The 57,169-nt window shown below is 59.3% G+C and carries 48 protein-coding genes, 1 tRNA gene and 7 pseudogenes (2 of these 56 cut by a window edge); 20 read left to right on the top strand and 36 right to left on the bottom strand.

Annotated features, from left to right (window positions below; genetic code table 11):
* From CCOY_RS03295 to CCOY_RS03285, 3 genes are all read left to right on the top strand, one after another.
* On the top strand, positions 1-603 hold the 3' portion of the coding sequence (locus tag CCOY_RS03295) for a ThiF family adenylyltransferase (protein ID WP_280137898.1). It extends 498 nt beyond the left edge of the window; the window shows 603 of its 1,101 coding nt (coding positions 499-1,101); its start codon lies beyond the left edge, outside the window; the stop codon is at positions 601-603.
* Positions 604-620: 17 nt separating this feature from the next.
* The gene (locus tag CCOY_RS03290) at positions 621-1,070 is read left to right on the top strand and encodes a hypothetical protein (RefSeq protein ID WP_092101654.1); all 450 of its coding nucleotides are present in this window, start codon (positions 621-623) and stop codon (positions 1,068-1,070) included.
* A gap of 97 nt (positions 1,071-1,167) precedes the next feature.
* Positions 1,168-1,638, top strand: a complete 471-nt coding sequence (locus tag CCOY_RS03285) for a hypothetical protein (RefSeq protein ID WP_070452108.1) — start codon at positions 1,168-1,170, stop codon at positions 1,636-1,638.
* Positions 1,639-1,670: 32 nt separating this feature from the next.
* On the opposite strand, the gene CCOY_RS03280 is transcribed toward CCOY_RS03285, so the two are convergent.
* From CCOY_RS03280 to CCOY_RS03230, 13 genes and pseudogenes are all read right to left on the bottom strand, one after another.
* Entirely contained in the window at positions 1,671-2,186 is a 516-nt protein-coding gene (locus CCOY_RS03280) for a cytosine permease (RefSeq protein ID WP_141743335.1), read from the bottom strand.
* 280 nt (positions 2,187-2,466) lie between these two features.
* The gene (locus CCOY_RS03275) at positions 2,467-3,048 is read right to left on the bottom strand and encodes an NADPH-dependent FMN reductase (protein ID WP_022862715.1); all 582 of its coding nucleotides are present in this window, start codon (positions 3,046-3,048) and stop codon (positions 2,467-2,469) included.
* Positions 3,049-3,088: 40 nt separating this feature from the next.
* Positions 3,089-3,361: a hypothetical protein gene (locus CCOY_RS03270; protein WP_133065267.1), complete on the bottom strand. Its 273-nt coding sequence runs from the start codon at positions 3,359-3,361 to the stop codon at positions 3,089-3,091.
* The gene (gene nrdF / locus CCOY_RS03265) at positions 3,342-4,367 is read right to left on the bottom strand and encodes a class 1b ribonucleoside-diphosphate reductase subunit beta (RefSeq protein ID WP_034666259.1); all 1,026 of its coding nucleotides are present in this window, start codon (positions 4,365-4,367) and stop codon (positions 3,342-3,344) included. The genes CCOY_RS03270 and nrdF overlap by 20 nt, the downstream gene beginning before the upstream one ends.
* A gap of 51 nt (positions 4,368-4,418) precedes the next feature.
* Complete coding sequence (nrdE, locus tag CCOY_RS03260; protein ID WP_052205721.1) at positions 4,419-6,614, bottom strand: class 1b ribonucleoside-diphosphate reductase subunit alpha; 2,196 nt, start codon at positions 6,612-6,614, stop codon at positions 4,419-4,421.
* 67 nt (positions 6,615-6,681) lie between these two features.
* On the bottom strand, positions 6,682-7,101 hold the full coding sequence (gene nrdI / locus CCOY_RS03255) for a class Ib ribonucleoside-diphosphate reductase assembly flavoprotein NrdI (protein ID WP_033399510.1): 420 nt from the start codon (positions 7,099-7,101) through the stop codon (positions 6,682-6,684).
* 146 nt (positions 7,102-7,247) lie between these two features.
* Positions 7,248-7,928, bottom strand: coding sequence for a metal-dependent transcriptional regulator (locus CCOY_RS03250; RefSeq protein WP_022862719.1), 681 nt, complete (start codon positions 7,926-7,928; stop codon positions 7,248-7,250).
* A gap of 115 nt (positions 7,929-8,043) precedes the next feature.
* A complete protein-coding gene (locus tag CCOY_RS12130) occupies positions 8,044-8,592 on the bottom strand; it encodes an IS3 family transposase (protein ID WP_092101651.1) in 549 nt (182 codons plus the stop codon).
* Positions 8,576-8,965, bottom strand: a complete 390-nt coding sequence (locus tag CCOY_RS12125; protein WP_092101649.1) for an IS3 family transposase — start codon at positions 8,963-8,965, stop codon at positions 8,576-8,578. Before CCOY_RS12125 ends, CCOY_RS12130 begins: the two co-directional genes overlap by 17 nt.
* Positions 8,962-9,304, bottom strand: a pseudogene (locus CCOY_RS12120) (transposase). The gene CCOY_RS12125 and the pseudogene CCOY_RS12120 overlap by 4 nt, the downstream one beginning before the upstream one ends.
* 183 nt (positions 9,305-9,487) lie before the next feature.
* On the bottom strand, positions 9,488-10,507 hold the full coding sequence (locus CCOY_RS03240) for a DUF4192 family protein (RefSeq protein ID WP_070362919.1): 1,020 nt from the start codon (positions 10,505-10,507) through the stop codon (positions 9,488-9,490).
* A gap of 169 nt (positions 10,508-10,676) precedes the next feature.
* The gene (locus tag CCOY_RS03235; protein ID WP_092101646.1) at positions 10,677-11,249 is read right to left on the bottom strand and encodes a recombinase family protein; all 573 of its coding nucleotides are present in this window, start codon (positions 11,247-11,249) and stop codon (positions 10,677-10,679) included.
* Positions 11,250-11,251: 2 nt separating this feature from the next.
* Positions 11,252-11,971 (bottom strand): hypothetical protein, encoded by a 720-nt coding sequence (locus CCOY_RS03230; protein ID WP_092101644.1) that lies wholly within the window; start codon positions 11,969-11,971, stop codon positions 11,252-11,254.
* Between the two features lie 158 nt (positions 11,972-12,129).
* On the opposite strand from CCOY_RS03230, the pseudogene CCOY_RS03225 reads away from it, so the two are divergent.
* Positions 12,130-12,540 (top strand): annotated as a pseudogene (locus tag CCOY_RS03225) (transposase); the annotation flags it as partial.
* Positions 12,541-12,601: 61 nt separating this feature from the next.
* On the opposite strand, the pseudogene CCOY_RS03220 reads toward CCOY_RS03225, so the two are convergent.
* Together CCOY_RS03220 and CCOY_RS03215 are read right to left on the bottom strand one after the other, a co-directional pair.
* A pseudogene (locus tag CCOY_RS03220) lies at positions 12,602-13,516 on the bottom strand (IS3 family transposase); the annotation flags it as partial.
* A complete protein-coding gene (locus CCOY_RS03215; RefSeq protein WP_244268753.1) occupies positions 13,510-13,764 on the bottom strand; it encodes a transposase in 255 nt (84 codons plus the stop codon). The pseudogene CCOY_RS03220 and the gene CCOY_RS03215, both read right to left, overlap by 7 nt.
* A 112-nt stretch (positions 13,765-13,876) precedes the next feature.
* On the opposite strand from CCOY_RS03215, the pseudogene CCOY_RS03210 reads away from it, so the two are divergent.
* A pseudogene (locus tag CCOY_RS03210) lies at positions 13,877-14,698 on the top strand (IS256 family transposase); the annotation flags it as partial.
* A 135-nt stretch (positions 14,699-14,833) separates the two neighbouring features.
* Here the strand turns inward: CCOY_RS03210 and CCOY_RS03205 are convergent.
* Together CCOY_RS03205 and istA (CCOY_RS03200) are read right to left on the bottom strand one after the other, a co-directional pair.
* The gene (locus CCOY_RS03205; protein ID WP_092100363.1) at positions 14,834-15,592 is read right to left on the bottom strand and encodes an ATP-binding protein; all 759 of its coding nucleotides are present in this window, start codon (positions 15,590-15,592) and stop codon (positions 14,834-14,836) included.
* Positions 15,593-15,606: 14 nt separating this feature from the next.
* Positions 15,607-16,947 (bottom strand): IS21 family transposase, encoded by a 1,341-nt coding sequence (gene istA / locus CCOY_RS03200; protein WP_244268693.1) that lies wholly within the window; start codon positions 16,945-16,947, stop codon positions 15,607-15,609.
* 15 nt (positions 16,948-16,962) lie between these two features.
* On the opposite strand from istA (CCOY_RS03200), the gene istA (CCOY_RS03195) reads away from it, so the two are divergent.
* Positions 16,963-18,597 carry an IS21 family transposase gene (gene istA, locus CCOY_RS03195; protein ID WP_083308148.1) on the top strand — a complete coding sequence of 545 codons (1,635 nt, stop codon included), beginning with the start codon at positions 16,963-16,965 and terminating at the stop codon, positions 18,595-18,597.
* Entirely contained in the window at positions 18,594-19,370 is a 777-nt protein-coding gene (locus CCOY_RS03190) for an ATP-binding protein (protein WP_070451844.1), read from the top strand. Before istA (CCOY_RS03195) ends, CCOY_RS03190 begins: the two co-directional genes overlap by 4 nt.
* A gap of 85 nt (positions 19,371-19,455) precedes the next feature.
* Here the strand turns inward: CCOY_RS03190 and CCOY_RS03185 are convergent, their stop codons facing one another.
* On the bottom strand, positions 19,456-19,854 hold the full coding sequence (locus CCOY_RS03185) for a hypothetical protein (protein ID WP_244268692.1): 399 nt from the start codon (positions 19,852-19,854) through the stop codon (positions 19,456-19,458).
* A 279-nt stretch (positions 19,855-20,133) separates the two neighbouring features.
* On the opposite strand from CCOY_RS03185, the gene CCOY_RS03180 reads away from it, so the two are divergent.
* Positions 20,134-20,586, top strand: a complete 453-nt coding sequence (locus CCOY_RS03180) for an Lrp/AsnC family transcriptional regulator (RefSeq protein ID WP_143028453.1) — start codon at positions 20,134-20,136, stop codon at positions 20,584-20,586.
* 41 nt (positions 20,587-20,627) lie between these two features.
* On the opposite strand, the gene CCOY_RS03175 is transcribed toward CCOY_RS03180, so the two are convergent.
* The 5 genes from CCOY_RS03175 to CCOY_RS03155 all read right to left on the bottom strand — a co-directional run bounded on the left by CCOY_RS03175 (position 20,628) and on the right by CCOY_RS03155 (position 28,583).
* Positions 20,628-24,164: a type I restriction endonuclease gene (locus CCOY_RS03175; protein ID WP_092101642.1), complete on the bottom strand. Its 3,537-nt coding sequence runs from the start codon at positions 24,162-24,164 to the stop codon at positions 20,628-20,630.
* Between the two features lie 2 nt (positions 24,165-24,166).
* Entirely contained in the window at positions 24,167-25,297 is a 1,131-nt protein-coding gene (locus CCOY_RS03170) for a restriction endonuclease subunit S (RefSeq protein ID WP_092101639.1), read from the bottom strand.
* The gene (locus CCOY_RS03165) at positions 25,290-27,290 is read right to left on the bottom strand and encodes a type I restriction-modification system subunit M (protein ID WP_092101637.1); all 2,001 of its coding nucleotides are present in this window, start codon (positions 27,288-27,290) and stop codon (positions 25,290-25,292) included. The genes CCOY_RS03170 and CCOY_RS03165 overlap by 8 nt, the downstream gene beginning before the upstream one ends.
* Positions 27,291-27,474: 184 nt before the next feature.
* A complete protein-coding gene (locus tag CCOY_RS03160; protein WP_141743406.1) occupies positions 27,475-27,708 on the bottom strand; it encodes a hypothetical protein in 234 nt (77 codons plus the stop codon).
* A 74-nt stretch (positions 27,709-27,782) separates the two neighbouring features.
* Entirely contained in the window at positions 27,783-28,583 is an 801-nt protein-coding gene (locus tag CCOY_RS03155; protein ID WP_371326163.1) for a YwiC-like family protein, read from the bottom strand.
* Positions 28,584-28,749: 166 nt separating this feature from the next.
* Between CCOY_RS03155 and CCOY_RS03150 the strand changes: the two genes are divergently transcribed.
* Positions 28,750-28,941, top strand: coding sequence for a hypothetical protein (locus CCOY_RS03150; protein WP_244268691.1), 192 nt, complete (start codon positions 28,750-28,752; stop codon positions 28,939-28,941).
* 3 nt (positions 28,942-28,944) lie between these two features.
* A pseudogene (locus tag CCOY_RS03145) lies at positions 28,945-29,634 on the top strand (SLAC1 family transporter).
* Positions 29,635-29,639: 5 nt separating this feature from the next.
* Here CCOY_RS03145 and CCOY_RS03140 read toward each other — a convergent pair.
* From CCOY_RS03140 to CCOY_RS03130, 3 genes are read right to left on the bottom strand one after another with little or no spacing between them, the layout of a single operon-like run.
* Positions 29,640-31,424 (bottom strand): ABC transporter ATP-binding protein, encoded by a 1,785-nt coding sequence (locus CCOY_RS03140; RefSeq protein ID WP_092101634.1) that lies wholly within the window; start codon positions 31,422-31,424, stop codon positions 29,640-29,642.
* Complete coding sequence (locus CCOY_RS03135) at positions 31,421-33,139, bottom strand: ABC transporter ATP-binding protein (protein ID WP_244268690.1); 1,719 nt, start codon at positions 33,137-33,139, stop codon at positions 31,421-31,423. Before CCOY_RS03135 ends, CCOY_RS03140 begins: the two co-directional genes overlap by 4 nt.
* Positions 33,140-33,195: 56 nt before the next feature.
* A complete protein-coding gene (locus tag CCOY_RS03130) occupies positions 33,196-33,501 on the bottom strand; it encodes a hypothetical protein (RefSeq protein ID WP_070569688.1) in 306 nt (101 codons plus the stop codon).
* Positions 33,502-34,281: 780 nt separating this feature from the next.
* Here CCOY_RS03130 and CCOY_RS03125 point away from each other — a divergent pair.
* The 4 genes and pseudogenes from CCOY_RS03125 to CCOY_RS03115 all read left to right on the top strand — a co-directional run bounded on the left by CCOY_RS03125 (position 34,282) and on the right by CCOY_RS03115 (position 36,546).
* Positions 34,282-35,358 carry a glutathione S-transferase family protein gene (locus CCOY_RS03125; RefSeq protein ID WP_092101629.1) on the top strand — a complete coding sequence of 359 codons (1,077 nt, stop codon included), beginning with the start codon at positions 34,282-34,284 and terminating at the stop codon, positions 35,356-35,358.
* A gap of 169 nt (positions 35,359-35,527) precedes the next feature.
* Positions 35,528-35,642, top strand: a pseudogene (locus CCOY_RS12190) (transposase-like zinc-binding domain-containing protein); the annotation flags it as partial.
* A gap of 177 nt (positions 35,643-35,819) precedes the next feature.
* A complete protein-coding gene (locus tag CCOY_RS03120; RefSeq protein WP_070422685.1) occupies positions 35,820-36,224 on the top strand; it encodes a hypothetical protein in 405 nt (134 codons plus the stop codon).
* Positions 36,217-36,546 carry a transcriptional regulator gene (locus tag CCOY_RS03115; protein WP_070422684.1) on the top strand — a complete coding sequence of 110 codons (330 nt, stop codon included), beginning with the start codon at positions 36,217-36,219 and terminating at the stop codon, positions 36,544-36,546. Before CCOY_RS03120 ends, CCOY_RS03115 begins: the two co-directional genes overlap by 8 nt.
* 70 nt (positions 36,547-36,616) lie before the next feature.
* Here the strand turns inward: CCOY_RS03115 and CCOY_RS03110 are convergent.
* Positions 36,617-37,856, bottom strand: a pseudogene (locus CCOY_RS03110) (IS256 family transposase).
* Between the two features lie 119 nt (positions 37,857-37,975).
* Between CCOY_RS03110 and CCOY_RS03105 the strand changes: the two are divergent.
* Positions 37,976-38,707 (top strand): hypothetical protein, encoded by a 732-nt coding sequence (locus CCOY_RS03105; RefSeq protein ID WP_244268689.1) that lies wholly within the window; start codon positions 37,976-37,978, stop codon positions 38,705-38,707.
* A 169-nt stretch (positions 38,708-38,876) separates the two neighbouring features.
* Here the strand turns inward: CCOY_RS03105 and CCOY_RS03100 are convergent, their stop codons facing one another.
* Positions 38,877-40,436 (bottom strand): SulP family inorganic anion transporter, encoded by a 1,560-nt coding sequence (locus CCOY_RS03100; protein WP_217124972.1) that lies wholly within the window; start codon positions 40,434-40,436, stop codon positions 38,877-38,879.
* Positions 40,437-40,605: 169 nt separating this feature from the next.
* On the opposite strand from CCOY_RS03100, the gene CCOY_RS03095 reads away from it, so the two are divergent.
* Positions 40,606-41,010, top strand: a complete 405-nt coding sequence (locus tag CCOY_RS03095; protein WP_034664654.1) for a MerR family transcriptional regulator — start codon at positions 40,606-40,608, stop codon at positions 41,008-41,010.
* A 333-nt stretch (positions 41,011-41,343) separates the two neighbouring features.
* On the opposite strand, the gene CCOY_RS03090 is transcribed toward CCOY_RS03095, so the two are convergent.
* The 3 genes from CCOY_RS03090 to CCOY_RS03080 form a co-directional block, all read right to left on the bottom strand.
* Positions 41,344-41,420, bottom strand: a tRNA-Met gene (locus tag CCOY_RS03090).
* Positions 41,421-41,578: 158 nt separating this feature from the next.
* Positions 41,579-42,358, bottom strand: coding sequence for a glucose 1-dehydrogenase (locus CCOY_RS03085; RefSeq protein WP_070422409.1), 780 nt, complete (start codon positions 42,356-42,358; stop codon positions 41,579-41,581).
* A 124-nt stretch (positions 42,359-42,482) separates the two neighbouring features.
* The gene (locus CCOY_RS03080) at positions 42,483-45,389 is read right to left on the bottom strand and encodes a UPF0182 family protein (protein ID WP_244268764.1); all 2,907 of its coding nucleotides are present in this window, start codon (positions 45,387-45,389) and stop codon (positions 42,483-42,485) included.
* A gap of 173 nt (positions 45,390-45,562) precedes the next feature.
* Between CCOY_RS03080 and CCOY_RS03075 the strand changes: the two genes are divergently transcribed.
* Positions 45,563-46,051 (top strand): PPA1309 family protein, encoded by a 489-nt coding sequence (locus CCOY_RS03075; RefSeq protein WP_070451114.1) that lies wholly within the window; start codon positions 45,563-45,565, stop codon positions 46,049-46,051.
* A gap of 38 nt (positions 46,052-46,089) precedes the next feature.
* Positions 46,090-46,770 (top strand): hypothetical protein, encoded by a 681-nt coding sequence (locus CCOY_RS03070; protein ID WP_092101628.1) that lies wholly within the window; start codon positions 46,090-46,092, stop codon positions 46,768-46,770.
* A 3-nt stretch (positions 46,771-46,773) separates the two neighbouring features.
* On the opposite strand, the gene CCOY_RS03065 is transcribed toward CCOY_RS03070, so the two are convergent.
* Positions 46,774-47,886, bottom strand: coding sequence for a YlbL family protein (locus tag CCOY_RS03065; protein ID WP_092101625.1), 1,113 nt, complete (start codon positions 47,884-47,886; stop codon positions 46,774-46,776).
* A gap of 69 nt (positions 47,887-47,955) precedes the next feature.
* On the opposite strand from CCOY_RS03065, the gene CCOY_RS03060 reads away from it, so the two are divergent.
* Positions 47,956-49,455, top strand: coding sequence for a zinc-dependent metalloprotease (locus CCOY_RS03060; RefSeq protein WP_092101624.1), 1,500 nt, complete (start codon positions 47,956-47,958; stop codon positions 49,453-49,455).
* Between the two features lie 29 nt (positions 49,456-49,484).
* Here the strand turns inward: CCOY_RS03060 and CCOY_RS03055 are convergent, their stop codons facing one another.
* Complete coding sequence (locus CCOY_RS03055) at positions 49,485-49,979, bottom strand: M48 metallopeptidase family protein (RefSeq protein ID WP_244268688.1); 495 nt, start codon at positions 49,977-49,979, stop codon at positions 49,485-49,487.
* 40 nt (positions 49,980-50,019) lie between these two features.
* On the opposite strand from CCOY_RS03055, the gene CCOY_RS03050 reads away from it, so the two are divergent.
* A complete protein-coding gene (locus CCOY_RS03050) occupies positions 50,020-50,853 on the top strand; it encodes a hypothetical protein (RefSeq protein WP_092101622.1) in 834 nt (277 codons plus the stop codon).
* A gap of 59 nt (positions 50,854-50,912) precedes the next feature.
* Here the strand turns inward: CCOY_RS03050 and CCOY_RS03045 are convergent, their stop codons facing one another.
* The 3 genes in view from CCOY_RS03045 to CCOY_RS03035 are tightly spaced (each overlapping or abutting the next) and all read right to left on the bottom strand, a layout consistent with a single transcriptional unit that may run on beyond the window.
* Positions 50,913-52,964, bottom strand: coding sequence for an ATP-dependent DNA helicase UvrD2 (locus CCOY_RS03045; protein WP_070840206.1), 2,052 nt, complete (start codon positions 52,962-52,964; stop codon positions 50,913-50,915).
* Positions 52,954-54,057, bottom strand: a complete 1,104-nt coding sequence (locus CCOY_RS03040) for a potassium channel family protein (protein WP_070483126.1) — start codon at positions 54,055-54,057, stop codon at positions 52,954-52,956. Before CCOY_RS03040 ends, CCOY_RS03045 begins: the two co-directional genes overlap by 11 nt.
* On the bottom strand, positions 54,054-57,169 hold the 3' portion of the coding sequence (locus tag CCOY_RS03035) for an ATP-dependent helicase (RefSeq protein ID WP_244268687.1). 181 nt of this gene lie beyond the right edge of the window; the window shows 3,116 of its 3,297 coding nt (coding positions 182-3,297); the start codon falls outside the window, past its right edge; its stop codon occupies positions 54,054-54,056. Before CCOY_RS03035 ends, CCOY_RS03040 begins: the two co-directional genes overlap by 4 nt.

Genomic DNA, 57,169 nt, shown 5'->3' with positions numbered 1-57,169 from the left:
GGCGCGCCAGAGGGTGGCGTGGGCATGCGGGACCTCTACCCCACCCAGCCGGATGCGGATTCCGTGCCGGATTGCGCCACCGCGGGTGTGCTCGGGGTGACCACCTCCGTGGTCGGCTCGCTGATGTCCACCGAAGCCGTGAGGTTCCTCACGGGCATCGGCGAGGCGGAGATCGGCCGGCTGCACATGTACGACGCGCTGACCACCACCATCCGCCGCTTCACCGTCCCCCGCGACCCGGCGCGCCCACTGACCACGCGGTTGAGCACCTACACCGACGCCTGCACCGTGAGCACCGAGGGGCGATTGCTTTTCGACGACATCACTACCCGCAAAGCTCACGCCCTGGACATCCGTGAGCCCCACGAGCGGGCGATTGCGGACCTGCCGGTCAACTCCACTCACCTGCCGCTGAGCGAGATCGAGCACGACCCCGAGGCGGTTTCTCGCACACTGTCGCAGTACGCCGAGGGCGACGAGGTGGTGGTCTATTGCGCGGGTGGGGTGCGTTCTGAAAAATTTGTGAAAACCTATGCGGAACAGGCGAAACAGCATGGGATTGTGCTGAAATCGCTGCCAGGAGGCGTGCAACGCTGGGGATAGCCTGGAATACTTCTGTTATGCAGATCACACGTACAGCCCCAGTAACCGTCGCTGCCGTCGCGATCCTTACCGCCACCGCAGCCCTCGCCCCCACCGCCGCCGCACAAAACAACGTCGGTACCTACTCCAACCAGAACGGCAACGTGCGTTGCGAGTCCTACCAAGTCGGCGGCGAAACCAAAACCATTTGCGTCTCCGACACCGCCCGCAAAACCCAGCCGGAGTGCAACCCTCCAGAGCAGCTCATCCCCGCAGTGTCCATCAGCCGAGGCTTTACCGGCACCCACTGCTGGAACCAAGGCTTTGTGGGCCAGCCGAAGAAGCTCAACCCGCTGCAGGTGCAGCGCTTCGGCTCCGCGTTCATTGTCCCGGGCTTTACCGGTGAGCTCTACGTCTTCGACACCGCCAACATCGCGCTCGTGCGCGCAGGTTCCACGAACTCCGTGATCTGGAAGTTGCAGCGCTAACCACAAACCACACATCCGTTCGAGAATCCGCCTCCCGGTGTCGGAGGCGGATTTATAATGTCTCCTTGTCCGAACACAACCGAATAAGGAGGCGTTGTTGGGCGAACTGCTCAAAGCCGCAGTGGGGTGCATTGAAGCCCCGTCCCTATTTCCCCGAGAACTGAAAATTTTGATGCAGGTGGCGTTGCTTGCAGACGACACCACTGGCCCCACCCTCACCCCCACCGGCACCGTCCGCCAAGCAACAGCGGGCCGGGTGGAAAACTTCGGTGGGCCCCGCATGACCAACTGGCTGAAGCGCGACATCATCGATGCGACACTGCCCACCTTCACCGGCACGGGTTGGCTCCAGGAGGTCCCCGGCCCCGAAAACGACGGTGCTTACCAACTCAACCTGACACGGTTGAAGCGGCTTCTCGACGAGGCGGAGGCGCACCTTGCCACCGGCGAGCACGACCAGGAAGCGCTCGAGCAGGCGGATCGGGAACTGCCCGGCGACTTCGACACCGCGCCGGAAGATTTGGCCGAGCAGGTGGATCGGATCTTGGTCAGCAACCCGGCGCGGTAGGACGCCGGGTCGGGCACGGCAGGGCGCGACTCCTAGGCCGCAGTCCCCTCCTGACGGCGGATGCGGCCCCGGCGCCCAAACCACGCCGCCACGAAGGAGAGTACGAGTGCGACGAGCACACCGAGGTTCGCGTCCGCCCAGTGCTCCCCAACCAGTGGCAGGAAGTATCCCTGCCAGTTGTTCCAGGAAGCTTCCTCCGCAAACATGTTGGCCACAAGACCCCAACCGATCACCGAGGACACGGCAAGGATCCCGATCGAGGTCCAGTCCACGGCGCCGTAGCGACCTGCCGAATCGTACAACGCCGGCTCGTCGTAATCCTTAGTGCGGGCGAAGATGTCCGCAACGAGAATGCCTGCCCAGCTAGCCAGCGGCACGCCGAGGGTGATCAGGAACGACTGGAACGGCCCAAGGAAGCTTTGGGAGACGAAGACGACCCAGATGGTGCCGATGGTCAAAATGACGCCGTCGATAGCTGCAGCCGCCGGACGCGAGATCTTAATCCCAAGGGTGAGCAGCGTCAGGCCCGAAGAGTAGATGCCCAGCACCCCCCGACGGCGGCAAGCCGTAGATGGGGGTCTCCCCTGCCCTGTATGGCCCTGTAGCGGCCTAACAGGATGTCGCCAGGGTCAGTGTCCAGCGACAGCGCTAAAACCGCTCTAATTCAGCGAAAATCGAAGAATTAGAGCGGTGTTTTTTGAAGCGTCCTGGGTTCAGATTCAGGTAACTCAAGGATGAGTGTGAATCCGGGGTTTGTGTCTTTGAGAAGGCCCTTTAGAAGCCTTCAAGTACTTCGTAGAGGGCGGTGGCTAGGGTTAGTCGCCGTCGCTAGCTGTGCTTGGCTGTTAATGTCATGTCGACCAACTGCAGGAAGCGTATAACGTAGTCTTTGACAAAGCCTGCGGTGCCTTCATTGAGATGGCCGGAGTCTTCGAAGAGGGTGGGGGATTGGCCAAGGAATACCTCGGGCTGACCAGGAAGCGGCATATCGAAGTAGGACAGGGCGAGCCGGAGGTTCTTCTGTGAACTGTAGCCGCCCATGCGGCCTACAGAGTGACTGATGATACCTGCGGGAAGGTTCTTCCAAGCCACATCCGAGTTGGGCTTGGAACCGATGTCCACTGCATTCTTGAGACAGGCAGGGATAGTACGGTTATTTTCCGGGGTAACAAAGAGGACGCCGCTCGAGTTCTTGATGGTGTCGCGGAAAGTGGTGTACTCAGCTGGAATGGGCTTGTCCGTGACCGAGGGGTCATCGTAGTCGAAGTCATAGAGCGGCAAGTCACGGATTTCAACGATGTCTGCCTGGTAGTTTTCAGGAATCATTGTGAGCACTTCGTGTGCAATCTTGCGCGCAAATGAGCCGCGGCGCAGGCTGCCGACGATAACACTAATGCGTGGGGTGGTCATAGGAAGTCCTTTCTTCTTAGTTGGGCGTAGGTACGTGCGATCAAGGGAGAAAAGGCTTGCAGCCAAAGGCAGGCGGTGGCCCGGCGGCGTGGGCGGCAGTAAGAAAGTTATCCACTTTGTCTTCTTCATGGCGGAAGTACAGTTCGATGAGTCCTAACAGTCCCCCGAGGACGGCCTCCCGTGCGGCGGACGTATCCAAAAGCCGCATGGCTGCTGGTTGGTTTCCTTCGCGGATGGCTTCAAACAGCGCGATGGTCTCAAGCCAGCTTCCTTGGTCTGGTCGTGGAAACGGTTTAGAAATCCCAGTCATCATCACTCGTTTCTTCAGCGGTGCCAATGACATAGGAGGAACCGGAGCCGGAGAAGAAGTCATGGTTTTCATCTGCTCCAGGTGCTAGGGCAGCGAGGATTTCCGGGTTCACTTCCGTTTCTTCAGGTGGGAAGTAGTCCGGGTAGCCCAAATTCATGAGCGCCTTATTGGCGTTATAGCGAACGAATACAGCTACATCATCCATGAGCCCCAACGGCTCATATAGCTCGCCGGAATAATCCAGCTCTAGGGCATAAAGCTCTTCGAGCAAGGAAATAGTGAAATCATGCATCTCCTGTTGCCGTTGTGGAGCAGACGTTTCCAGTCCGCGCTGGTACTTGTAGCCTGAGTAGTAACCGTGCACTGCCTTGTCACGCAGAATGAGGCGAATCATGTCTGCCGTATTTGTCAGGGTGGCGTGGACGGAAAAATGCAGGGGAAGATAGAAACCCGCGTAGAGAAGCAGCGAGGAAAGCAGCGTCGATGACACTTTGCGCTTGAGTGGATCGGGTCCAAAATAATGAGTGAGCACTTTTTTGGCGCGTGCCTGGAGAAGGTCATTATTCACCGCCCAGCGGTATGCCTCATCAATTTCTTTCGTACTGCTCAAAGTAGAAAACACTGAAGAGTAAGAACGGGCATGGACTGATTGCATGAAGGCGATGTTGGTATACACGGCCTCCTCGTGCTCGGTGCGGGCATCTTGGATCTGACAGATTTCGCCCACAGTGGCCTGGACGGTGTCCAGGGTGGTGAGTCCCGTGAACACCCGCATGGTGAGGTTGCGTTCCTCCGGTGTCATCCTCTGCCACGCCGGGAGATCGTTTGAAAGTGGAACCTTTTCTGGCAACCAAAAGTTGGCGGTGAGGCGGTTCCACACTTCAAGATCCTTCTCATCGCTCACCCGATTCCAATTGATGGCGCGGATGCGGGCTGAAGGGTCATGCCGGTAACTTGGCGGCGTAACTGAGATGCTGGTTAGCTCAGCAGTGTTTGATGTTGAAGACATAGCTTCTTTCTTTCTTGATGGATGGTTGTGAATGAAGGAAGGACCGTGTTCCTACAGAGCACAGGAAACGCAGCCTTCGACCTCGGTTCCCTGGAGTGCAGGTTGGCGTAAACGGATGTAGTACAAGGTCTTGATTCCGGCTTTCCAGGCATAGATTTGTGCCTTGTTGATGTCCCGCGTAGTGGTGTCAGCGGTGAAGAACAAAGTCAGGGAAAGCCCTTGGTCCACGTGTTGGGTGGCCATAGCGTAGGTGTCGATGATTTTTTTGTACCCCACGGTGTAGGAGTCATCGAAATACTCCAAGTTGTCGTTGGTCATTTCCGGTGCGGGGTAGTACACGCGCCCCAAGCGGCCTTCCTTGCGTATTTCAATCTTGGAGGCAATCGGGTGTATGGACGCGGTGGAGTCATTGATGTAGGAAATTGATCCAGTGGGTGGAACTGCCTGCAAGTAGGCGTTGTAGATGCCGTCTTGCATCACTTGGTTCTTGAGCCGTAGCCAATCCTCGCGTTGAGGAATCTGCACGCCAGCCTCATGGAATAGCTGTTTTACGTGGTCAGTGGCCGGCGCCCAGTCTTGGTCGATGTACTTGTCGAAGTAGACGCCAGTGGCATAGGTGGATTCTTCAAAGCCAGTGAATCGTTGACCTTTCTCAACCGCTAGCGCATGGGATGCACGGAGCGCATGATAGGTCACGGTCAGGAAATAGATATTTGTAAAGTCCAGTGCTTCGGCGCAGCCATAAGGAATACGCTTGGAAGCCAGGAAACCGTGGAGATTCATTTGGCCCAACCCGATGGCATGCATGGATGCATTACCGTGAGCGATGGAAGGAACAGCTTCGATATTTGTTAGGTCTGAGACCTTCGTGAGAGCGCGCACCGCGGTTTCAACAGTTTCCCCAAAGTCCGGTGATTCAAAAGCTTTAGCGATGTTGAGCGACCCTAGATTGCAGGAAATGTCCTGGCCAACGGTGGTGTAGTTACCTGAGGCGCCGTAGGTGGATGGCGTGTTGACCTGGAGGATCTCACTACACAGATTGGACATATTGATATGTCCTTTGAGGGGATTAGCGCGGTTGACCGTATCCTCAAAGAGTATGTAGGGGTATCCAGATTCAAACTGAAGCTCAGCCAGCGTGGTGAAAAACTCGCGGGCCTTGATAGTCGTATGAGAAATTCGCGGATTGGAAACCAGCTCGTCGTAATACTCGGTGATAGACATGTCAGACATGGCTACGCCGTACTCGCGAGCGATGTCATACGGGCTAAAAAGATGCATATCCTTGTTCTCTTTGGCCAGCTGGAAGGTTATATCTGGAATAACAACTCCCAGCGAAAGAGTCTTAATGCGGACTTTCTCATCGGCATTTTCCCGCTTGGTATCCAGGAAACGAAGAATATCTGGATGGTGCGCATGTAGGTAGACGGCTCCAGCGCCCTGTCGAGCGCCCAATTGGTTGGCATAGCTGAAGCTATCTTCCAGAATTTTCATGACTGGGACTACGCCGGAAGCTTGGTTCTCAATCTTTTTGATTGGGGCTCCGGATTCGCGCAGATTGCTCAGTAACAAGGCCACACCACCGCCGCGTTTTGAAAGCTGCAGTGCAGAGTTCACGCTGCGGCCAATGCTTTCCAAATTGTCTTCGATGCGAAGGAGGAAGCAGGAGACCATTTCGCCACGCTGGGCTTTTCCTGCGTTGAGAAAAGTAGGGGTGGCGGGCTGGAAGCGTCCGGTCATGATGTCATCCACCAGCTTCTCCGCAAGCTCTTCATCGCCCTGTGCAAGGTACAAAGCTGTGGTGGCGACGCGTTCTTCGTAGCCTTCCAGAAATCGCGAGCCATCAAAGGTTTTCAGTGCGTATGAAGTAAAGAACTTAAATGCGCCGAGGAAAGTGCGGAACTGATGCTTGGCTCGGTGGGCTCTGTCGTACATAGTGCACAGAAAATCGTCATCATAAAGCTCAAGGAATTCCCGCTCGTAGTATTCGTTATCAACCAACCACTCCAAGCGCTGCTTGGTGGATTCAAACTGATGCATGCGGGGAGTGACATGGTGCGCTAAAAAGTCTTGTGTTGCCTCAATGTCCTTGTCGAACTGGATTCTTCCCGAATCGTCGAATAGGTTCAGCTGCGCGTTGAGTGCATGGTAGCTCTTGCGCTTACCGACACCGCCGGCATCGTCTGCTGAAGCGGTGCGGGGCGTAGGGCCAATGGGCTGTGTGGGGGTGGCCTTAAGTGGCGGCATTGTGGTTTCCAATCTGTGTGTTGCGGATGTGGTCTTCATTTTGTGGGAAATCAATGGGGTGTAATTGTTAGTTGCTTTGCTGCTCCCAAAACTTGTGAAGGCCCTGTTTTACAGCGGCAACGTCCTTCTGCGTGCCGAGTAGCTCGAAGTGATACAGCTCTGGAACGTGGCACTTAGCGGAAATGATTCGGCCGGCGACGCAGTAAGCGCTTCCGAAGTTGGTATTGCCTGAGGTAATCACGCCCCGGATAAAGGAACGGTTGATTGGGTCATTGAGGAAGTCGATGACCTGTTTGGGGACTGCGCGTTTGAGCGAGCCACCGCCGTAGGTTGGAACGATGAGTACGTACGGGTGTGAAACCTGGATCATTCCGGTTTTCTTGGGCCGCAGTGGAATGCGCACTGCGGGTCTATCTAAGCGTTCGACGAATCTTTTTGTGTTTTCAGAAACGCTAGAAAAGTACACCAAATCTGGTGAGTCTGACATGACAATCCTGCTCATCCTGGCCTTAGCCATAAGTGGGATAGGTGATGATCGAAAAGATTAACTACGTACTACCGTAGTTGCAAACTACGCCGCACCGTAGTTTTTAAAAGGGCAGGTAGGGACAGGATTAATGAGAAAGGGAAAGACTACAGGCTGTGGTGTGCTACAAACACTGCGTCCGTAGCTGGACGCCCAAGTACTACCCACTGAGTACTGTCGGCTACCTGTACTTCGAGCGATTCTGAAAAGGGCGTTCCTTCGCGCGTGGTAAGAACAGCCCCAATGACGATGCCTTGCTCTTTGAGGAAGGCCAGCAGTTGTGGGTCGGAATCAGAAATGCGTTCCACGGTCACCTGCGGTTGTGCGCCGCTGTCGGTGAGACGGTGCGCACTGGGGATAGTGACCTGTCCATCAACCGTAGGGATAGGGTCGCCGTGTGGATCCCTAGTGGGGTAATTGAGGAACTTATCCACGCGCTCTATGAGCATGTCAGACACCGCGTGTTCAAGATTTTCGGCTTCATCATGGACCTCGTCCCACGTATAATCCAATGCTTGAACCAAAAAAGACTCAAGCAATCGGTGGCGGCGCACCATGACCAATGCGTACTGCCTGCCAAGTTCGGTTAACTCCACAGAGCCATAGGGCGTGTGTGACACGAGCCCTTGCTTCGACATTTTGCGCACTGCATCGGAGACCGAGGAGAGCTTGAGTCCCAGCTGTTTCGCTATAAGTGTGGCGGTAACGGGCTCGGATGACCATTCCTTTAGCCCCCAGATAGCTTTCAAATAGTTCTGGGTACTGGTGGACAGCTCAGAAACAGACATGAGTAAATGTTAACCCAGCTTCCGTATGCGCCTTAGGCGCTGTGCCCCAACGCTCATAGCGAACAGAGGCCAAGTTTGAGAGGAATGCCGGTATGAAGTGCCCCGGGTTTTGTTCCTAGGCGTTTGCCTTGATTTCTATTTTTGCTTGGGGCGGGTTCTGCTTCCAAAATTCGGTTTCGACCTCGACCGGGGTTCGGTATCCCAAGCTTTGGTGAAGCCTTGTCTCGTTCCACCATGACACCCACTCGAACGTCGCGATTTCTACCTCGACAACGTCATTCCACCTGCGGGTATGGATCAGCTCGTTCTTGTAGGATCCGTTGACGTTTTCAGCAAGAGCATTGTCGTAGGAGTCACCGACAGTTCCGGTGGAAGCTGTAATGCCGTGTTGGGTAAGTCGCTCGTTGTAGACCACGCTGACGTACTGCGATCCGTGATCCGAATGGTGAATGAGACCTGTTGTTTCCTCAGCACACACGATCGCCTGGTTGAGAGCTTGCAACGGCAGTGCTTCGGTGCGCATGGAATCTGATAACGCCCACCCAACGATCCGTCGAGAGTAAACGTCGGTGACAAACGCGGCGTACACAAAGCCTTTCTTCGTGCGCACATACGTAATGTCGGCCACCCACAGTTTATTCGGGCCCTTAAGCTTTGAATTCACGCTCGACTAAGTCCGGGCGCAGATCAGGCACGTTAGCTTTTCGGGTTGTGATAGGTGATCCGCCTTTGCCTTTGCCAGAAACACCGGCCAAGCGCATCAGCCGGGCGGTTTGTTCACGCCCGATATCAATTCCGTCGCGGCGGAGAGCATGCCACATTTTCCGCACGCCGTAGACGCCGTAATTATCCCGATGAACAGTTCTAATGCGGTCGACCAGCACAGCATCACGAAGGCGACGAGCACTTAACCCACGGGCCTTGGACTGGCGATAACCACGCGAAGTGATAAACCCACCAGCCCGGTTATTCTTCAACGTCTTACAAATGAACTCGACAGAGAAACGATTCCGGTATTTATCGATGAACCGGATCATTTCCGACGTTTCGGGTCGAGTTCCGACGCGAAAAAAGCCGAGGCAGCCTTCAGCAGCTCGTTAGTGTCGCGTAGCTCTTGATTTTCACGACGTAGCCTCGCGTTTTCGGCAGCCAAATCTTCAGGCACAGGTTCTGGGATGTTTCCCGCACGGCGGGCCTGCTGGGTCCATTGGCGAGCCGTGTGCCATGAAACCCCCAGCTTTGGAGCTACTGCCTGGCACGCGGCTTGCATCGACATATTTTCCGCCAAGATGCGATCTTCCACGAGACGGACCACACGGTCCTTCGCATCCTGGTCAAATTTCCTTGGCATATTCCAGATTTTCCCATCTACTCAAACGGAACAAAACCTGGGACACTTCACTCCGTGTCGTGGATTGATTCTCAATCCGTTCTTTGAGACAGCTCTGCTGTCTAGAGACCTCTCCCCTGCTCGGTGGAGATTTCCTTCTTCCCTGGTCACGGCGTGGGTAGAAAAGAAAAACCCCGCTACAGCAACTGCTGCAACGGGGTGTGAAGTACTAGTTTTCGAACAACTGCACGCGAGCCTGAGCACCGCCCTCGTGAACCACTTCTGCGAGACGACTGCCCTCGCCAATGTCGATTAACTTCGCCACCAGCGACGGGAACGTCTCTTTGCTGCTGATCTCGGTGGCCCTGTGTGCGGCAACGCCAGCCAGACCCGTCTGGCCGGTTGCCTGGGCCAGCACGGCGACAGTGGCCGTAAGCTGTGCCCTCATCCCAGGCCAGTGAGCCGGTACAGCGCGCATCACCTGCTCAGCGAACTTGAGACCTGCTTGTGGCTCCTCAAGCAGCGCAGCAAGCAATGGATCACGCAAGCGCGGTGTCGTGAAGCACTTCAGCGCAGATCGGATAGCACGCGCACTCGGCTGCGTCATCCCCGCCGCTGCCTGCTCGTACTCACGCTGCAGTACGTCTCGGAAGATGGGTGGAACATACGCCAGCGCGTCTTCGATGATGTCTTCATGCTCTGCGGCGTCGATGTCGTGCTCGGTGCTGTTCAGCCTGTTCTCAATCTCTTCACGCGAGAGCGCTGGGAGATCGCCGGTCTGCTCAAGCAACTGCTGTAGCGCTGCTGAGGCGTGGATGTTGCTGATTCTGCCCGCCTGTGGCTCACATGAGTTTGGGTGCAAGTACATCGCACACCAGGCAGTACCAGCGGTGATTTCTGACGTTTGAATGACCGCCAGTACCTCACTGCGCAGCGGGGAATCCTCGCTACAGAGGAAGTGCGCCGCTGCATCTGCTTCAACCATGTCGTCGGTGATGACGTACGCCGCAACAGCGTCGAGATCCAGCGTCTCAGTCCATGCTGCGAACTTCTCACGATCCTCGGTGAGCTGTTGGATCGCTCCGTCGAGATCAAGCCGGGCAAGTGGCCCGAGGCTCAGGCTGTGCGTGTCGCTGTCTTGTTTGAAAAACGCGAACACCAGCGAGTCCTGCGGGTAGAAGCCCAGGATGCCGGGGATGTTTGCGAGAATCTCGCCGTGAGAGGTAAGTGTCTGCGAATAGTTGGACATGAAACACTCCTTGCCAAATACGGGATGTGTAAGGTCAGTCCCGTATTTGGTCCCGGCTCTGCCGGGCGGTGTTACCACCGCCCTGCAGCACCCCAGCGTGCTCAGTGCGTCGCTAGTGCTCACCTGGTGCTTGCTTGCAGGACACAAGCACTAGCGGCGCAGCCTGTGCTTAAGCGTCTGCTTCGATACGCTCAATAGCGCGGTAAATCGTTGGCCTGGACACGTTGAACGTCCTCGCCACTGCACTCACGGACTTACCGCCATCGATGAGTTCTTTTGCGACTTGTGCCTGTTCGTCGCTGAGCTTGGGCTTCGGCCCGGCTACCCTGCCCTGCGCACGGGCGTGAGCCACGCCTTCACGGGTGCGCTGAACAAGCAGGTCACGCTCCCACTCAGCCAAGCTGGCCATGACGTTGATAACCACTTTGTCGGTGGGCTTCGACGTGTCCAGCGCTGGCTCCAACACCTTGACGTTGATGTCGCGCTCCGCCAGGTCGGCGATGGTGTTCACGGTATCTGCGAGGCTGCGGCCGAGCCTGTCGAGCCGGGTCACGACGAGCGTATCGTTGGGCCGCATATAGGCCAGCGCTGCGTCCAGACCAGGCCGCTGCCAGTTCGTGCCGCTGATGGTGTCGGTGTAGATGTGCGCAGCGTCGCAGCCAGCGTCGATGAGCGCCTCACGCTGGGTGTCGAGCGACTGTCCCTGCTTGGAGGTCGAAACGCGCGCGTAACCGATAAACATGGTTAATCGCCTACCTCGGGGATTTGTGAGCTTCGGTTTGGATCAACGGCACTGGAAAATGCCGTACTAAACTCACTCATTCCGTTCTCCTCGTTGAAGAACGGAAGACCAATGATCCGGTAGTCGGTGTTGTCTACGTAGACCTTGTGAGGAATAGCGTTGGCATCAAGTGAAAGCAGGAAATCTTCCTTCCACTGATCTGTTTCCAGTAAGTGTTCGCCTTTAGGTTCGATATAGATCTGCTGTTGCGAAACGACGTCGCCGTCTTTACGTAGTAGCAGTAGGAAATCTGGTTCGAACCGTTCACCGGTCTCAAAAGAGTAGATTGCGAGCGGAGCGAGACGTTCGTTTCGAATCAGATAGACCTCGTCATAGTCTTGTTTAAGATCCTCAACCACTGATGCGAAATACTTGACGAACGCCTTTTCTTCACTGGTACCGAAGTTGTCATTAAACACGTACCACTCCGCACGGTCCAGATCCACGTAATGATCTTTACTTTGATCACGGGTCTGGCTGTCTCCGAAACCGCCCTCAATGACCTCCGAAATCTGAAGTTTCTTGTCCCTCAGAACTTCACTTAACCGCCTCGGGTAGAACTCGGTGGTACCTCGATACGCTACTTGAACCGTTTCCAAGTACCTTGCCACGGACTCAAACACATTGGAAAGTCCCTCCACGAGGTCAACAGCGGTTAGGTCACGGTTGTCGGACTGGAACACGATTTCTACATCGCCGAGAAAAGCGCTTGAAGATACGAAGGTTGCGTCCCTTAGTGTGGTGTAACGCTTGCTGATGGTGGGCCCTGGAAAATGCAGGGGCGGCCATCGTCAGTAACCTTTCGACTCAACTACCACATCTCACCGAAAGGAACATGACGATGACCGCTGATCCGCATTCTATCGACCCAACAACCTATCTGGATGATCTGCTCGCTCAAGCCTCTCCGGATTTGATGCGCCAGATGCTGCAAGGGTTTATCAACCAAATCCTCTCCGCCCAGGCCGACACCGTCTGCGGCGCCGAATACGGGGTCGCCTCCACCGAGCGGGTCAACCACCGCAACGGGTATCGCCACCGCGACCTTGACACCCGTGTCGGCACGATCGACGTAGCAGTGCCGAAGCTGCGCCACGGAGCGTTCTTCCCAGAATGGCTGTTAGAGCGACGCTCACGAGCAGAACGGGCACTATCGACTGTGATCGCCACCTGCTACCTCAAAGGGGTTTCCACCCGCAGGATGAACGATCTGGTGGCAACCCTTGGCATTTCCAACCTGTCGAAATCGCAAGGCTTACTGGGCTGTGTCAAATTTTGTGGACGGGTAAACCCGTTGTGTTTGGTTGTGGGGGTTAGGCTGCGGCGGCGTGTGTGTCGGCGCAGCGGGTTTTGAATTGGCGCATTGCTTCGGCGGGGATCAGCCCGGTGGTGGAGTGGATGCGGCGGCGGTTGTAGTACGCCTCGATCCAGTGTCCGACTTCGTAGCGGGCGTCGAACTTCGACGCGAACTGCTTCTTTTCGTACAGCAGATGCAGCTTCAACGTGGAAAACATCGACTCCGCAACCGCGTTGTCCCAGCACACACCGACCGCGCCGGTGCTTAAACGCACATCGAGTTTCTTGGCTGTTTGCGCGAACTGCTTCGAGGTGTACTGCGAGCCGCGGTCGGAGTGAAACACCGCGTTGCCCGCGACGAAACCGGCCGCGTGCGCCATGGTCAGCGCGTCGACGACAAGTTGCGCACTCATCCGGTCTGCGATCTGCCACCCGACAACCATCCGTGTGCTCAGATCGATCACGACGGCCAGATACATCCACCCCTGCGCGGTGCGCAGGTAGGTGATGTCGCCGCACAGATAGGTTGTCGGCATCGCGGGGTAGAAACGGCGCCGAAGCAGATCAGCACGTGCGCTCGCCTGCGGGTCTTGGATCGTGGTGCGTTTAAACGCGCGACGGTACTTGGTGTGCAGCGTGTTGTCAGCCATGATCTTTCGCACCGCATACAGCGTGGTTGCAACGTTTTGGGCCTGAAGCTGCCGGTAGATAGTGCGCGCCCCGGCAAAACCGTTGTGCTCGTTGAAGATCTCGATAACCAGATCGGTAATCGCCGCGCGTTTCGCCCGCGGTGTGCCACCGGCCGGCGGAGTATCTCTACGCTTGCGCCAGGCGTAATAGCCGGAGCTGGATACTTCCAACACACGGCACATCATTGACACTGGGTAGCGGGGGCAGGGGTTGCCTTCTTCGTGGAAGTGGGCAATTACCGCGAAGAGGTCCTCGTGGTGTGCTCCGTGGCGAAGAAGGCGGCCGCTTTTTTTAAAAACTCGTTTTCACGCTCGAGCTCTTTGATCCGCTTTGCCATCTCTGCCGGGTCCTGCGACGCGGCATCAGCAGCGCGCATGTGGCTGCCGGAACCAGTGCCCAAGGTGCCTTCGGCTTTGGCCACCCAGCGTCCCAACGACGAGGACGACACCCCGTACTCCTGGGCCACGGCACCACGAGTCTTGCCGAACATCAACACCTCATCAATGCACTGCTGACGAAACTGATCCGAATACTTACGTGGCATGATTTAATCCTTCCAGATCGGTGGGTTTCACCGTCCACCGGAATCATGACACCCCATACGCATGTCGGAAGAACTCGACGAGATGGTCGCAGACTTCAGAAATCGCCCCCTGGACCCCGGCGGGTACGCCTACCTGTCCTGCGACGCACTGACGATCAAAGTGCGCGAAGGCGGCCGGGTGGTCAAATGCTCAGTGCTGCTTGCCACCGGTGTCAACGCCGATGGCTACCGGGAAATGCTCGGCATGCACGTCGCCACTGCGGAATCCAACGCATCGTGGAAAGGCTTCTTCCAAGACCTCAAAGCCCGCGGACTTCGTGGTGTCTTCCTTGTCACCAGTGATGCCCACGAAGGCATCCAGCATGCCATTTCCGAAGTGCTGCCCGATGCCTCCTGGCAGCGGTGCCGCACCCACTTTGCCAAAAACCTCTACGAGAAAGTCCCCAAAATGCAGTGGCCGATGGTCTCTGCGATGTTCCAGACGATCTTCCAACAACCGGATGAGGAATCAACCTGGGCGCAAGCCCGTGAAGTTGTTGACTTGTTGGAACCGAAGTTTCCCGAGGTTGCAGCCTATTTGGAGGAATCACTCGATGAGGTGCTGGCGTTTACCGCAGCACCGAAACCAGTCTGGACAAAGGTGTGGTCGAACAACCCCACTGAACGGCTCAACCGGGAGATCCGCCGGCGCACCGACGTCGTTGGCATCTTCCCGAACCGCGAATCCATCATCCGGCTTGTCGGCGCGGTCCTCGCTGAACAGCACGACGATTGGATCCAACAAAAACGCTACATGTCACTATCTGCACTCGAACACACCAAACGCCTCATGCACCAAACAGGAGGTGATCATGGCGACCACCACCAACTAACCGCCTAACCAAACCCCCAACTTCATACCGAGCCGAATGTCAGATGCGGGTTTTTGGTACCGGTGTTCCGGAGACCCGGTACTGCTGTGTTCCGGGTAGTTGGTACCGGGGCCGGGCCGACGGAGTCGGCCCGGCTGTTTGTCTTATTCGTCCGGTTCTATTGGGGCGGTGGCCTTGCGCATGTCGAAGTCTCCGATGCGGATTCGGTGGCCGTTGTTGAGGCGGCTAACGAGTGAATCGGCTCCGACTCTGTCGGGGAGGGCTTCGACCCAATAGGCGGCGGCCGATTGGGAGGAGATCAGTGTTGGGAGTCGACCGTCGCGGTCGAATATGATCTTGCTCAGGTCTTCTTGCCCGCGCTGGTTGATGCTCATGGTCATAAAATCGTCGATGATAAGGACATCGACATTGATCAGTTTCCGCATCTTATCGAGGTAGTTTTGGTCAGTCGGTGAGAAGACCGCCAACATGTCTACGAGTTGGTCTAGCCGGTAGTAGGCCACGGAGTATCCGGCTTGGCATGCGGCGACGCCGATGGCGCAGACTATGTATGTTTTCCCTGTTCCGGTCGGTGCGAGGATGTGAATGTTGGTCGGGTTTTCCCGCCAGTTGGTCGCCGCGATTCGTTTCAGTTGGCGCATGTTGATGCCGCGTTGTTCTGCTCGGGTGACTTCAGCAAGGCTCGCGTCCGGGTATCGGAATTGTGCCTGGGTGATGGCTTTGGCGATGTTGCGTTGTTGCCGTTGTGTGTAGGCCTCTTCGACTGCTGCGAGGAAGATGTCCTCTGGTAGCGCATCCGCGTAGGCCTCGTCGTTGACAATCTCGTAGAAGACATCAGCGAAGGTCGATACGCGAAGCTTTCGCATTTTTGCCCGTACTGTTTCGTCATTGATGTTGCTCATGGTTCACGCTCCTTCTAGTTTTCGTAGTGGTCAGCAGGCCGGATGAAGACGGCGTCAGCTGCGTCGCTGGTAAGCGGGGCGCTTGGGCGTTGTTGGTTCTTCGTCGCGGGCTGTGTCTTTCGCCCTGGTGCAGCAGGGTGCTGCTGAGCGTGCGCAATGTCAGTCTGGATGCGCTTGATCACAGCCATAGTTGGAGCCAGCTTCTTTTCTAAGACCTGCTGGCACGCCGGCTCGAGGGTGGCTTTGCTGTGCTTTTTGCCCAGGTTGGCCAGCACGTTGCGAGCTTGAAGAAGTCCGCGGGGTACGGCGGCACTATTACGATCGAGGATCATCGCTATGACTGTGTGCGTTGCAGAACCGAACGACGAGGCCCAAGCCAAGAGTTCGTCGCGGGTGAGCGCCTTGTGGCCTTCGTCATCGCTGCTTGGCCCATGGTTGGGATCAGTGGAGTACCGGTATTTGAATCCGTGAAGGCGTGTGTGTTCAGCAACTAGTTGATCACCGTTGAAGATGCTCACCAGTTGCGGGGTGAGCCTGACCGTCACTGCCTCTCCTACCAGCTGAAATGGCACAGAATAGTACTGGTAGTCACAGGTGATGTGCCAATTACGGTCGACTTTGAGCCGCTTGTATGACACTTCCGTAAACGGTGTCGGCGGCAGATCGCGCATCACTGGTGCTTCTTCTTGCTCAAAGCGCATGCGCCGTGTTGTGCCATCAGCCCGTGTCATTGCGCTGTTGATATCGGCAAGCCGGTCAGCGATTGCCTCATTGAGTTCATCGAGATTGTAGAAGACCTCGTCGCTGAAATACCCGAGTATTTTGGTGTAGGCGATTTTCACAGCACGTTCTACTGCCGCTTTGTCGCGTGGCCTGCCAGGTCTTGTCGGCACAATCGTGACCCCGTAGTAGTCGGCAAACGCTGCGTAGCGGTCAGTGACCATCCGGTAGCCTGAATGCTTCCTCGGCCGGTAGGTCGCCGTAGAGGCATTATCCGGCACGATGACCGCCGGTAATTTGCCAAGATAGTTCAACGCTTTGACGTGGCATGCAATCCAAGCCGGCATCTTCTCATTCGCAGCAGCAGTGACGTACATCAGCCCTGAGTACGGGCATACCGCGACAAACAGCGACGCCTTGAATGCGGTATCACCACTGGCCTGATCCACCACCGGCACTTTGTCGCCAGCCCAGTCGACGTAAAGCTCTTGCCCCGGCTCATGGGTGACGACTTCTGTTGCGCGGGGGTATCCAGTAACACCGTGGTGAGTATCGGGTAACGCAATGGTGAGTATCGGGTAACGCTTTGGGAGAAGATTCTTCTGACCGCGTGGCAAAAGGACACGCGGCATCATCAGAGGAGTCCGATCGTGACTGATTACCGGGCTGTGATGGACCTTGTCTTACAAGGCTGGTCCGTCCGCCAAATCTGCTCGACTGTGCGATGCTCACACACCACAGTTCAAAAAGCCCGCCACACAATGGCGGCACACCAGATCACAACCGGTGAACAACTCGCCGGTATCACCGACGAAGAAATGGCCACATGGTTTGTCGATGGCCGAAGTGGTGCCCAAGGCGACTTCGTACCCATCGACTTTGACGCAGTGGCCAAAGCACGTACCGGCCGCAACAAAGTCACTCTCCAAGTCTTGTGGGGCCGCTACACCACCCAACCAGCCCACCCGTCCCAGCGTTACTACAGCTACGAGCGTTTCCGCCAGCTTGTTGCTGAACACGTCGATGCCACAGGACTTACCGCACGCATTACCCATGCCCCGGGACACACCATGCAAGTCGACTGGGCTGGCACCGCAATGCGCCTGTTCGACCCAACTGATGCTCGGGGTGCAAAAGTCAGCATTTTCGTGGCGTCACTGCCGTATTCCGGCATGTTGTTTGCCTGTGCTTGCCCGAACCAGCGGCAACAAGCGTGGCTGTGGGCGCATATCCAAGCATTTGAATACTTCGGCGGGGTTGCTGAAGTCATCGTGCCGGACAATGCTTCGACAGCATCCCACGCAATTAGTGCTGCTGACCGCAACCGGCAGGTCAATTCCACCTACGAGGAATTCCTTGAGCACTACAACACTGCCGCGCTGCCTGCTCGTGCTCGGCGTCCAAAGGATAAGGCGAATGTAGAAGCAGCAGTCAAGATCATCACCCAAAAAGTCATCCACACCCTCCACGGACATCAATGTATTGGGCTCGATGAACTCAATGCGCGCATCCGCAGCCTGGTTGACAGCATCAATGACGCGGTACCGTTTCGCGGCATCAACACCAGCAGAAGGATGCTCTTTGACGAGTTTGAACGCGATGTACTCGGCGAACTTCCCACAACACCGTGGCAGCATACCGAATGGAAACGTGCGAAAGTCGCCCCCAACTTCCACATCACCGTCAACACAGCACGTTATTCGGTGCCTTACCAGCTCGTCGGCCGGACTGTCGATGTACGTATCACTGGCAATGAAGTAACCGTCTTTGATGCCGGGCAGCGTGTTGCAACCCACCGGCTTGCCCAAGCCCGGGGAATCTATGTCACCGATGTGGATCATATTCCTGCCAACATGGCTGATACCACAGGGTTGTGGACCAGTGACTACTTCTACCGTGAAGCAGCCAAGATCGGGCCAGCAACCCGGACAGTCATCGAAGAACTCATCAGCGCAAAGGCAATCCCTGCCCAGGCATTTCAGTCGTGCCGAAACGTACTGAATATGGGCAAACACGCCAACAAAGTGATTTTAGAACAAGCCTGTGCACGCCTGATCGCACCTGATGGCACCAGGAGAGCAGTGTCGTATACCGCGGTGAAAAACATGATGGCCGCGGTACGCAAAGACCAATCAACCCGCCCGACAGGCCATGATTTGCCAGCCACAACAGCGCCTGAAACACCACCGGTGGAACACGCACGCGATACCCGCGGCGCATATCTGGGTGGGTCTGCCCAGTTCAGTATGGAAAACCTCACGAAGAAAGGACCCCTACAGTCATGACACAGCCACAACCAGCATCAGCATCAGCGCGCTTTCTTGATGAATCGATCCTGCCTGTCTTTACCGATCTACGTATGACGGCTTTTGGCCGAACCGTGATTGATATTGCAGCAGATCCTGTCTTCGACTCGTGGAGCTTTTCTGACAAAGTGCTCTACGCGCTCGATAAAGAAGTCGCGGCCAAGCGTGAACGACGAGTCAACAAATTACTCAAAGCATCCCGATCGCCAAATCTCGATGCGTGTATCGAAGACATCACCTACGCACCCGGCCGCAACCTCAACAAAGAGCAAATCACCAGACTCGCTCACTGCCAATGGTGTCAAAAAGCGCAAAGCATTGTCATCCTCGGCAAATCATCCGTCGGCAAAACATACCTGGCCCAAGCACTCCTTACCGCTGCGTGCAGAAACGACTACTCTGCCCGTTTCTTCCGCACAGACACCCTGGCCAACCAGCTAATGGTGCTACGCCATGATGACACAGCACGCATGGAGTTTCTTCAAGACTTACACCTGGCAGACGTACTCGTGCTTGATGACTTCTTAACAACGCCGATTGATGCTGCCACAGCACACCAGCTGCTCAACATTCTTGCTGAGCGTGAACACCGGGGATCAACCATTGTCACCTCCCAGTTCACGCCCGATGAGTGGTACAAGTCCATCCCGGATGCTGTCATCGCCGAGTCGATACTGAATCGGCTTGTCGTTGGCGCTGAGATCATCACGCTGGAAGGCCCGAACATGCGCCTCGAAGCCAATACGCAGTAGCGGCTCATAGTCAACGCCCGGGTGTTACCCGATACTCACCCGGGCGTTACTGGATACTCACCACAGCGTTACTAAATCCGTGGTCCTAACAGACTTCGACAAGATCATGAGCACGGAGAAATTCATTGAGCCCACTGCAAAACTGGGAGTACTGGTACTTTGTCTTGTCCGTCGGACACGGCTGCGACAAGTAGTCCATCCACAGCTTGTGCCTGGTCACGTGCTTTTTGCTTTGGAGCTTGCGTGCAAGGGCTTGAAAATCAGGCTGGTCGTAGGACATCGTCCGCTTACTCCGGCCGTCGCTGAATCGATCATCGAACCATCCCGGTGGGAGTTGGCGGAAACGCTCTGGCGTTAGTGCCTCATCAGCGATGACTTTCTTTGCGCGGGATACTTCTCGTCGTGAACATCCCAATGCGTGTGTGATCTGCGCGTAGCTTGCACCGTCAAGGCACATCGCGATGATCTGTTTGAAGTTAGCCACAAGGACCGGCTCCTTCCAAGTAGATGTTGACGCGACACCACCGGATTGTGGTGTCGCCAACATCAACTATGAAAGAAAACCCCTTGCAGTACCGGGTACGTGGAACACCGGTACCAACTACGCGGACTCGCGGTACCAACTACCCCGAATCGACACCGAAAGCACAAACGGCTACACCACTACACGGGACTTGACCATAAAGAAGCCCTTGTACTTCCTACTGAAAATAAACGCGCATTACGACACAAACTAAGCGCCCTTGATAAGAGGGTTTTCTCCGTGTTAACGCGTGATGCGCGGATACCCCTTCGTGAGCTAGCGAAACAAGTGGAAGCACCGTTGCATCTCGTACAACGATCAAAAGATTTCCTTATCAACAGTCAAGTGATCGTCTTTCGGTGTGATGTGGCTCGCCGAAAGTTCGACTATAAGTTTTCTTTGGTTGTAATCCTGCGCACTAGTCCCGAGTCTGCAAACGAGCTCGTACGCCGCATGGGCAAATGGGCCGAGTCCCGATTCTGCGCAGAAGTGTTCAATAAAGACAACGTTGTCGCTATTTTTGGTATCCGCGATACCCCGCTTATCACCAGCTTGCTAACGCGGATCGAGCGCGAAGCGCCCGCAGCTGAAATTGTTAGCTACGAGATCGCTTACCGCATGGAAAAGGTCTATGGGTGGCTCCTCGACCCAAACGGACACCAAGTAGGACATGTTCCTCTGGAGTTGGCCTAGTCAGTTTTCTTTTCAGAAGATATCGGCCCCGTCCTTGCCCCTTAGTAGTGCTCCACCGCGTACATCACGACACCCTGGTACAGATCACCGTCAACTGGCAACGAGTGCCCGACGAACTGTGAGCGAACCACCTCGAACACGTTGGAGGTTCCACGGTTCGAAAGTGCGTCATCGAGTGAGCGGGCGAGTTCTTCCTCAACAGTAGAAGCACCAGCGTGCATGAGCATTACATCGAGAAGGTCCTGGATACGACGTTCAACCGGCGACTCATCCTGGGGTTCTTCCGCACCACCGATGAGCGCGTCGTCCGGCACAGCAATCCCGCGCGCCTTGTCTTCCATTGCGGCAACTGCAAGACGGGACATTGCAGCGGTGAGAACGTTCAGCGCGTCTTCGCCACCGAGCATGAGGTTAGTGAACTGCTCGTGCTCAGCATCGGCACCCAAGATTGCGGAAAGCACTTTGTCGCGAAGTTTCGGTGACTTTGCCAACGCCTCCTGCGGGTTCTTGGTGGCAAGGGCTTCCACTTCTTCGTCGTTAGCCAACGCCTCCCACACGGCATGAACCATGCGGGTATTCGCCGAGTTGGACATGTCGATGCCCGCAGCGGAGAACAGCTCGTTGACTTGCTCTACTGCTTCGCGGAATGCGCCTTGCAGCGGATCCCCTGCCCCACCGGTAGAGACACGACCATCGAACCCTGGAACAGGGAGCGGGGCTCGCGAATCCTCGATGTTGAGTTTCAGCTCAACGCCTGTTTCAACGTCACCCATGACGGCGGTCTTCACTACCTCGACGCCGGTGACGTAGTCCTCCTCGCGTGCTTTCTTGCCAAGCTTGAGGTTGCGCGCGAGCAGGTCAGCGAAGATTGCACGCTTGTGCAGAGTGATGTCTTGGAAGTCGATGAACTGGCTCAAGAAGTCCCACGCGTGAACGTACTTCACCAGGTTCGCACGGAAATCTGTGGCCACTGCTTCGTTGTCTTTGTCCCCGGAGACCAAGGCACCTCCGTAGAACTCGGTCCACCGGGTAATGATCGGATCGATACCAATTCGAAGCAGGCTGTCTTTCTTCTTCACATCGATGTCGCGATCCATCACCGTGTCGGCGATCGCTTCCATCTCCTCGACGTCGTAGAACTGGGAGGTGTCCAGTACGCGAGCAAGATCTGCAAGTACGTCGGGGTCTACCTCGGTGTCGATAGACGCCTGCGAGTAGTACGGCTGGAATGAGTGAAGAATCGTTTCGGGGTCATTGACGAAGTCGACGACGAAGGTCTTGGTCTTATTCTTCGATGGCATCGTCCTGTTCAGTCGCGAGAGGGTCTGCACCGCCATCACACCGGACAGAGGTTTATCCACGTACATCGCTGACAGGCGAGGTTCGTCAAAGCCGGTCTGATACTTGTTGGCCACGATGAGGAACTTGTACGCCGCACCGTCGAACATCTTCGTCGTTTCCATCCGACGATGGCCCTCAGGTGCGTTCTCGTTATTGAGGGAGGATTCCGTAACGATCTCCTCGATGTCCTCATCCTTGGACACGTCAAGCGAACCAGAGAACGCCACCAGCGCTTCGAGCCCGTGGTACTTCGGGTTGGACTTGATCACGTCCTGAACCGCCCGGAACCAGGTGTATGCGCTCATGCGGTCGTCGCAAACGACCATTGCTTTCGCGGTCGATCCGAGCAGGAAACGCACGTTGTTGTTGAAGTGCTCAACGGCCACTTCTGCCTTGGAGTGAATCGTCTTCTCGTGGGACCGAACGAAGTGCTTGAGTGCGGATTTTGCCTCGCCAAGAATGACGTCGTCTTCGCGGCCAAGTTGGTCTTCGATCTTGGCGTAGAGCGACAGTGAGATGTAGTTCTGGAGCACATCCAGAATGAAGTTCTCGTCGATCGCCTGCGCCATGGAGTACAGGTCAAACGCCACGTACTTCTCTGGATTGTCCGGAGATGGCTCACCAAACACGGCAAGCGTCTTCGCCTTGGGTGTTGCGGTCAACGCAACGAGCGTGACGTTCGACGACCGCGCGACCGCCGAGTCTCGCTGCTGCTGCAGACGGTCCTTTTCAGCACGCGTGAGCCCGCCAGATTGAGTCGAACCGGCAGGCTCGCTGAGCGCTGCCCCACCATCGAGCATCTCTTCGTCTTCAATATCCGCAGCCGCTCGCGTTGCCGCTTCCGCAAGCTCGTCGGGAGTATCCGACAATGTCTCGAGCAGCGTGCGCGATGCCTTGCCGTGTTGGGACGAGTGCGCTTCGTCGATAATCACGAGCCAGCGGCGGTTCCGCAGTTTCGGCGAACGGTCAATCGTTTGCGCCAGTGCCGGGAAGGTCTGCAGCGTACAGGACAAAATGCGCTTGCCCTGGGTGAGATAGTGGTTGAGTTTCTCGGACTTGGACGTGTCATCGCTGGTGATGTTGATGACCATGCCTTCAGAGGCCTGCAGAAGTGAAAGTCCGTCCGCGACGTTCTTATCCAGCACGGTGCGATCCGTAACGACGATTACGCAATCGAAAAGTTTCGTACCGTCTTCATGGATCATCTTGTTGGCACGGTGTGCCAACCATGCGATGGTTTTCGTCTTGCCAGAACCCGCAGAGTGCTGGATCAAGTACCGCCGACCGGTGCCATTGGTTGCGACGTCGCTGGTGACACGCTCTACTGAACGCAACTGGTGGAAGCGCGGGAAGATCAGACGCCCCTCGTTTCCCTTCGTGGACGGCTCCCACAGCGCGTAATCCTTCAGGATGCGTAGCAACAGATCTGGCGAGCACACCCACTCCCACAGGTAGGAAACGTTGTACCCGTTGGGGTTGTCGGGATTGCCAGCGCGGCCTTCCTCGGTTCCCTGGTTGAACGGGAGGAAGACGGTATCGGTGCCGTTGAGTTCCGTGGTCATCATGACTTCACGAGAAGACACTGCGAAGTGGACGAGACAGCGGCCGGGATTAAGCAGCGGGCGCTCGGAGCGGTTCGGCTTGCGGTCGTACTTGTACTGCTTGACAGCATCATCAATCGACTGTGTGTTGTCAGTCTTGAGTTCCATCGTGATCACGGGGATGCCGTTGACCAGCAGCACAAGGTCAATCTCGCCAAAACCACCTTTTTCAAAGTGGACTTGCTGCAGCACGCGTAGGCGGTTTTCCTTCGCCTTGTCGATCACATCCGTCTTCGCCGGGTCATACGGGTAGAAGCCCGCCATGTCCGGGAAGTTCACAGTGCCGAGGTCTGTCTGCGTGAACGAGAACCCATCTCGAAGCGTGCCCAGAAGTCCGCCGTTGACCTTCTTGGTGATGCCATCAAGAATTGGCGTGTAGTCGAGCTCCTTAGTCAGCCGCTTTAGCAGCCGGTACTCACGAGACTTTCGCTCCGTGTCGTTCGCAGTCTCAGGAATCGCCCGCTCGTATTGCTCCGGATACTGAGTCTTCAGCCAGTGGAGTACGTCTTCGGGGAACAGTCCAAGTTCGGGGTCGAACCCCTTGTCGTTGGCACCCTGGTTCCAAATCCAGCCTTGGCCGTTGAGAGATCGGCAGATGGTCAGTTCCATCGCTTCTTCAAGAATCGGGTTCACCATGATTAGACCTCTTTCCGCCCCGTTACGACTTCAGTGATCAGCGCAGTTTTGCGTGCTTTGAGGTTTTCGATGAGTTTGGTGGATTCCTCGATGAGGAAATTGGTATTTTCGAATTCACTGTCCAAACGATCCACGACTCGCTGTGCTTCGCTCTCGCTAAGCAACGGAACAGAAAAACTACCGACCTGATCAGCGCTTAAATGGGGCACGCTGATACCAGTAAAATCTGGTGTGATGTGATCTATGAAACGGGATGAACTTAGAGCATACGTGAACAAGCGGGTATAAGCGTCTGTACGCCCCTCAATCTTTAAAACTCGTTGCACGAGGTAACTTCCCTCAAATTCCTGCGGGATAGTAGCGACACGCACACCTGACTTGATGAATGGTCGATCCATCCCTAGTACGACATCACCTTCCCGAAGAACGAAACGCTCAGGAACTTCTATCGACCCATCGAAATACAGTGAGTCTGTTGGATCGATAATGCCAGGCTTGAGGTTCACACCTCGAAAAAGGAAAGTGCAATTCGGATCATCAGTGAACGACGTCGAGGGAAAAGCAAATCCTGGGACGAAGTCGGCTAAAAATTTTAGTGCAAGTCTAGGCACATTCTGATCAAAAATGCTGTCAATCAAGAGACGCTTTCTAATACCGAGTGAATTGACTAGTCCCTCAAACTCATCGATCATCGCGTCCATCTCGCTAATTTCCTTATCGAGATAGTCAGCGATACGGCGCTGGGTTTCGAGAGCTAAGTATGGAACCCTCTGCCTCCCGAGGTCCGAAGATGTCATACTGGGGATCGCAGTCTGTGTGGAAATTAAGTCAAACGGGATGGTCTGCGCCCAGTAATAGAGAAATTTTCCGTCATACCCACTCTTAGGTATCGCGTAATACATTGTGTCCACAGTCCAAAACTTCTCATTAACGTAGAGAGGCCTGTCCAGGGTTCCCTTGCGCCCAAAAAGTACTGCTTCCCCGTCGTACAGATAATGGTTGGCATGCCCAAACGCACCGCCTGACCCGTAAACTGGATACTGGCCTTCAGGATCAGCGACCTCGGCCCAGTCTTTCCCGTTTCTGAAATCAAAAGCAAGAAACGCTCTTACGTAATCGGTGAACTCAGTCATCGGCCCGCACCTCCCTGAACAGGTCGTAAATCCGGTTCAGAGACGCAGCAATATCTGCGTCCAATTCCTCCAAGGAGCGAGACTCCTCTGGCTTGTAAAACAGGCGCGTCAACGGCAACTCTGTCCCCACCTTCGCCAAGGACTCATCCCACTGCATATCCGGGACAAACGGGAGCACTTCACGCTCCATATGCTCGGAAACATCCTCTAGGTACGGCACACGCTCGATCACCTTGGTCGATGCATCTACGACCGGATTGCCCTTCTCGTCGAGAGAGGCTGGTGCGTTCTCATCTTCAACGGCAAGCGCTTTCATGATGTGCTTGAGCAACGGAGCGCCCATCTTCACACCATGTTCCTTAGCAGCAGTCTTCAGCGCCTTCGGGAGATCGTTGTACTCACGGCCTTCCATTTCGCGGATGACTGCTTCATGCTCCGGGAATGCGGACTTGTGCTTCATCGCTTCTGCCACAGTTTCATCCGTGACACTCACCGCGTAGTGCGCCAACTTAAACATCGGCACATCGCGGTAAGTCAGATCATCGGCAGTAACGATGATGGAGCGATCGTTTTCCTCGAAGTCTTTGTAGGTCTTCGTGATCTCGCGGATGTTGTCTTCCGTGAACTCGACGCGTTTATTACCCATCGACTTACGCATCGGTGCGCAAATCTCGGTGGCATCAATGAACTGGATCTTGCCACGGCGACGTGGCTCCTTGTTGCGATCAAGAATCCAGATGTAAGTGGCAATACCGGTGTTGTAGAACATGTCGTTCGGCAGCGCGATGATCGCGTCCAGCACTTCAACGCCGCCTTGTGCACCGATCAAGTACTTGCGGATGCTGTCCGGACCGCTTTCCGCATCTCCGGTAAACAGTGGCGAGCCGTTAGTAACTACGGCGGCGCGTCCACCCTTCGTTGCGCCTTCTGCGGCAGCGAGTTTGTGCGCAATATGCATCAAAAACAACATCTGCCCGTCGCTGACTGCGGGTAGCCCCTCCGCAAAACGTGGATCGCCCTGCTCCTGGAGCGCTTTGACGTCCTTCTGGAACGCCTTCCAGGAAGAGCCGTACGGCGGGTTCGCCATGATGTAGTCAAAGGTTTCATCGGCGAACTGATCGTTGGTCAGAGAGTTGCCAAACTTCAACACTTCTGGATTTTTAAACCCCTGCATGAGCAAGTCAGACTTGCCCATAGCGAAGGAAGATTCCTTGAGCTCTTGTCCTGCAACGACGATGTCAATACCTGGGTTGATAGCCCGGAGCGCATCACGTGCGGCAATGAGCATGCCGCACGTACCGGCGGTGGGGTCGTAGACGGAACGGATGATGCCGTCCTCTTCCAGTTCCGCGTCATCCGAGGTGAACAGGATGGACGTCATCAGGCGAATCGCATCGCGCGGGGTATAGAACTCACCAGCGTCTTTCGCCTTTCGGGCAAACGAGCGATACATCAGGTTTTCAAAGATGTCGCCCATCGTCTGATCCTGGAGCGCCTCGTCAGACATGTCGATGGACGCGAAGTGGTTCACCACATTCCAGAGTTGGTTATTGCGGTCAAGGAAGTCGATGAGTTTCTCAAACTCGAACGCTTTCCAGATCTCTTGGATATTTGCAGAGAACGCCCTGAGGTACTGACCTAATCCTTCCTTCAACGTGTCGTCGGAGGTAGCCAGGCGCTCAAGCGAGAGTTCCGAGGTGTTCCAAAAGCGAAGCTTGAACATGCTCTCGATCATGAGATTCACAATCGATGGGTCTGTCCCCTTCACGTTCTCCCGGTGAACAAGATCCAGAACGTCTTTCTTCGTCGATTCCAGTCGCCCCTCGAGACGGCGCAGCACCGTGAACGGAATGATGTAGTCACCGTAATTCTCGGCCGGAACGATCAAGCGGAGGTAATCGTCGGCAGTCTGCCAAATGGCGGCATTGAGGCTATTGACCTTGGCAGTTTGCTTCGGCGTGATCGAATCGAGGATCTCTGAGGTGTCAGTCATCGTTGCTTCCTTATGAATCTGTAGACGCCTGATTGTCCCACAGGAATCACTCATTTTCAGGCAACAAATATTGGTGTTTCACCGCACGAGCGGGAGGTTTGCAGCGCAGTACCGCTAGCCAAACAAACCCCTGCACGCTCCCCCGTTGTACGCGTGAACACATTTCTCTTTACCTTCCTGCAAATCACAAATTAAGGCAGGCTTTGACTAGGCACGGGTAGTCGTCCTTCACGTGGCGTACGGGGATAAACCACAAAGCAAGAAGCGCAAGTGCGGCGATCACCCCAGCTGGAACGGAGTAGAACACGAGCCATCCGCCCACCCCAAACAGAATCCGCCCTACTGCAAAGAACGCCGCCCCTAACAGGCTCAGGATAAGCGCCGCGACGGAGTTGATACGGACATTCCGGCAGTTCATGCACCACATCATACGGCGGAAGCCATGGGCTGTATCTCAATCAGCCAAAGTGACGAGGCAGCGAATGAGGCGCCTTAGAGCAGCACAACGATGACCACCAGCACTGTGATGGCAGCGTCCAGAAGTCCGACGATCTTCGGCGTCCATGGCTTCTCACGACGTGCGCCGGTGATCGGCATCAGCGTCGCCCGCGCGAGCAACACGACGGCCACGACGATGATCGCTGGGTGGAAAGGATGCCCGCCGGTTACGAGCACGGCGACGACGGCAGCGACAAGCACGACGACGTGATAGCTCACCGACCCGATGAACCAGGGCCTGGAGCCGCGTTCACGGATGAGCGTCTTCACGTAGGGCACAGTGCCGACGAAGTACGCCAGGTACACGGCAAATGCGGCCCACGCCTCCACATCCAGGCCTCCCCCGGCCCAGGCGGCCACCGGCAGGATGAGGCAGGCTGCTACGACAGTGGAAACACCCGACAACAGCGACCTCGGACGCCGCTTCCATGCCTCGAATACGGCTATGGCCACCAACGGTGCGAACGCCGGGACCCACATGAGAAGCCGCCAGTCGAAGATCAGCGTTGTCACACCCGCGACCGCCGCGAGCGACCCGTAGACCAAGACCGGGGGCCGGTTGCGTTCGCGGAAGCGCGAACGGATCCAGACGCTGCCGGCGAAAAAGGTGAAATAGCCGAGCCACCAGGTCAGCAACAGAGGAATCGCAGTCCACGACGGCGCCAGAATGACGCCGGTGATAGCGGGGACAGTGACCATAAACCAGGCGCCGTGTTGGTCGGGCACCCAACCGGGTGAGCGTCGGCGTGTGCGGGGGTTGCGCGACACGCTACGCTGCGCCTGGCTCTTCGACATGTTTTCACCCTACTGATGCGAATCCGTGATGGGCAATTGGCGTGGTCTTTTCCGTCGATTCGAAGCACCCGGCACCGTCGCGCGCTTCAGGCCATTCGCGTCCTAAAAACCACAAAGCCCCGACCCAAAGTGGATGAGACGAGGTGGCAGGCCTAGCGTTAGTCCTATGACGTTGCCAAAGTTCGGTCCCGCTTGGGCCGGCGCTTTAATGGGAACCTCGATTGCGTCGAGTTTGACTGAGTTACATGGATTTCATGTAGCCCAGGTAGTTTTTGCGCTCATCGCGGCGGGGCTCCTTGTTGTGTTCACGGTCGGCGTGCGCAATGAGCCGCCGCGGCGCCAGAACATGGCGGCGTGAGGCATGTACGCGATGGGGCTGCTCGCGTGCGGCTCGGCGTGGACGGCACTCACGGGCAACGATGCGTTCCAGCTGATCAGCTGGTGGATCGGCGCGCCACTGGCCATCATCGTGTGCTTGTGGCAACTCTGGGGTTTGTGGAAGCAGTCCGCTCACTACACCGAGCCTGCGTTCCCGTGGGGCTTGGCGCTGGTGTCCCCGATGGTCGCCGCGACATCCGCCGGGCAGCTGGCCACCCATCACGGCGAGTTTTATCACTACGCGGGTGAGCTGTGCTTCTTCCTCACGTTCTTCACCGCGATCCCGCTCTTCCTCTACTGCTACTGATCCCGCACGCGCCCACGTGGCGCAGCCGCGGGTACAGCGTGGATTCCCCTCGGTGTTGTCGGCCAGTCGACGGCAGCATCGACATTGCTTTTCGACACTCACCTGTACGGCCTCATCATGTTCACCCTCGCCGTACCGTGTGTCCTCTATGCCATGTACTGCTTGTACGAGGCTGTCCTCCACTGGGCGCCCTACGGCCCTGGTTGGTGGGGCTCTACCTTCCCCGTGGGCACTCTGTGCTTGGGTGCTTGGGACGAAGGCTGGCACGCACTTTCCTTGGCGCTCCTCGTGCTCTTGCTCCTCCACTGGGGTGTCTGCGCGGTGCGCTTTGGCTCCTGGGAACTAAGCCAATCTGGTGCGAGATGAACTAGCTATCCGCGCTTCTCCGATGCCGTCGTCGTGGTGGTCCACGACGAGCTGGATCTGGATCCCGGGGAACTCCCCGTCCGGCACGCCCAAGACTCGGCGTAGCGGCCGCCCTTCGCCAGCAATTCATCGTGCGTGCCCCGTTCTGCGACCGTCCCGTCCTCCGAAAGCACGACGATGAGGTCGGCATCGCGGATGGTGTGCAGGCGATGGGCGACGACGATCACAGTGTGATCGCCGCGCAACGCCTCCATCGTGCCGACGATCGCCCGCTCAGTGGCCGCATCCAGCGAGGACGTCGGCTCGTCGAGAAGCACCACCGGGGAATCCTTCAGAAGCGCCCGGGCGATGGCGAGGCGCTGCCGCTCACCTCCCGACAGCAGCGTCCCCTCTTCCCCCACTGGGGTATCCCACCCGGAAGGCAGCAGCTCCACGATGCGGTCCACCCCGGAACGCCGGGCGGCCTCGCGCAAGCGGTCCCCGTCACCGGGCCTGGAACCGAATCCGGGGTCGGCGAAGACCACGTTGTCCCGCACGGACGCGTCGAAAAGGAACGTCTCCTGGAACACCGGGGTCACCAGCGAGTTCACGCCGTCGGTGCCGATCCGAGGCAAGGGCACCCCGCCGATGAGGATCTCCCCCGAGTCCGGATCATGAAAACGCGACAGCAGCCGCATGACCGTCGTCTTGCCCGACCCCGACGGTCCCACTACGGCAACCAGCGCTCCCTGAGGTGCACGGAAGCTGACGTCGTCGAGAACCTTCTTATCTCCGTACCCGAAGCTCACGCCGCGGAACTCCACGTCATACCCGTCGGGCAGCTCCGGTGCGGCAGGTTCGGGAAGAGCGGGGATTGCCCGCAGGTCACGCAACGCAGCCAACGTGTTGCGGCCCGCACCGAAACCGCCGGACAACGCTCCCGCCGTGGTGATCGGTCCGGTGAACTGGACGAGCACGATGAGTATCGGCGCCAAATGCGCCGGCGCCATCCCGCCCGTCGCGGCGACTGCCACGGCGACGATCACCGCCGCCGTGAACACTGCATGGACGACCGAACCCAACCGTCCGATGGCCGCTCCCTGCGTCGACGTCGCCTTCGCGAACGCATCGTGTTGGGCCTGGATAGCCTCATCCACCATCGCGTCCGCTGCCGAACCGTCGCCCGCGGCGCGAATCGCCTGCTGGCCGCGGGTGAACTCGATCAGCCTGCCGGAGACGGCAGCGACGGCCTCAGCATGCGCTTCGTCCGACTCCCCGCCGACCCGGCCAATGGCCCGGTAGGCGAAGAAGAGCACCGGCGCCGACGCGACAAGAACCAAACCGACGCGCCAATCCACCGCCAGAATTCCGAAGGCGATGACGGTCGGCGTAACCACCGCGGCGATGACGGGCCGCAGGATCACGTGCGGCACGGACGCCGCGAACGCGATACCCGACGACGCCATCTCCGAAAACCGGCCGGCTGTGGACTTGGTGACGTACCCGAGTGGCAACGTCAGCACGCGTTCGCCCAGGGAACGCAGCAGGGACGACAGCACCGCTGCGGAATTCGCCCTGCCAACTGTCCCCACGGCGAGGGACAGCACCGCATGGGCGGCCGCGAGGCCGGCGATGACGCCGGTGAAACGCCACGCCGTCGCATCATCTCCCTCGGCCTGAGCCGACAGCAGCGGCAGCAGTGCGACGAACGCCGCTCCCTGGGCCAGCGCGGCAAGCGTGGCCAACGCAATGAGCCACACCAGCGTCATTCTCGAGCGCCGATCCGTCATCGACCACAAGTCTCGAATCATCGGTTTGCCGCCTTTTCATCGTCTGATTCAGTACCCCGCGGGGCGGATGGTTCGTCCTCGCGCGTGAACGCGCGCCACAAATCCCGGTAGCGGCCACCGCGCGCAAGCAACTCGTCGTGAGTACCCGCCTCCGCGACCGCTCCCCCATCGAGAACGAGGATGCGGTCGGCGTTGCGGATCGTGCTCAACCTGTGCGCGATCACAATCACCGTCCGCGAACGGGCCAAACGCTCGATTGCGGACTGGATGAGGGCCTCGGAAGCCGGATCCGCGTAAGCGGTTGCCTCGTCGAAGATGAGCACCGGCGCGTCCGTGACGATCGACCTCGCGATGGCTACGCGCTGCGCCTCACCACCGGAAAAGGTCACATCGACGTTGACCACCGAATCCAGGCGCTTCGGCAGCGCCGCGATGACCGCATCGAGGTTCGCGAGCTTCGCGGCCGCCATGATTTCGTCGTCGGTGGCGTCTCTCCTGGCCAGCCGGATGTTCTCCCGCAACGGCAGCGTGAACAACTGCGGATCTTGGAACACCACCGACACCGAGCGGTGCACGTCGCGCACGGCGATGTCGCGAAGATCGACGCCGCCCAGCAGCACCGAGCCTTCAACAGGGTCGTGGAAACGCGCCAACAGCCGGGCGACGGTGGACTTTCCGGAACCGGAGGAGCCCACCAGCGCAGTGAGGGTCCCTGGTTCGAACGCCGCGGACATCCCGTCGAGGACCCGCGGCCCATCGCCGTAGGAAAAGACCAGGTTCCGGACCTCGAGCGCGCCTCCGCGCGCGGGCACCGGATCGGCAGGCTCGGCGATCGGCGGCGTGCTCAGTACCTCCGCGATGGACTTCAGGGCAGCGATCCCCGCGATGATGGGTTCGGAGTTCATGGCCACCCGCACGATCGCCGCGGAGAGTCCAAGGCTGAGAACCAGCCCGGCGACGAGACCCTCCGGTATGCCGCCCGCGGTGTCCCTCAGAGCGAGGCCGGCCCCGCACACCACTGCAAGGACTGTGGTCGGGGACGTCACCACGTCGATGAGCCCGAGATAGATGTTCGACTGCCGGGACCAGGCGGACCACGCGCGGACGAACGACAACGCCGCGGCATCGTAGCGACCCGCTCCCTGGTTGGCGCGTCCGAAGGACTTCATCACCGGGATACCGCGCACCAGCTCGATGACCGCGGCCGTCACTCCTTCGGAGGCTCGCTCGTAGTCGCGCTGAAGACCGGCTCCGCGCGAAATCATCACGCCCATCAGGGCGAAGGTGACCAGCACCGGGACGACCGCCACCACCGCGATCCGCCAATCCACCACGACGAGCGCGATGAGGGAAAGCAGGGGAACCAGCACCGCCACCACGGTCTCACCGACGGTGTGGCCCATGAGCTGGTGGACAGCCGCGACGTCCTTCTCAACCGACTCGATGATTCCCGACGAGCGCCGGGCGTCCAGCCAGCCCAGCGGTAACTTCCGGATTTGGGCGACCAGCCGGCGCCGGAGGTGGAGCTGCAGGTCGTTATCCGCCCGGTGCGAGAGCATGCCGGCGGCGCCGTCTGCGGCCATGCGCACCGTTGCGGCGACGACGATGACAGCCACGGCCAACCACGTCCGATGCTCCGGGGCCTCCGGGTACGTCATCGCGATGTCGATGATGCCGACCAGCGAAGCGACGGTAGCCACCGACGACAGGACGGATAACGCGACCACCGCCCGCATCCGGGTCCGAATCGGGGCGAGCAGCGACCACGGGCCTACGGTCCCGTCCACAGCGCTCACTTGCCCGCCTCCCCGATCGCGCTTTTCTTCGTGAGAGTGCGGAAGTACACCATGCCGACGTGTGAGGCTCCGCCCAGCTTCAACCCGTTGGCTTCGGCGAGGTCCTCGACCTCGCTGCCCGGCGACCCTGCCGAGCGGCGCGAGGACGTCGGCGACGTGGAATTCCGTCCGGCCCCGAGCCCTTCGACGGCGGCGTCCATCGGTTCACGCGCATAGCGGCTGAGGAACCTCGGCTGGACCTTGTCCTCGTAGGCCGCGAGGAGTCTGAGGTTGTTCTGGACGATCTGGGCAATCGACTTCATCTGGTTCTGTCTCCGGGTGTGTGGGCCGCGTCCACGCGGCGGTTTCGGGTTAGGTGATCGGGTTCGCGGGCCGTCGTCGGCGGTGCCGCCCCCTCTCGGCCGACTCGTCGACTCATTGGTCGCTGTGGTGGGTTCATCAGTCACAAGCGGCACTGTGTTGCCCTCTCAGAAGATAATAACCATTATTACGTTAGGTTAGCCTAACCTCGCATGCGACTCAAGCCCCGTCTCGTGCGTTTGATAGACATTGCTGAAACCGAGATCGCGCAAAACCAGCACACCATTGAGTGACGCGTGGACGAAGACTCAGGATGGGCGCAAGAATCCGCAGGCGTTTTTAACAATCTTCTCGGTGAATCAGCCTGTAAATCCGGGGAATCCCCGTACTCAGGGGACGATCACTACCCCGCTGGAGTGGGAGCAGAAGGCTTCTCCGGATAAGCGCTCTGGTAATGGCCCGAAACCGAAGGTGCGGGCGTGTCCCAAAATGGCACGGCTATGGATCCGGCGCTCGGTCAAGGGGTTCCAGCGCCCTTTCACCGCCATCGACCATAAAGAAGCCAGCTAGGGAGAGAAACACCATGACCGCGATGAAGGCCCAGGATTCGCGCCATCCGAAGGCTTTGTATTGCCTTGTCTCTGGGCCTGTCTCTGGGCCTGTCTCCGGGCTTTCCGTCACACTGCTCATCCTCTTGCAACAGCACATCCCCCCTCGCTCATGATCAGAAACAGCCTATAGTTGACGTGTCACAAACTTTTCACGCGATAAGGGAGGACACGATGACTACAGACGCACAGAAGGACTGGGCAGGCGATGCCCAGAACGCCTCAACAGACGGCGAGTTCAAGCGGGATACGAACTATATCGGTGACCGCATTGTGTCGTCGATAAGCAATAAAGCTTCGCACTGGCCCGTGCAGCCGCACCGCTACCGTCTCATCGCCGCACGTGCCTGCCCATGGGCGCATCGCGCTGTCATCGTGCGGCGCCTGATGGGGCTGGAAGATGTGATCTCCTTGGGCCTGGCTGGCCCGACTCACGACAAGCGCTCCTGGACCTTCGACTTGGATCCGGGCGGCGTGGACCCCGTGCTACAGATCCCCCGCCTGCAGGATGCATACTTCGCACGCTTTCCCGACTACCCGCGCGGCATCACCGTGCCGACAATCGTGGAAGAAGCAAGCGGCAAGGTGGTGACGAACGATTACAACTCCATGGTCCGCGACTTCCAAACCGAGTGGACCGCCTACCACCGCCCCGGCGCCCCGAACCTGCTGCCACCGGAAGAGCTGCGCGAAGAGGCGGAGGCGATCAACGACTTCCTCTTCCGCAAGTTCAACAACGGCGTGTACCGCGCCGGATTCTCAGCCTCCCAAGACGCCTACGAAGAAGCCTACGACGACGTGTTTGAGGTCCTCGACTGGCTCGAAGACCGCCTAGCCAACCACCGCTTCATCATGGGCGAACACATCACAGAGACCGACATCCGCGCCTACACCACCCTCATCCGCTTCGATGCCGTCTACCACGGCCACTTCAAGACGAACCGCAACAAGATCACCGAAATGCCCAACGTCTACGGCTACCTCCGCGAGCTATTCCAAACCCCCGGCTTCGGCGACACCACCGATTTCACGGAGATCAAACAGCACTACTACATCGTCCACCGCGAAGTGAACCCCACCCGGATCGTCCCCTCCGGCCCCGACCTTTCCGGCCTCACCCAACCCCACGGCCGCGACCATCTCCCGGGCTCCCCCTTCGCCGCAGGCACCACCCTCCCCGGCCCACTGCCCGAATCCGAGAAGCTGAAGAACCCCACGGATTTCCAACGGGAGCTCTTCGGGCTGGAGTAGGTCTTCTGGGGTTAGGGGCCAGAAAGTGTGTCTGGGATCGGGGATTTTTAGGTTCTGACCTGTAGGGTAGCGTGAAATATATGCTTTGGGAGCATATATCTGGCCTCAACACGGTGAATCCCCGGTGTGGCTGCCAGTCTGTGGTAGTAGGCGGTGGTGTGGTGGCTCAATGCCAAAGAACCGACCACGCTGCTACTGCGGCGGTGATACCAAACGCAATGGAACAACCAGCAAAGGCACTACCCGATGGGCGATGTAAGGCCGTGGAGCCTCAGTCAATAAAAGTCGGCCAGATGTCACAGTAGCAGACCACCAGCCCCGTTAGACCCCATGCGTAGCTGTATCCCCACTATGCACAGTCTTTCACTTGCACACTTGGCAAGCATTAGACTTGCAATTAAGGCAAGTATTACACTTGCCTTAATTGCAAGCCAGTGAAGTTGACGTTAGGGAGAAGAACGATGAGCGACGACCTTAAGATCATTCACGACGTTCAAAAGCGCACCACGTGGACGCAGAGCTGGTGGGCGGTGGCGATAGTGGCGCTTGGCGCCGGCGGCGGTATCGCGCTATTCAAGCTGTCATGGTGGTACGGCCTCGCGGTTCTTGTACCGACGTTCGTTCTGGGCTATCTCCTCAAAGATAAGATTGCGAACCCCTTCGTTCGGGTCAATCCCAATATGGGGCCGAGTAATGATCGCGCCACCTGGTCACGAGTACTGCTGCCAGGTGCCATGATGTTCTCCACCGTGCCGACGCCTGATACTTGGCCGTGGATGATTGTCTGCGGCGTCGTTGTTTCTACGGCGACGGCATGGATGTTGTATGAGAACCGCAACGCCGCCGTAAAGGGCGTCAATGTCTAAGGATCCTTCACCACGCCCAGCAAAGCTGGATCCGGTCATCCACCCCATCAATCGGCTTAAAATTTGTGCCACGCTGTTCCATTCAGGCGCAACCGGCGGCAGGCAGATGAAATACGCCGTGCTTGCAGAGCTCACCGAGCTTCCTGCCGATACGCTTTCCAAGCAGTTGAAACATCTTGAGGACAGCGGCTATATCAGCCGCACCCGCGAATATGGCTCCACGCGCGCGAAAGACGCCGTCTGGGTCGCGTTGACCCAGACTGGAACAGAAGCCTATGCACAGCACGTTGCGGCGCTTAAAGCCATGACAGAGGGCTCATAGATTGGGTCAAGTCCCGTGAAGTGGTGTAGCCGTTTGTGCTTTCGGCTCGGTATGAAGTTCGGGGTTTTGGTTAGGCGGTTAGTTGGTGGTGGTCGCCATGATCACCTCCTGTTTGGTGCATGAGGCGTTTGGTGTGTTCGAGTGCAGATAGTGACATGTAGCGTTTTTGTTGGATCCAATCGTCGTGCTGTTCAGCGAGGACCGCGCCGACAAGCCGGATGATGGATTCGCGGTTCGGGAAGATGCCAACGACGTCGGTGCGCCGGCGGATCTCCCGGTTGAGCCGTTCAGTGGGGTTGTTCGACCACACCTTTGTCCAGACTGGTTTCGGTGCTGCGGTAAACGCCAGCACCTCATCGAGTGATTCCTCCAAATAGGCTGCAACCTCGGGAAACTTCGGTTCCAACAAGTCAACAACTTCACGGGCTTGCGCCCAGGTTGATTCCTCATCCGGTTGTTGGAAGATCGTCTGGAACATCGCTTAAGACCATCGGCCACTGCATTTTGGGGACTTTCTCGTAGAGGTTTTTGGCAAAGTGGGTGCGGCACCGCTGCCAGGAGGCATCGGGCAGCACTTCGGAAATGGCATGCTGGATGCCTTCGTGGGCATCACTGGTGACAAGGAAGACACCACGAAGTCCGCGGGCTTTGAGGTCTTGGAAGAAGCCTTTCCACGATGCGTTGGATTCCGCAGTGGCGACGTGCATGCCGAGCATTTCCCGGTAGCCATCGGCGTTGACACCGGTGGCAAGCAGCACTGAGCATTTGACCACCCGGCCGCCTTCGCGCACTTTGATCGTCAGTGCGTCGCAGGACAGGTAGGCGTACCCGCCGGGGTCCAGGGGGCGATTTCTGAAGTCTGCGACCATCTCGTCGAGTTCTTCCGACATCCGCGAGACTTGCGATTTCGACAGGTTGGAAATGCCAAGGGTGGCCACCAGATCGTTCATCCTGCGGGTGGAAACCCCTTTGAGATAGCAGGTGGCGATCACAGTCGATAAGGCTCGTTCTGCTCGTGAGCGTCGCTCTAACAGCCATTCTGGGAAGAACGCGCCGTGGCGCAGCTTCGGCACTGCTACGTCGATCGTGCCGACACGGGTGTCAAGGTCGCGGTGGCGATACCCGTTGCGGTGGTTGACCCGCTCGGTGGAGGCGACCCCGTATTCGGCGCCGCAGACGGTGTCGGCCTGGGCGGAGAGGATTTGGTTGATAAACCCTTGCAGCATCTGGCGCATCAAATCCGGAGAGGCTTGAGCGAGCAGATCATCCAGATAGGTTGTTGGGTCGATAGAATGCGGATCAGCGGTCATCGTCATGTTCCTTTCGGTGAGATGTGGTAGTTGAGTCGAAAGGTTACTGACGATGGCCGCCCCTGCATTTTCCAGGGCCCACCATCAGCAAGCGTTACACCACACTAAGGGACGCAACCATGATCACCGGGCTGATAAGGAACATCGAGGATCTGCCCAACGGCCTGGAGGGGGTAAAAGGGTACCTAATCGAGATAAGCGAGCAGATGTCGCGTCTGACAAGGATGCAACAGCTGGTACTCAAAGCAGCCGAAAGCCCCATCCATCTCGACAAGGATTCCAGCCAAGCAGTAGCCCAGAGCCTGAACGCTCAGATGACTTCGAGCCTGACTTCTAGCCTGGAACCGCTGGTAGAAGTAGCTGTATCTGAGGCAATGTCGAAAGAGTCCGAAAGCCTGCACAAGGCAGCAGAAGCATCTAAGAAGGCTCGCAGCGCCCTGCTCCAGGAGAAGGAGTCCAACGAAAAGCTGCTGGAGAAGATACGTGCAGAGCGCAAAAAGTACAACGACGACATGGAAAAGTCGAACACGAACTTTATTAAGGCCTGCATGTCTGCCTCGTGGATTGCAGCCAGTGTTCTCTTCGTTGCTATCGCACTCGTTGCTGTCGGAGCCTTGGGGAACGGGCTGCTAAGTATGCTCGGCATACCCGACGGCGTGTCTGCCTTGTGGGGTCACGTCCAGGAGGCCAACGGCATCGGCCCAACACTGGGCTGGTTGGCGTTAACACTTATCGTCATAGGGGTTCTTATAGCGCTTATGACCTGGATGTTGTCCCAGGCTGCGCCGGGTATTGCTCACTTAGTCGAGGAATACCGTCGCAATCACCCGAGGAAAGAAACGAACCACTAACTAGAACACGTGCACCGTAAAAAGTAAAAATCCCCACAACACAGCGTAGCGGTTAACCGCTACGCTTCTTTTATGCTCTTCCTATGCCCCAACTTTGCAACAGCACCAATAAACTGGCGCCCCGGTTATAAGTTGGGGCGCCAAGTCGATGTGCTCGAGTCGGGGGATGTTAGTGGCCGGTGCCAAGCCGGCCAGACAGGCGGTTCAGCCGGTCCTGACTGGGACCGTCGAGCCCGATAATGGACACGGTTTTGCCTCTGTCCTGGAACTTCTGCGTAATCGCGTCAAAGGTCGCGACCGTGGAGGCATCCCAGATCTCCGCCTCAGTGAGATCAATAGTGATATGACGGGCAGAATCGGTGTAATCAAAGCGATAAACCAGGTCATTGCTTGATGCCCAAAACAACTGGCCATGCACCCGGTAGGTACGAGTATCAATCTCGCCATCGCCGTCGCTGTCGATCTCGGAGACCTTTTCAATGGAAGCGATATGTGCCATCCGACGGGCGAACATGATCATCGCGGTGACCACACCCAACACCACACCAATGGCCAGGTTGCTGGTGGCTAGGGTGGCAATAATCGTCACGGCCATAACAATGGTCTCAGAGACCGGCATGAGTTTAAGGGTGCGTGGATGCACCGAGTGCCAGTCGATGGTGCCGACCGAGACCATGATCATGATTGCCACCAGCGCAGCCATCGGGATCATGCCAACGATGTCGCCCAGTGCCAGGACCAGGACCAGCAGGAACACACCGGCTAACAGGGTGGATAGGCGGGTACGTGCCCCGGATTCGCGGACGTTGATCATGGTTTGACCGATCATCGCGCAGCCACCCATGCCGCCGAAGAAACCGGAGGCAATATTAGCCACCCCCTGTCCCCAGGATTCACGAGTTTTATCGGAATGAGTGTCGGTGATGTCATCGACGAGCTTGGCGGTCATCAACGATTCCATGAGACCGACCACGGCCATGGCCAGGGCATAAGGCGCGATGATCTGCAGGGTCTCCAACGTCCACGGCACGTTCGGAATAAACAGGGACGGTAAGGTCTCCGGCATCTTGCCCATGTCCGAGACCGTCGGGACAGTCAAACCGGCGGCAATGACCAAACCGGTGAGCACGATAATCGTGACCAGCGGGGCGGGGATCACACTGGTGAGCTTGGGGAAGAAAATCATGATCACCACACCCAAGCCGACGAGTGGGTAGACTATCCAAGGCACATCAATGAGGTGTTCGAGTTGGGCGGTGAAAATCATAATGCCCAGTGCATTGACGAAACCCAGCATCACCGATCGGGGGATAAAACGCTGAAGTTTCGCCACACCGAGGGCGCCGAGCACGATTTGTAGGACACCGCCCAACAGGACGGTGGCGATGAAATAATCCATCCCGTAACCACGCGCCACAGGAGCAATGACTAGGGCAATAGCCCCGGTGGCGCCGGTGATCATTGCCGGGCGGCCACCGGTAAAGGCGATCGCAATGGCCATGACTACCGAGGAAAACAGACCCATGGCTGGGTCAACACCGGCAAGGATGGAAAAGGCAATGGCCTCAGGGATCAGCGCCAGGGATACTGCCAGTCCGGCCAGAATCTCTATACGGATACGGGCGGGGGAAGAAAATGCGTAACGGAAGGATGCGATGATCCCGGTAGGGGCATCAGCGCCGTCTGGACTCAGGAGGGGGCGGGGGGCCGCCGTGCTAGTTTCAGTCATAGATGTCCAATCTTTGAGGGGATAGGTAACTGGGCGAACGCCCGAAAGGAATCCAACCCTCTAGTAACTTTAGGTTTGGTGATGGTGGTCATGGTAGCGGGAGTTTTACTCAACCGCCAACCCAGGCACAGGAACCCGTGGGCAACATCACCGTGAAGGAGAACAGGCAATGCAAAACAGTAATTTCAAGATCGGCGAGGTCGTTGACCAGACGGGGTTGTCGATTCCCACCTTGCGTTATTATGACAACGTCGGCCTGATTACCCCATCGGGGCGTAGCCCTGGTGGGTTCAGGCTTTATAGTGAGGCTGATGTACGTCGTGTTTTGCTGGTGCGACGGATGAAACCGCTGGGGTTTACTCTGGATCAGATGCGGGAATTCCTGGAAGCTGCGGAGATTCTTCATAGTTCAGATGGCGGGCAGGAAAGTGATACCGCACAGCAGGCACGGAGTAATGCCAAGGCCACCCTTGCCGACATTCGTGAGGAGACGCGCACCCGCTACGAAAAGCTACGCAAGCAAATTGCCTACGCTGAGGAATTCCTCGATCTGGTCAACACCCTGGCACCCTAAACTGCCCCCATCCTTCGCAGGGAGAAAAAGACCATCGTATTGAATGCGCTCTGTCGAATCGCGTTCCAGATGAAGTGGACGAACGCCCGCGGCCTCTCCGGAGTGGATGGCGATAGTACAGAGGACTTCTGAAATCCGTGCAGACGACTCCTCAAAACGACACAGTCATCCAAGGTCACAAAATCGAAAATTGTCACTTAACCCCATCACTTCCAAACCGGCTTAAGTGACAAAATGCCATCGCTAAAGTCCCGATTTGAGTCCCAGGACGTGCGCCTTAAGAGAAATAACTAAAGCCCCTACCAGTGTTTCTCCTGGTAGGGGCTTGGAAGTTGGTAGCGGGGGCAGGATTCGAACCTACGACCTCTGGGTTATGAGCCCAGCGAGCTACCGAGCTGCTCCACCCCGCGTCGGGCGCAATATGTGATTTTCGCCTGTCGCCGTAACCGGCAACGTGGACTTACTATACATACACCGACAGAGAGCACCAAACCGCCTGTTCACAACGGTTTGGTGCGATCCAATTATCGGGGCTTCCCTACTACTGCCACTACCGCTGCTACTGCCGTTACTGCTGGGCAGCGAGCTGGCCGAGGATGCCATAGATGTGCTTCGAGGCGCCCAGGGTCAGGCCGCCGTCGACAGCAATCTCTGCGCCGTTGATGTAGGACGCGTCGTCGGACGCGAGGAACAGCACCGTCTTCGCAACCTCCTCGGCGCGGCCCGGACGGTTCGCTGCCGCGAGCGGAAGCGGTGCACCCTCTACAAGGGAATCTGCCGTCATCGGGGTTGCAATCGCGCCCGGGTGGACGGAGTTGATGCGGATGTTCTCGTCGGCAACGTCGGCGGCGACCGTCTTGGTCATGCCGCGCACTGCCCACTTGGATGCCACGTAGCCGGTCGCACTGACTTGGCCTTCCAGGCCCGCGGTGGACGACATGTTGATGATCGCGCCGCCGCCCTGCTTACGGATCTCCGGGATGGCGTACTTCATGCCCAAGAACACGCCGTCCACGTTGACGGCCATGATCTTCTGGAACTGCTCCAGGGTGGTGTCCTCCACGCCCGTCATCTGAAGGATGCCGGCGTTGTTCACCAAGATGTCCAGGCGGCCGAACGCCTCGTTCGTCGCCGCGATGGCGTCCTTCCAGTCCTGTTCGTCGGCAACGTTGAGCTTCACAAAAATTGCGTTGTCGCCGAGCTCGTTTGCCAGTTCCCCGCCGATCTCTTCGTTGAGGTCAGCGATGACAACCTTTGCGCCTTCTTCGACGAAGAGTTTGCAGTCTGCTGCGCCCATTCCCGATGCACCACCGGTCACAAGCGCTACTTTTCCGTCAAAACGTCCCATGGTCTATCCAGCCTTTCTCTCAAAGAGTTGGTTGTGAACACCATGCTAGATACAAAAATGGTGCATCGCGCGCCCACTTCGCGCGATGCACCTGGTCCTGGGGGGACGGGATAACTATAACCCGTTACTGCGCCTTCTGGTACTCAGCCACTGCACGGTCGAGTTGGTCGATGGCGCGACCGTACTCCTCGAAGGAGCCGTTGCGGGCACTCTCCAGGTTACGAAGAGCATCATTGATCCTGTTCAGGGCCTCGTCACGGTTTACCTTCGGCGCGTTATCACCCTCCGGTGTGGCTTCCTTGTTTTCCTCAGCGGGGGTAGTTTCAGCCTCACCCTGTGGTGCGTTTTCGTCCACCACTTCGACTTCCTGGGCTGCGTCAGAGTGGATACCCACCTGCTTCAGCGCCTGGGACACGGTCGGGGCGTAGCCCACCTGGCCGCGGTAGAACACCAGCACGCGCAACAGCTTCGGGAAGGCCGAGGCCTGGTCCTTGCGCTGCGAGTAGATCGGCTCGACGTAGAGGATCTCGCCGCCGCCCACCGGCAGGGTGAGCAGGTTGCCGTTCTTCAGATCGTTCGTCCCCTCCCACAGGGTGCGGTCACGCGCCACCTGGTCGGAGGACATCAGGGCGTCCTGAGCCTGCTTCGGTCCCTGGGTTTGGGTATTCGTCGGCAGGACGCGCACGGTGATGTTGCCGTAGGTCTCCGGATCAGAAGACACCGCCATGTGTGCGGACAGGAACTCGCGGTTCAGGCCACGGAACGGGGTGATCAGCTGGAAGGACGGCTTATTGGTCTCCGGGTCAGCGGCCACCACGTAGTACGGCGGCTGGTTCAGCTGGTCGCGGCCTTCCGGTGCGGTCGGGTCGTTCGGCACAGACCAGAAGGCGTCGTTGTTGAAGAACACGCCCGGGTCATCCACGTGGTAGCGCGCCAGCAGGTCACGCTGGACCTTGAACAGATCCTCCGGGTAACGCAGGTGGTCACGCAAGGAGTCGGAGATCTCCGAGTTCGGGCGCACGGTGCCCGGGAAGGACTTCATCCACGCGTTGAGTACCGGGTCGGACTCGTCGAACGCGTAGAGATCCACGGTGCCGTCGTAGGCATCAACGGTGGCCTTGACGGAGTTGCGGATGTAGCCGACGTTGTCGGTGATCAGACGCTGGGTGGTGCCGTCCGGATTCAGCGCGTCCTGCGTGGTGTCCTGCAGGGAAGTACGCGTGGAGTACGGCAGCTGGGAAAGCGTGGTGTAGCCGTCCACGATCCACTTCACGCGGCCGTCGATAACAGCCGGGTAGGTCTTGGAGTCGGTGGTCAGCCACGGTGCGACCTTTTCCACACGCTTGCGCGGGTCACGGTCGTAGAGCACCTTCGAGTTGCCACCAACACGGTCGGACAGCAGGAAGCTCAGTTCCTGGTACTTCACGGCGTAGGCCACGCGGTTGATCGGGTTGCCGATGTCCACGCCGCCCTTGCCGGTGTAGGTGTAGGTGGAGTTGTCGGTGTCGTACTCCACCGGGCCCTGGCCGTTATCGCCCACAATGGCGTAGTCCAGACCATCCTGCGCAGAGGCGATCACCGGGCCGAAGTAGATGCGCGGCTCTTCTACCTTGATGCCCAGCTCTTCAGCCTCGCCGGCCTCCTTGGCGGCGGCGTTGGCCTGCAGGTCGGACACGGTAAAGATTGGCAGGCCACCGCGGGTGGAGCCGGCGTCCTGCGCGGCCTCGTCGACAGTATTGGCCTGCGCTGCGACAAAGCCGTTGCCGTGGGTGTACACGGTGTGGCGGTTAATCCAGTCGCGCTGGTTTTCACTCAGCGCGTTCGGGTCCATCTCACGCGCGGCGACAACGTAGTCGCGCATCTGGCCGTCGACCTCGTAGCGGTCCATGGCCAGCTGGTCTGGGAAGCCGTAGAAGTTACGCAGCTGCTGGTTCTGGGTAAACGTCGGGGAAATGATGTCCGGGTCCAGCAGGCGCAGGTTGGAGATCGTCGCCGCATCCTTAGCCACATCGGTGTTTGAGGTGTTGCCGCCCCAGTTCTCCATGTAGGTGACTTTGTCGTCGGTCAGCCCGTATGCCTCGCGTGTGGCTTCGATGTTGCGGCCGATGTACTCGTATTCCTTGGCCTGACGGTTCGGCTTGACCGAGAACTGCTCCAAAAGCGCCGGCCACACGTTGCCCACCACGATGGAGGACACCAGCATGAGCACCGTTGCCAGCACCGGAACGCGGAAGTCCTTGAACACGATGGAGGCGAAAAACGCCGCTGCGACAACCACAGCGATGACGGTGAGGATAATCTTCGCGGGCAGCATCGCGTTGACCGCGGTGTAGGACGCACCGGTGAAGATGTCGTTCTGGCTGGATAGCAGGTAGTAGCGGTCCAGCCAGTAGGTCACGGCCTTGGTCAGCATCCACAGGCCTGCGGTGACGGCGAGCTGGATGCGTGCCGGCTTGGACACCATGCCTTTGACTCCGGTGACGTTGTTGCCAATGCGGATGCCACCGAGCATGTAGTGGCCCACCGCACCGATCAAAAATGCCACGGCGAGCAGCATGGACAGCGTGCCCACAATCGCAGAGATTGCCGGCAGGCTAAACGCGTAGAAGCCAAGATCCTTGCCAAACTGCGGGTCGGTGGTGCCAAAGTCCCCACCGTTGAACCACATCATGAACACACGCCACATGCGCTGGCCAGCAAGACCAGACATGATGCCCACGATCACCGGCACCCAGGTCAGCAGCCCCTTCACACCGTCTTGCACGGCGGCGCGGTACTGCGCTTGCTGCGAGGTCTCGCCGAAAATATCGCCGCTGTCTTGTTGCCTGCCACGCCACGCAATCCGTGCCGCTGCCCATGCGACGGCTGCACCAAGCAGCGCGAAGATGACAAACAGCACGACACGGAAGAGGATCACTCGGTTGAAAACACCGCGGAAGTCAACCTCCCCAAACCAGAGAAAATCGGTATAGATACCGATCAGCACTGGCAGGAGGAAGAAAAGTGCGGCGAGTACACCGAGTGTGACCATGAGGCCTTTATTCGGTTTCTGCGACCGTGGTTGTGGCCGGGTGAGGCGGGTAGCCAAGCCTGCTCCTTAGGAATAGTGTTGTCCAACGTCTATGTGCATTACAGCCTAGAAAGTTTAACGGCCAACAATCCGGAAAGGTTCCCGTGCGCGAACAACAAGCCCTGAATAAGGCCATGATGGAGGCCGTCGATTTCGTCCACGCCGAAGGTTGGGACGCCCCGCCAACCCTCTTCGGTCTGGTACCAACGCAATTGCTTGTCGACGAGCTGGGCACCCTCGACGACTCCTCCCCCCTCACCCTGGTTGTGCAGGAATTGCCGGAGAATATCCTGCCCGGTTCCGAGGAGCTCGGCGAGTACGTCACCCGCCTGGCCTGGCCGCGTGAGGTTGAAGGCGTGATCCTGGCGCAGGAGATCCTCTTCCGCGACGCCTCTGCCCCGGCGGATGCCGAGGCGCGCCCGGCGCGGTTGTTCTCCGGCGTGCTGCGTACCGAAGACATCGAGCAGACCCTGCTGCAGATGCGCCTGACGGATGAAGAGTTGGAGGAGCGCGGCCCCTTCGCACAGGACGACATCGAGCTGCGTGGCGGCCCGGATGTCGCGCCGGGTGTGATCGCTGCGCTGCGCTACGGGCTTGAGCAAGACCCGGACGACCTGGTTTAAGCTAGACACCCGAAACCCAATCCAAGGAGCTTCTGACCGTGTCTGTGTCCCGCCGCGCAATCGCCTCCGCTGTCCTTGTCGGCTCGCTGTCTCTCGCCGCCTGTGGTGGTGGCGATAACGACGAGGCCAACGCGACCAGCAGCCCCATCTCGACGTCGTACATCAGCGAGGACCCAACCACCTCCTCGGATTCGGAGACGACCACGCCTGAAACGACCACCTCCGTGACAACTACCATCGCTGCGTCTGAATCTGGCACGGCGTCGGAGTCGGAGTCGGCTTCCGAGACGGTGTCGTCGACAAGCACAAGCTCGACGAAACGGGAGAAGGCGGGCTCGTCGGCGGAGGCGACCTTGGAGAAGGTACGCGAGCGCTTCGCCTCCCTTGCGCCTGAGGAGTTCTTCGACCAGTTCGAAGGCTGCGGCGCCGGCGGGATCAGCGGTTCTTATGACTGCCAGGGCGACGAGATCGGCCAGTTCCAATTCTTCGACTCCGAATCGAAGGCGGCCTCCTCGACCCAACTGCTCACGGAGCTGCGCTCCTCGCGCGTGGTGGAAGACTCCGGCGACCGCGTAGTCGGCTGGTCCACGCTGGGCACCTCCGCGATCATCACCGTGGTGGATAACCGCGAGGGCCTGGTCATGCAGCAACTGATCTCCTCCGACCAGGAGGACCCGCGCCAGCGGATCTACGACCTCGGCCTGGCGAAGAAGCCCTAACCCTTAGCCGTCGCAGGTTGGCACGTCGCGGCCTGCGGCGAACGCCTCCATCGCATCCACTGCCTCCTGGAGGGTGGACACGGCGGCGACGGTCATATCGCCAGCGTCGGCCTGCTTCACCGCATCACAATTGCCCTTCGGCGCGAGGAACAACTCGGCGCCCTCATCGCGCGAGCCACGGATTTTGTGGGTGATACCGCCGATGGGGCCGACCTCGCCGTCGTCGTTAATCGTGCCGGTACCGGCAACGAACTTGCCCCCGTTGAGCTCGCCTGGCGTCAACTTGTCAATCACCGCCAGCGAAAACATCATGCCCGCACTCGGACCACCGATGTCGTTGAGGTTGTAGTGCACCTTCAGGCCATCGGCGGGCTCAGAATCCATGAGAATGCCAAGCATCGGCTTGCCCTTCTCGTGCGGATTCTCCTTCAGCTCGACGGTCTTCGTCTCTTCTTTGCCGTCGCGGCTGATGGTCACATCCACCGTCTCGCCGGGCTTTTTGGCAAAGACCACGTCCTGGACCGCGCTCGGCTTGGCTACCGGAGTGGAGTCGATGGCAAGGATCTTGTCGCCTTGCTGCAAGATCCCGTCCGCGGCAGCGCCTTTGACCACGTCATGGATGTTCACCGTTGTGGGTTTGCCCAGATAGTGCATCGCCGCAACCGTCGCCGACGCCTCCGACGCGACAAACATCTGCTGGTTAAACTCGCGCGTTTCTTCCTCGCTGCGATCCGCCGGCATCACCTGCTCGATCGGCACCAACGTGTCCTTAGTCACCGCCCAGCGGGCCAACGCCTGGCCCAACGTCATATTCGTGCGCACCGACACCGTGGTCATATTCAGCTGCCCGCCAGTCTCAAGGGTCTCCGCCCCCTCGATGTCCACCACGGGCGTGCCCTGGATCTCGCTGAGCGTGTCAAACGTCGGGCCCGCCCCTTCCGCCGCGTACGGCACCGTGAGCTTGATGTCCGTGCCGGGAATGTGGTCCATCGTCATTCCCACCGCAAGCAACGCGATAGGCACTGCACCCCACACCAGCGTGGAAAAACGCTTGTTCGCTGTCTTGGTCGCGGGCGTGTGTTCTGCCGCGTCCGCTGGTGTGTGCGCGTTCGTCATGGTGGCACATGTTAGCGCAGCAACCAGCAGCTCCAACCCGCGCCGTTGTGCAGCTGTATTGTGGCGCCTATGAGTAACGGATTCGGATTCTCCTTTCCCAACGACGGCAACGACGACAACGAGGGCAGGGACAACGAAGGCAACAACAACGACAACGGGCGTGGCGAGCCGACCAACCCGTTTGCAGCCTTCGGTTTCGGCGGAAACTTTGGGTCCGGCGGGTTCGGTGGATTCGGTGGCCCCGGCGGCCCTGGGGGCGCTGGTGGCGCTGGTGGCGCTGGTGCTGGCGGGCTTGGCGACATCCTGAATCAGTTCGGCCAAATGCTCTCCGGCATGGGCTCCTCCATGAACGCCCAGGAGGACGGCGACGCCGTCAACTTCGACCTGGCCGCCCGCATGGCTCGCCAGCGCATCGCCGGGGTGAACCCGGTCAGCGAGGCAGACTCCCGCGCCGCCGAGGAGTCCTTCCGCCTAGCGGAGCTCTGGCTCGACGGTGCCACCGCACTGCCCGCCAGCCAGGCACAGGCCAAGGCCTGGAACGCCCAAGATTGGCTGGAGCAGACCATGCCGATGTGGAAGCGCCTGGTCAACCCGGTCGCCGCCAACATGGCGCGCGCCCAGCTAGACACCATGCCCGAAGAGGCCCGCGAGATGATGGGCCCGATGGTCAGCATGGTTAACCAGATGAACTCCATGCAGTTCGGCATGAAGTTGGGCCACGCACTGGGTGACCTTGCCCAGCAGGCGCTGACCGGCACCGACTTCGGCCTGCCTGTCGCACCCGCCGGCATTGGTGCGGTCCTACCGCGCAACATCGCGGAGATTTCCAAGGGGCTGGACCTGCCGGGCCAGGAAGTGATGGTCTACATCGCCGCACGCGAGGCCGCGCGCCAGCGCCTGTTCCGCAACGTGCCGTGGCTTGTCGAGCGCCTCGTGTCCTCCGTGGAGGAATACGCCGCCGGCCTGCAGATTGACACCTCCCACATCGAAGAGGCCGTCCGCGACCTGAACCTGGATGGTGGCGATCCTGCACAGATCCAGGAGGCCATGCAGCGCCTGCAAGACGAGGACCTCTCCCCGCGCGTAGGCACCCGCAACGCTACCTCCACGTCGCGCTTGGAAACCCTGATCGCGCTTGTCGAAGGCTGGGTTGACGTCGTCGTCGACGAAGCCCTCAGCGAACGCATCCCCACCACCCCGCAACTCGCCGAGGCGTGGGCACGCCGCCGCGCCACCGGTGGTTCTGCTGAGCAGGCCTTTGCAAACATCGTCGGCATCGAACTCGCAGCACCCCGCACCCGCGAGGCCGCCGAACTGTGGCGTCGCGCAGGCACCGCTGTGGGCGTGGATCGTCGCGACGCCGTCTGGGAGCACCCCGACCTCCTGCCGTCCAGCGAGCAGCTGGACAACCCGGCGTCCTTCATCGACACGCTTCTCGACGACGCCCCCGACACCGACCTCGACGACGAATTTGCCAAGTTAGAGGAAGAACTGCGCAACAACCCCGAGTTGAAGCGCGAAGACGGCGACGGCAAGGACGACGGCAGCCAGGACGGCACGGAGCTGTAGGCGCTGCCTGGCCGCGCGTCGGGGCTGGGCTAGCCGTAGCGCTGGTAGGCCTCCAAAAACCCGCGGGCGCGCTCCGCCTTGGGCACCCGATCCGCCCAGGCGTAGAACTCTTTCGAATGGTTCGGGATGAAGGTGTGCGTTAACTCGTGCACCAGCACCGCGTCCAGCACGTAGGCCGGTACGTCGCGAAGCCGATCGCTGATGCGGATATTACCGGTCGATACGGTGCAGGAGCCCCAGCGCGTGTTCTGGTTGGACACCCACCGCACCGAACCAATCGTTGCCCGCCCCTGCAGAATTTCCTTGTTCAGGGTTTCGGCGCGGGTGCGTAGGGAGTCGTCGTCAAGCAAACGCGTCGACGTTTTCTTCTCCAACTTGGTCAGCATCTGCTCCACCATCTCGCGCTCCTGCGCTTTGGTGAAGTGCGCCGGAATGCGGATCTCCGCCACCCCGCCGACCACCCTGGCCTGCACCGTCTTCGCACGACGGGCGGAGCGGATCACGCGATATTGCATCCCAGACATAGCGCAACATTGTAGGATGCGACGCGGGGGTGGAACACACGTGGCAATCCAAGAACACACACGCATACAACTCGCGCGCGGCGTCCGCGTTTTCGTACGCGCGCCAGAAACAATCCAGTTCGGGGCGGACGCGACACGCACCGGGCTCATCACCGTGCCCAGCGCCGACGGGGTGGTCACGGTCCTCGACTCACTGACACATCCGCGGATGCTCAAAACCGTTGTCGCAGCCCTTGCGGTGCATCTCGGTGAGGCGCGTGCACGCAGTCTTATCGACGACCTCATCACCTACCGGCTCCTCATCCCCACCACCACCCCACAAGTGCTGGTGGTGGGGCGCGACGCGCTGGCCTCCCAGATCACGCTGCTGCTGTCGCGCCGTGGTGTGGTGACGCGCAGCCCGATGAAGGACGAGTCGGTGAGCAAGTTCCTGCTCGATCACGAGCCGCACCTGCCGGTGCTTGCCGTGAACTGTGCTGCCGAGGTGGATCAGATCGCCGCCGCGACCCGTGGCCGGCGTGGTCCTGTGGTGCCGGTGACGCAGTTCGACGCGCGCGTGGTCGTCGGCCCTGTGTGCGCTCCGTCTGGGCCGTGCCCGGTGTGCGCCCGGCTGTACCTTTTGGACCGGGACCCAAACATCGACCAGGTGGAGGAGCACCTCCCGCCGGCAATCGCCGCCGAGCCGGTTTCCCTGGCGGCCGGTGCGGTGGCGGCCGCAACGGTGGCGGGCAGGCTTGCCGGTGCGCCCGACCCGCCCGGGGTGTCGGCACCGACGCCTGTAGCCGGTGACGTGGTGGTCGCGGACCCGTTCGCGCCTGTGCCTGTGGTGTCGCAGCGGGTGCCGTCGCACCCGGACTGCCCGATGTGCTTCTAGCGCTGGCTGGGCTGGCGCGGCTGGGGTGGCGCGGCTGGGCTGGCGCGGCTGGGGCTGCCTTAGTGGCGGTGCTCCTCAAGCGTTGCCAGCACGCCCGCGCCGTACTCCTCCACCTTCACCGGCCCGATGCCGGAGATGCCAAGCAGTTCCGTCTCGTTTGCGGGCATGGCTTCGGCGATTGCCATGAGTGTCACGTCCGAGAACACCATGTAAGCCGGGCGTCCCGCTGCGCGTGAGACGTCGAGGCGCCAGCGTTTCAGGGCGGCGAGCACGTTCTCGTCGTAACTCGGCTCGCACTCCTCGTGGCGTCCGAGCGCCTTGTCTGCTGGGCTGAACAGCGGGTTGCCGCATACGCGACAGCGGCGGTTGCGCTTGAGGCGTTCCGGGGAGCGCTCCACATCAAGTTCCGGTGCGATGCCGTCCAAGAAGCGCGACCGCGACCGGTTCTTTCGCCCACCTTCCTGGCGCGACAGCGACCACGACAAGTGCAGGTGCTCACGCGCACGCGTCACCCCGACGTAGAACAGGCGGCGTTCTTCTTCGATCTGGTCGTCGCCGGCCTTGATCGCGTGCGAGATCGGCAAGGTGTTCTCCACCAGGCCAACGAGAAATACTGCGTCCCACTCCAGGCCCTTCGCGGCGTGCAGGCTGGCCAGGGTCACCCCGTCCACAGCGGGTGGCTGCTTGGCTTCTGCGCGCTGGCGCAACGAGCGCAACACCTGCGGGAGATCCTCGGCTTCTCGGGTGCGGACGATCTCCTCGATGAGATCCACAAGCGCGCTGAGTGACTGCCAGCGCTCACGAGCCTGGGCGCCCTCGGGTTCGGTCTGGGTCAGGCCGATGGGTGCGAACGCGGCGCGGGCGACCGCCACCGGGTCGTCCGGCAGGTCGGTGCGGCGGGCGGCTCGGACCAGGGCTGCGATGGCTTCGCGGATCTCGGCGCGGTGGAAGAACCCTTCCCCACCACGGACTTGGTAGGCAATGCCGGCATCCGCCAGCGCCGCTTCAAACGCGGCCGACTGGGAGTTAATGCGGTACAGGATGGCGATTTCGCGGGCGGGGACGCCGTCATCAAGCAAACGCCTGATCGCGCGGGCCACGGCGCGAGCCTCAGACGGCTCGTCGTCGTAACCGTTGAACTGTGGCGCCGGACCGCGCCCGCGCATGCCCTCCAGTTCCAGGCGAGTGCCGGCGACGCGCCCCTTGGCCTTGCCGATGACAGTGTTGGCCAACTCGGTGACTTCTACCGTGGAACGGTAGTCGCGCTGCAGTTTCACCACCGTGGCGTGCTCGTAGGTGCGCGAGAAGTTCAGCAGGTAATCCGGGGTGGCGCCGGTAAACGAGTAAATGGTCTGGTTGGCATCGCCCACCACGGTCAAATCGTCGCGATCACCCAGCCAGCCCTCCAGCACGCGCTGCTGCAGCGGGGTGACGTCCTGGTACTCGTCCACCACAAAGGTCTGGTACTGGGCGCGGAACTCCTCCGCCACCGCAGGTGCGTTCTCAAGCGCGCCGGCGACGTGCAGCAGCAGGTCGTCGAAATCGAGCAGCATGCCATCCGGGCTCGTCTTCGCCTCCTCGTAGAGGCGGTACACCTGGGCCACGCGCTGCGGATCCGTCGGCGGGGTGCGCGGGGTATCGGCGATGCGTGCGGCGTAATCCTCCGGGCCGATCACGCTGGCTTTGGCCCACTCGATCTCGCTAAGCAGGTCGCGCACCATTTCCTTGCCCGTATCCAGCCCACCTGCGCGGGCGGCGCGGGCGACCAACGGGAACTTGTTATCCAAAAGCCGCCACGGCAGGTCACCGGCGATCTGCGGCCAGAAGTACTGCAACTGCCGCATGGCCGCGGAGTGGAACGTGCGCGCCTGCACTCCCCCGATACCCATGGTGCGCAGACGGTCGCGCATCTCCCCTGCCGCGCGCTGGGTAAACGTCACGGCGAGCACCTTGTTCGGGGCGACCGTGCCGCGATCGATCAGGTTGGCAATGCGATACGTAATCGTCCTCGTCTTACCCGTGCCCGCACCGGCGAGGATGCACACAGGCCCGCGGGGTGCTTCGGCGGCGACACGTTGGTCGCTATCAAGCACGCTCAGATCAATCCTCATCGCGCACTGCCTTCTCCGCCTGGCGGCGGATATCCGGGGTGTTCATGCGCACGTACAGGAGGCGATCGCCCGGCTCGACCGTTTCTGCTTCGGGGGAATCGATGCGGTAGAGCTCACCGGAGCGCACCACGCCAAGCACGATGTCTGCCAAGTGGCGCGGGTTCGCACCAACCTCGTCGTCCGCGATCTGACGCTCTGCCACCGCGAAGCCTTCGTCCGGACTGAGCAGATCCTCCATCATCTCCACCACGGGCGGGGTCACCGTTGCGATGCCAAGCAGACGTCCGGCCGTTTCGGAGGAGACCACCACCGAGTCCGCGCCCGACTGCATAAGCAGGTGTTGGTTCTCACCCTCTCGCACGCTGACCACGATCATGGCACTCGGCGCCAACTCACGCACCGACAGCGTGATCAGCACAGCCGTATCGTCCGAAGACGGTGCCACGATCACCGAACGCGCACGGCTCACCGCCGCAATGCGCAGCACGTCCGACTTGGTGCCATTGCCGTGCACCGTGACCAAACCGTGCTTCTCCGCGACGGCAAGCGCAGCCGGGTCTGGGTCGATGACAACAATCGACGACGGCGACGCACCGCCTGCCACCAATGCGTCGACCGCCGAGCGGCCCTTCGTGCCGTAGCCGATAACGATGGTGTGGTTGCGCACGGTATTCCTCCACTGTTGGATCTGCAGCGTCTTACGGGAATCCTCCGTCAGCACCGACAAAGTCGTACCGACGAGGAGCATCAGGAAGGCCACACGGGCCGGAGTGACGAAGAAAATGTTGATGACTCGGGCCGACTGCGTCACCGGAGTGATATCACCGTAGCCCGTGGTAGACAGGGTCACCGCCGAGTAATACAACGCGTCAATGAACGTCAACGGCTCGGAGTATCCATTGCGATCAATGAACGCGACGATCGCGACGGCAACGATAAGCAGCAGGGCGTAGCCGAACCGGCGCGCGATCAACGACCACGGCGTCGCCCGCTCGAGGGCCGGGATACTGACCACATCGAGCAGGTGGTGCACCGGGATCGCCGTTTGATCCGCGGCGTTCGCGCTCAGCGTAAAAACCCTGCGCAGTTTCATTCCGTTTCGTCCTTACCCTTGCCTTCAGCAGATCTGCTGAGTAGCTCTTCGAGTTCTGCCGCATCGGGCAGACTACGCGGAGCATACGTCTCACCGGTGCGCACGTAGAAAAATACAGCGCGAACCGGACGACCGTCACCACAGATACGCTCCCAAGCCGCCTTGTAAACCGCAAGCTGCAACTGCGCCGCTTCCATCGCATCCCGCTTCGGCTTCTCGCCGGTCTTCCAGTCCACGACGGTCCAGCCGTCCACATCCTCGAAGACGGCATCCATACGTCCGCGGACCACGCCCTCGCCCACGGCGAGCTCGAAGGGATGCTCCACAAACGTCGGGGTGCGCGACGCCCACTCACTGGCCTCAAAGTTTCGCTTGAGCCGCTCGAGTATCGCGCGATCCACCTCAGCCTCATCCCCGCCGGGAAGTTCGTCTTCGGTCAGCAACGGGCGTGCACCGTAGAACTCCTCCAACCACTCGTGGAAGGCGGTACCGCGCTTGGCGTAAGTGTTCGGCTTAAACGGCACTGGGCGGCGTGCCCGGCGCGCGAACTGCACCGGGTCGGCCTTCAGCGCCACCACATCGGACGCGGTCAGTTCGCCCGGCATGACCACCGGGACGTCGCCGGCCTGGGCCTGCTCGTGTTCTTCGATGAGTGCAGAGACGTCGCGCTCCCAGAGGGTAAACAGTTCGCCGTCTACGAACTTTGGCAGGTTCTCGCGCGCGGCGTTGACCGCCTGCGCGGCTGCTTCGTCCTCGGCTAGCGGGGCGTAGTTTGGCCAGCGGCCGGTGCGCTCGCCGTCGTCGACAAGAGCGTCGGCGCTGGCGTCTGCGTCGGTGTCTGCTTCAGCATTCGTACCGTCGTCCCACACCACCACGCACTCGGGTGCGACAACGTCGCGCATGGTGGCGAAGTGCTCGTACGGCGCTGCTTCCTTGACCACGTCAGGCCTACGGCGCGAACCTGTGACGATGAGTTTCCCGCCAGAACGCGTCACCGCAACATAGAACAGACGCGCTGCTTCCTCCGCCAGGTCCGCGGTGACGTGCTTCTTCCATGCCTCGCCCGCCCTCTGGTAGTCGGTGCGCGTGTCCACCTCGCCGAACTCCGGGAAGGTCTCCGGATCGCCGTAGGTCTCCGTAGGCAGGAACTGCACGAAGGTGAGGAAGGTTTCCGTCTTCGGCTTATACGTCTCCGAATCGGCATGCAGCACCGCGACGGTATCCCACTCCAAGCCTTTCGCCTTGTGGGCTGTCATGATCTGCACCCGGTCGTCCTTCACCGTCACCGCACCCGGGGTCAGGCTGTCTTCGTGCTCGCGGGCGAGTTCGAAGTAATCCAGCAGTCCGTCCAGGCCTGCGCCGGGGTAATTGGCTACCTCCTCCAACAGTCGATCCAGATGCACCGCGCCCGTCGCGCTGTGGCGGGAGAGCACCTCGGTGCGGATGCCGAAGACGTGGATGATGTCCGCGAACAGGTCACTTAAGCGCTTGCCCAGGCTGTGGGTGCGCAGCCAACGCAGCTTGGCGGCCGTATCGCGCATGCGCTGCAGGCCTTCTTCGCTGTAGCGTTCCGGCTCGCCGAGATCCGCCAGCGCATCCGTGAGTCCTTCTGGGCGGTCGGTGCGCGCCTTGATGTCGTCGGCTTGGGCAATCGCCTCTTCGAGTTGGCTGACCAAGTGGGCGTAGGGGTCGCTGATACGCTGCGTGTTTTCGCGGTGGTCTTCTTTGCCGCGCAGGTTGTTCGCGCGCGATGCCAGCGCACGCAAGTCCGCAAGGCCCAACCCAACAGCTGGCCCGCCGAGGACACGCAGTGCTGCCGCGGTGTCGTCGGGACGCACAAGCATTGTCGCCACGGCAACCGTATCGGCGACCTCCGGCACGTCCAGCAACCCGCCCAGGCCAACGATTTCGTAGGGCACACCGCGGGCCTCGAGTGCTGCGGCGATGAGTTGCGAGTGCTTGTTCTTGCGCACAAGCGTGGCCGCCGAAAACGGCTCCTCGGCCTCCTGGGCCTGGGCGTATGTCTTCGCCAGCTCATCGGCGACGAACTCGATCTCTTCGGCCTGCGTGCCAAAGAACCCGAGCGTGACATCGCCAGCATCCGCCCCCGGGCGCGGCGCCAACGGTGCCACGGCACGCTTTGTCTCGTCGGTGCCCAGGATCGCATCGGACACCCCGTTGGCCAGATCCAGCACCTCAGGTGGGTTGCGCCACGAGGTGGTCAACTGCAACTTCGGCGCTGGTGAGCCGCCTTCAAGCGGGAAGTCCTCTACGAACGCCTGCAGGTTCGCCGCGGTCGCGCCACGCCAGCCGTAAATCGCCTGCATCGGATCGCCCACCGCCGTGACCGTCAGGCCCGGATCTTGCGCTTCGCCGAAAAGGCTGCGCAGCAACACGCGCTGGGAGTGCGAGGTGTCTTGGTACTCGTCCAGCATGACCACGCGGAAGCGATTGCGTTGCGACGCCCCCACCACCGCATGATCACGCGCCAACGCAGACGCGATAGACATCTGTTCGTTGAACGTGATCACACCACGTTTACGCAGCTCCTCGTTCACTGCCTGTGCGAGCGGCAGGTAGTTCACGCGCTCCTTCTGGATATCGCGCCACCCCTGCAGAATCTTCGAAAACTCGATCTTGCTCGCCGAGGGGTACGACTCCGTCTCTGCAAGGAAGTCGTGGGCATGCTCTGTGACCCACTCCGGGGTGGCAAGTTCGTTGCCCATCGCGGTGATGAGTTTGAGCACGTTTTGCACCACGCTGCCAAGTGCACGGTTCTTCCCGTCCGGCAGCAACGAACCGGCGTAGTTGCGCACCACCTCGGTGGTGATGGCGTGCAACTCCGCATCCGTAATCAACCGCGCGTCCGGTTCCGCCGGCACGAGCAGGCCGTATTCACGGATCAAGGTGCCTGCATACGAGTCATAGGTGGACACCTGCGGTGCGATGACCTCTAGACGCTTGGCTAATTCCCCAGACGGGTCGAGGCGCGCAACCAGGTCGCGGTTCTGCGCTAGCGTGGCCAGGCGGTCGCGGATGCGCTTTTTCATCTCCTGGGCGGCCTTGCGGGTAAACGTCAGACCCAGAATCTCTTCGGGGCGTGCAAAGCCAT

The organism is Corynebacterium coyleae (genome assembly GCF_030408635.1).
Lineage (GTDB): Bacteria > Actinomycetota > Actinomycetes > Mycobacteriales > Mycobacteriaceae > Corynebacterium > Corynebacterium coyleae.
This window is presented reverse-complemented; position numbering and strand designations above follow the sequence as displayed.

What these genes read in the sequence shown, in the direction of transcription:
- CCOY_RS03290 (WP_092101654.1), top strand. Translation starts at nt 621, where the DNA reads ATGCAGATCACACGTACAGCCCCAGTAACCGTCGCTGCCGTCGCGATC.
- CCOY_RS03275 (WP_022862715.1), bottom strand. Translation starts at nt 3,048, where the DNA reads ATGACCACCCCACGCATTAGTGTTATCGTCGGCAGCCTGCGCCGCGGC.
- CCOY_RS03270 (WP_133065267.1), bottom strand. Translation starts at nt 3,361, where the DNA reads ATGATGACTGGGATTTCTAAACCGTTTCCACGACCAGACCAAGGAAGC.
- nrdF (WP_034666259.1), bottom strand. Translation starts at nt 4,367, where the DNA reads ATGTCTTCAACATCAAACACTGCTGAGCTAACCAGCATCTCAGTTACG.
- nrdE (WP_052205721.1), bottom strand. Translation starts at nt 6,614, where the DNA reads ATGCCGCCACTTAAGGCCACCCCCACACAGCCCATTGGCCCTACGCCC.
- nrdI (WP_033399510.1), bottom strand. Translation starts at nt 7,101, where the DNA reads ATGTCAGACTCACCAGATTTGGTGTACTTTTCTAGCGTTTCTGAAAAC.
- CCOY_RS03250 (WP_022862719.1), bottom strand. Translation starts at nt 7,928, where the DNA reads ATGTCTGTTTCTGAGCTGTCCACCAGTACCCAGAACTATTTGAAAGCT.
- CCOY_RS12125 (WP_092101649.1), bottom strand. Translation starts at nt 8,965, where the DNA reads ATGATCCGGTTCATCGATAAATACCGGAATCGTTTCTCTGTCGAGTTC.
- CCOY_RS03240 (WP_070362919.1), bottom strand. Translation starts at nt 10,507, where the DNA reads ATGTCCAACTATTCGCAGACACTTACCTCTCACGGCGAGATTCTCGCA.
- CCOY_RS03235 (WP_092101646.1), bottom strand. Translation starts at nt 11,249, where the DNA reads ATGTTTATCGGTTACGCGCGCGTTTCGACCTCCAAGCAGGGACAGTCG.
- CCOY_RS03215 (WP_244268753.1), bottom strand. Translation starts at nt 13,764, where the DNA reads ATGTTCGGCAAGACTCGTGGTGCCGTGGCCCAGGAGTACGGGGTGTCG.
- CCOY_RS03205 (WP_092100363.1), bottom strand. Translation starts at nt 15,592, where the DNA reads ATGAGCAACATCAATGACGAAACAGTACGGGCAAAAATGCGAAAGCTT.
- istA (WP_244268693.1), bottom strand. Translation starts at nt 16,947, where the DNA reads ATGATGCCGCGTGTCCTTTTGCCACGCGGTCAGAAGAATCTTCTCCCA.
- CCOY_RS03190 (WP_070451844.1), top strand. Translation starts at nt 18,594, where the DNA reads ATGACACAGCCACAACCAGCATCAGCATCAGCGCGCTTTCTTGATGAA.
- CCOY_RS03175 (WP_092101642.1), bottom strand. Translation starts at nt 24,164, where the DNA reads ATGGTGAACCCGATTCTTGAAGAAGCGATGGAACTGACCATCTGCCGA.
- CCOY_RS03170 (WP_092101639.1), bottom strand. Translation starts at nt 25,297, where the DNA reads ATGACTGAGTTCACCGATTACGTAAGAGCGTTTCTTGCTTTTGATTTC.
- CCOY_RS03165 (WP_092101637.1), bottom strand. Translation starts at nt 27,290, where the DNA reads ATGACTGACACCTCAGAGATCCTCGATTCGATCACGCCGAAGCAAACT.
- CCOY_RS03160 (WP_141743406.1), bottom strand. Translation starts at nt 27,708, where the DNA reads ATGAACTGCCGGAATGTCCGTATCAACTCCGTCGCGGCGCTTATCCTG.
- CCOY_RS03155 (WP_371326163.1), bottom strand. Translation starts at nt 28,583, where the DNA reads ATGTCGAAGAGCCAGGCGCAGCGTAGCGTGTCGCGCAACCCCCGCACA.
- CCOY_RS03150 (WP_244268691.1), top strand. Translation starts at nt 28,750, where the DNA reads ATGACGTTGCCAAAGTTCGGTCCCGCTTGGGCCGGCGCTTTAATGGGA.
- CCOY_RS03140 (WP_092101634.1), bottom strand. Translation starts at nt 31,424, where the DNA reads ATGATTCGAGACTTGTGGTCGATGACGGATCGGCGCTCGAGAATGACG.
- CCOY_RS03135 (WP_244268690.1), bottom strand. Translation starts at nt 33,139, where the DNA reads ATGCGGGCGGTGGTCGCGTTATCCGTCCTGTCGTCGGTGGCTACCGTC.
- CCOY_RS03130 (WP_070569688.1), bottom strand. Translation starts at nt 33,501, where the DNA reads ATGAAGTCGATTGCCCAGATCGTCCAGAACAACCTCAGACTCCTCGCG.
- CCOY_RS03125 (WP_092101629.1), top strand. Translation starts at nt 34,282, where the DNA reads ATGACTACAGACGCACAGAAGGACTGGGCAGGCGATGCCCAGAACGCC.
- CCOY_RS03120 (WP_070422685.1), top strand. Translation starts at nt 35,820, where the DNA reads ATGAGCGACGACCTTAAGATCATTCACGACGTTCAAAAGCGCACCACG.
- CCOY_RS03115 (WP_070422684.1), top strand. Translation starts at nt 36,217, where the DNA reads ATGTCTAAGGATCCTTCACCACGCCCAGCAAAGCTGGATCCGGTCATC.
- CCOY_RS03105 (WP_244268689.1), top strand. Translation starts at nt 37,976, where the DNA reads ATGATCACCGGGCTGATAAGGAACATCGAGGATCTGCCCAACGGCCTG.
- CCOY_RS03100 (WP_217124972.1), bottom strand. Translation starts at nt 40,436, where the DNA reads ATGACTGAAACTAGCACGGCGGCCCCCCGCCCCCTCCTGAGTCCAGAC.
- CCOY_RS03095 (WP_034664654.1), top strand. Translation starts at nt 40,606, where the DNA reads ATGCAAAACAGTAATTTCAAGATCGGCGAGGTCGTTGACCAGACGGGG.
- CCOY_RS03085 (WP_070422409.1), bottom strand. Translation starts at nt 42,358, where the DNA reads ATGGGACGTTTTGACGGAAAAGTAGCGCTTGTGACCGGTGGTGCATCG.
- CCOY_RS03080 (WP_244268764.1), bottom strand. Translation starts at nt 45,389, where the DNA reads ATGGTCACACTCGGTGTACTCGCCGCACTTTTCTTCCTCCTGCCAGTG.
- CCOY_RS03075 (WP_070451114.1), top strand. Translation starts at nt 45,563, where the DNA reads ATGATGGAGGCCGTCGATTTCGTCCACGCCGAAGGTTGGGACGCCCCG.
- CCOY_RS03065 (WP_092101625.1), bottom strand. Translation starts at nt 47,886, where the DNA reads ATGACGAACGCGCACACACCAGCGGACGCGGCAGAACACACGCCCGCG.
- CCOY_RS03060 (WP_092101624.1), top strand. Translation starts at nt 47,956, where the DNA reads ATGAGTAACGGATTCGGATTCTCCTTTCCCAACGACGGCAACGACGAC.
- CCOY_RS03055 (WP_244268688.1), bottom strand. Translation starts at nt 49,979, where the DNA reads ATGTCTGGGATGCAATATCGCGTGATCCGCTCCGCCCGTCGTGCGAAG.
- CCOY_RS03045 (WP_070840206.1), bottom strand. Translation starts at nt 52,964, where the DNA reads ATGAGGATTGATCTGAGCGTGCTTGATAGCGACCAACGTGTCGCCGCC.
- CCOY_RS03040 (WP_070483126.1), bottom strand. Translation starts at nt 54,057, where the DNA reads ATGAAACTGCGCAGGGTTTTTACGCTGAGCGCGAACGCCGCGGATCAA.